Source organism: Vulcanococcus sp. DEBay_Sum29NL08_54 (assembly GCF_017859255.1).
Taxonomy (GTDB): domain Bacteria; phylum Cyanobacteriota; class Cyanobacteriia; order PCC-6307; family Cyanobiaceae; genus Vulcanococcus.
In genome coordinates this window covers 54,286-100,334 of sequence record NZ_JAFMNJ010000003.1, presented here as the reverse complement: position 1 = coordinate 100,334, position 46,049 = coordinate 54,286, and the positions used below count along the sequence as shown (strand labels likewise).

Here is a 46,049-nt window from a genome sequence, read left to right as displayed (position 1 = left end):
CCAGCTGCAGGGTCCAGGCCCCTTCTGGTTTGAAGCTCAGTCGCTCGGGCCACTCCACGGCCATCAAGGCACCCAGCGCTTGGGCTTCCTCTTCTTCTTGGCAGAAGAGCTCATCGGCGGAGGCACTCTGCTCAAGGCGATAGAGGTCGAGATGGACCAAGGCGGCGGCCTGTCCTTGGTAATGCTGCGCTAAGGCAAAGGTGGGGCTAGTGATGGGTTCATCGATCTCGAGAGCCAGGGCAATCCCTTGCACCAGCGAGGTCTTGCCCGCTCCTAAATCCCCCTCCAGCAACAGGATGGGCCTGGGCTGCGGCAACGCGAGCCAGTCCAAGGCCAGTTGACGGCCCAGGTTCTGGGTCGCCGCCGCATCCGCTAACTGCACGCTCAGTTGTTGCATACCGATAGATTGCCCTTAAGCGAGCCCGAAGCCTCGGCGTCTCTGCAGATATTCCACACCTCTTGCCAAGCCACGGTCTGGGCTGGCGAGTGCATTCACCTCAAGAACATCAACCATGGTGGCCTCCCCCACTGCGCCTGCGCTGCAGAGCACCAGCACCTATGTGATCGCCGATCTGGGTCTGGCTGATTTCGGTCGCAAGGAGATCGAGATCGCTGAGACCGAGATGCCCGGTCTGGTGGCCCTGCGCAGCAAGTACGGCGCTGAGCAGCCCCTCAAGGGTGCCCGCATTGCGGGTTCCCTGCACATGACGATTCAGACCGCCGTTCTGATCGAAACCCTGGTCGCTCTGGGCGCCGAAGTGCGCTGGGCCAGCTGCAACATCTTCTCCACCCAGGACCACGCCGCTGCCGCGATCGCTGCTGCGGGTGTCCCTGTGTTCGCCTACAAGGGCGAGACCCTCGATGAGTACTGGGCCTTCACCCACCGCATCCTCGAGTGGGGCGACGGTGGTACCCCCAACATGATTCTCGATGACGGCGGCGATGCCACCGGCCTCGTGATCCTGGGCACCAAGGCCGAGAGCGATCCCTCCGTTCTGGACAACCCCAGCAACGAAGAGGAGACCGCGCTCTTCAACAGCATTCGCCAGAAGCTGGCTGCCCAGCCTGGCTTCTATTCCCGGATCAAGGCCCAGATCCAGGGCGTGACCGAGGAAACCACCACCGGTGTGGCCCGTCTCTATCAACTGCAGAAGAGCGGCGAACTCCCCTTCCCCGCCATCAACGTCAACGACTCCGTCACCAAGAGCAAGTTCGACAACCTCTACGGCTGCCGTGAGTCCCTGGTGGACAGCATCAAGCGCGCCACCGACGTGATGGTGGCCGGCAAGGTCGCCCTGGTGCTCGGCTATGGCGATGTGGGCAAGGGTTCGGCCCAGTCCCTGCGTGGCCTTGGCGCCACCGTGATGATCGCTGAGATCGATCCGATCTGCGCCCTGCAGGCCGCCATGGAGGGCTACCGCGTCGTCCGTCTGGAGGACGTTGTGGCTGATGTCGACATCTTCGTCACCGCCACCGGCAACTTCCAGGTGATCCGCCACGAGCACCTGATCCAGATGAAGGATCAGGCGATCGTCTGCAACATCGGCCACTTCGATAACGAAATCGATGTCGCCTCGCTGAAGCAGTACACCTGGGAGAACATCAAGCCCCAGGTCGACCACATCACCCTGCCCAGCGGCAACAAGATCCTGTTGCTGGCCGAAGGTCGTCTGGTGAACCTGGGCTGCGCCACCGGCCACCCCAGCTTCGTGATGAGCAACTCCTTCACCAACCAGGTGCTGGCTCAGATCGAGCTCTTCACCAAGGGCGCTCAGTACGCCAAAGAGGTCTACGTGCTGCCCAAGCACCTCGATGAGATGGTGGCTCGCCTCCACCTCGAGAAGATCGGCGCCAAGCTCACCGAGCTGTCCGCCGAGCAGGCCGCCTACATCAACGTTCCCGTTGAGGGCCCCTACAAGCTCGAGCACTACCGCTACTGAGCCCTGAGACAACAAAGCCCCTCAACACTGAGGGGCTTCTCTTCCTGAAGCCCGGTCGATGCAAGACCGGGCTTTTTTGTGCTCGTCCTGCGATCGCTCAGAACGGCACTTCTTCTTCGCTGGGCGCGCCGCCACCGAAACCACCGCCGCCAAAGCCGTTGGCTTCAGCGTCACGTTTGGAGCCCAGCAGTTCCAGGCGGTCCACCCGAACCACGGGCTTGCTGCGCTCTTCGCCGCTGTTGCGGTCCGTCCAGCGGTCCAGCTTGAAGCTGCCGATGATTCCCAGCAGGGAGCCCTTACGGACGTAATCGGCGGCGACCTGAGCTTGCTTGCCCCAGATCTCCAGGTTGAACCAGTCGGGCTCGTCGTTATTGCTGCGGCGGTTCACCGCGATGGTCAGGTTGGCCACCATGCTGCCGGACTCGAAGTAGCGCACTTCGGGATCTCGGCCAGCGCGGCCGACCAGGGTGACGGAATTGACGCCCATGGCGTTCTCCTGCGTTTGCGTTGGATCAATGATGCAGTCCCCGGGCGGGGAGCTTCGAGGTGAGAGTTCCACCCTTTGCCCCGGATGTGTCACCACCGCTGCAAAACCCGAGTGGCAGCTAGGTCTTTGAGGGTGTCAGATCGCAGGATCTACCTATGCTTTGAGGGAATGGGGAGACGTCTGTGTTCTTCAAGCGTTTCCAGCTGTCCCGCGACATCGGCATCGATCTAGGGACGGCGAACACCCTGATGTATGTCTCCGGTAAGGGCATCGTCCTGCAGGAGCCCTCCGTGGTGGCGATCGACCTTGAGCGTGGTGTGCCCCTGGCGGTGGGGGATGAGGCGAAGCTGATGTTGGGCCGCACCCCTGGAAATATCCGTGCCGTGCGTCCCCTGCGCGATGGCGTGATCGCTGACTTCGACGCCGCTGAGCAGATGATCAAGACCTTTATTCAGAAAGGGAATGAGGGCCGCGGCATCGTGGCGCCCCGCTTGGTCATCGGCATCCCCAGCGGGGTGACCGGCGTGGAGCGCCGCGCGGTGCGCGAAGCGGGCTTAGCGGGCGCCCGCAATGTGCATTTGATTGAGGAGCCCGTGGCCGCGGCCATCGGCGCGGGCCTGCCGGTGACCGAACCCGTCGGCACGATGATTGTCGATATCGGCGGCGGCACCACGGAGGTGGCGGTGCTGTCCCTGGGGGGCACGGTGCTCAGCGAGTCGGTGCGGGTCGCCGGCGATGAGCTGAGCGATTCGATCAGCAACTACCTCAAAAAGGTCCACAACCTGGTGGTGGGGGAGCGCACCGCCGAGGAGATCAAGATCCGGATCGGTTCGGCCTTCCCCGACGACGCCTTCGACGAATCGACGATGGATGTTCGCGGGTTGCATCTGCTCTCGGGTCTGCCCCGCACGATTCCCGTGCGTGCCGGCGACATCCGCGAGGCGATGGCGGAGCCCCTGAACGTGATCGTGGAGGCGGTCAAGCGAACCCTGGAGCGCACGCCGCCGGAGTTGGCGGCCGACATCGTCGACCGGGGGATTGTGCTGGCGGGGGGCGGGGCCTTGGTCCGCGGCATCACCGATCTGATCAGCCATGAGACCGGAATCCTGGTCCACATCGCCGAGGATCCCCTGCTCTGTGTGGTCAACGGCTGCGGTCGTGTGATTGAGGACTACCAGCGCCTCGAGCGGGTGCTCGACACCCCTGACTTCAGCAGGCTGAACGCGTAATGGCCAGTCGACTCCTCCGGGTTCCTTTACTCCAGAAGCTGCTTCAGGCCTGGCCTTGGTGGTTGCTGCTGGCTGTCTTGGCTGGCGTGCGGCTCAGCAAGGGTGCGGGCGTCCTCGATGCCTACGCCCTGTTGAGTCGTCCGTTCTGGCCGGGCCAGGCCCAGTCTGAATGGCTCCGCTCCGCGCAGCAGTTGGATCAGCAGACGCGGCTGCAGCAGTTGGAGAGCGACAACGCCCGCTTGCGGGGTCTGGTTGCCCTGGATCAAGCCAAGGGTGCACGGATCTCGGCTCCGGTGATCTCCCGCCAGGCCTCCGGTTGGTGGCAACAGTTGGAGTTGGGTAAGGGCAGCCTGCAGGGGGTGCGCGCCGGCGCTGCTGTCCTCGCCCCGGGTGGCCTGATTGGCCGGGTCGCCAGCGTCACCCCCAGCACGGCCCGCGTCGCGCTGCTGACCAACAGCACGAGCCGCCTGGGGGTCTGGGTCCCGCGGGTCAAGCGCCATGGCCTGTTGATTGGCGGCGATACGCCGCGGCCGCGGCTCCAGTTCCTGGATAAGGACACGGGAGTTCGCCCCGGGGATGTGGTGACCACCTCCCCTGCCAGCACCTTGCTTCCCCCCAATCTCACGGTGGGTGTTGTCCAGAGCGTCGATGAGGAATTGGTCCCGGCCCCCGATGCTGTGGTTCAACTGAGCGCACCGATCGACGCGGTCGATTGGGTGCAGTTGGTGTCCCGTTAGCGATGGCCGGATTGCACCGCCATGGCCTCTGCGTGGCCTCTGCCCTCTCGGTCCCGGCGTTGACCTTGCTCTCCCCGGGCTGGTTGAGCCTCGATGGCATTTCCCCGAGTTGGGCGGTGCTTTGGCTGCTGCCTTGGGCCTTGGCGGATGGGCCCTGGTCCGGGGCGTATGCAGGCTTGGCCTTGGGCCTGCTGCTCGACAGCTTGCATGTCGGTCACGTCACCCAGCTGCCGGCTTTGGTGCTGTTGGGTTGGTGGTGGGGACGCCTGGGCCGGCGGGGTAGTCCGATTGAGCGCAGCTTCAACCTGGGGCTGCTGGCGGCCCTGGGCAGCCTGGTCCTAGGGGGCAGCTTCTTGCTGCAGTGGCAGTTCCAGGGTGTGTTGCCCGAGGGTGGCTTGCAGCTGCTGGCGGCTCAGGCTTTGATCACGGCCTTGCTGGCACCCCTGGTTTGTTCGGTTTTGCTGCTGCGTTGGCGACAACTGCTCTCCGCACGGGGATGAAGACGCCCAAGCGGTTGGTCGTTGGGCTGCTGGCGGCTGCGGCGCTCACGGGGGTGCTGGCGGCTTGCGCCCCCGCTCGGCGGCAGACCTCCGATCGCATTCCAATCCAGTTCTGGACCTTGGATCTGGCCCCCAAGTTCAACGACTACCTCAACGGAGTCATTGCCCGCTGGGAGCAGCAAAACCCTGGCTATGACGTGGTTTGGACCGATGTCCCCTGGGGATCGGTCGAGCGCAAGTTGCTGGCGGCGGTGTTTGCGCGCACGGCTCCTGATGTGGTGAATCTGAACCCGCTCTTCGCGGCCAACTTGGCCAGCAAAGGCGGCCTGCAGCCCCTCGAGCCCCTGTTGCCCCAGGGCGCTGCAGAGACCTATCTGCCACTGATCTGGCAAGCGGGCCAAAGCGCCGCTCCCGGTGGCCAGCCGCAGCAGTTCGCCATTCCTTGGTATCTGACGGCCCGGATCACCCTGGCCAACAGCCAGCTGCTGAGTCAGGCCGGCTACGACGCGCCGCCGCGCACCTGGGCTGAGGTGCCGGCCTACGCCGAAGCCGTCAAGCGCCGCACGGGGCGCTATGCCCTGTTTGTCACCGTCGTTCCTGAGGACTCCGCGGAGTTACTCGAGTCCCTGGTGCAGATGGGGGTGACGCTGCTGGACCAGCGCCAACGGGCGGCCTTCAACACGCCGGCGGGCCGGCGGGCCTTTGCCTTCTGGAGCGATCTCTATCGCCGCGGCCTGCTGCCCCGCGAGGTGGTCAGCCAGGGCTACCGGCGCGCGATTGAGCTCTACCAAAGCGGTGAGTTGGCCCAGGTGGGCAGCGGGGCGGAGTTCCTGCGCAGCATCCAGACCAATGCGCCCCAGGTGGCCGCGGCCACCCGTCCCTACCCGCCCCTGACCGGTGCCAATGGCGCCGCCAATGTGGCGGTGATGACCCTGGCGATTCCCCGCCAGAGCAAGGTGGCCGGGCCGGCGACCCGCTTCGCCCTGTTTCTGACCGATGCCAATAACCAGGCGCGTTTTGCCGAGCAGGCACGGGTGCTGCCCTCGTCCACCGGTGCCTTGCGGCAGGTGGAAGAGGCCCTGGCGGATGAACAACCGTCGACTCAGGCGGAGCAGCTGGTGCGGCAGGCCCGTCTGCTCTCAGCCCAAACCCTGAGTTCAGCTCGGGTGCTGGTGCCGGCGAGCCCAGGGGTGAAGCGGCTCCAAGCCATCGTCTATACCCAGCTGCAGCGGGCGATGTTGGGCCAGATCAGCAGCGATGCGGCCTTGGCTGAGGCGGAGCGTCAGTGGAACGCCTATGCCGCAGGACGCTGGCCCTAGGTCGACCTGGAGAAAACCTTAAGACTGGCGCTGCATAGCTCAGCTGGCCGGCAAAAGGCTATCGCCAAGAGAGGTCTGAGAGTTAACGTTGCGCTTCTTCACGCTGTGTAGTGCATGCCGCTCGACGAGCAGCAACGACAGAGTGATGCCTCTTCTGTCGAGGCTTCGTCAGAGCAGCGCGCCACCGTGATGGTGGTGGATGACGAGCCTGCCGTGCGTCGGGTGCTCGTCATGCGTCTCCAGCTGGCCGGCTATCAGGTGGTCTGCGCTGAAGACGGTGAGGAAGCGCTGGCCCTTTTCCACAAAGAGCAGCCCGACCTGGTGGTGCTCGACGTGATGCTCCCGAAGCTCGATGGCTTCGCGGTCTGCCGGCGCCTGCGGGCGGAGTCCTGCGTGCCGATCATTTTTCTCTCGGCCTTGGATGCCATCGCCGAGCGGGTCGCCGGCTTGGATCTGGGGGCGGACGACTATCTGCCGAAACCCTTCAGCCCCAAGGAGTTGGAGGCTCGGATCGCCACGATCCTGCGCCGCGTTGGCCGCGGTTCGGCCACCAACGAGCCCCGGGATGTTCCCGCGGGTCAAGGGGTGCTGCGGGTCGGTGACCTGGTGGTGGACACCAATCGCCGTCAGGTCACCCGGGATGGTGAGCGTATTGGACTGACTTACACCGAATTCAGCCTGCTGGAACTGTTGTTCCGTGAGCCTGGCCGGGTCGTTCCCCGCGCTGAGATCCTCGAGCAGCTTTGGGGCTATCCGCCCCGCCGTGCTGCTGATCTGCGGGTCGTGGACGTCTACGTGGCCCGTCTGCGCGGCAAGCTCGAGCCCGACCCGCGCAACCCCGAGCTGATCCTGACCGTGCGCGGCACCGGTTACGCCTCCCAGCGCATGGGCGAGAACGCCCCGATGGCGGCCGCCAGCTGATCCTGCAGGATGGCCGAACGCTGATTGATTCGGTCCTTTGTCTGAGCTGCGCGAGACCCGCCTCGAGAAAGGCAAGGCCCTAGCGGAGTTGGGCCAGGGTCCCTATGCCCTGCGCTTTGAGCCCAGCCACCGCACCGCTGAGCTGCAGCAGGCCCATGCGGACTTGCCGAATGGCGAGGAGCGAGAGGTCTCCGTCTCCGTCGCGGGTCGGGTGATGACGCGCCGGGTGATGGGCAAGCTCGCCTTCTTCACCCTGGCGGATGAAACGGGCCCGATTCAGCTGTTCATTGAGAAGGCCACCCTCGGAGACGACTTCGGTCACCTCACCTCCTTGGTGGATGCCGGTGACCTGATTGGTGTCACGGGCAGCTTGCGCCGCACCGATCGCGGTGAGCTGTCGGTGAAGGTGAAGAGCTGGCAGATGCTCAGCAAGAGCCTGCAGCCCCTGCCGGACAAGTGGCATGGTCTGGCCGATGTGGAGAAGCGCTATCGCCAGCGCTATCTCGATCTGATCGTTTCCCCGGACACCCGGGAAACCTTCCGCCGCCGTGCCATCGCGGTCAGCTCGATCCGCCGTTGGCTCGATGAGCGGGGCTTCCTTGAGATTGAGACCCCCGTGCTGCAAAGCGTGCCCGGTGGTGCCGATGCCCGTCCCTTCGAAACCCACCACAACGCTCTGGATCTGCCGCTGACCCTGCGGATTGCCACCGAGCTGCACCTCAAGCGCCTGGTGGTGGGCGGCTTCGAGCGGGTCTATGAGCTGGGCCGGATTTTCCGCAACGAAGGCATCAGCACCCGGCACAACCCTGAGTTCACCTCGATTGAGGTGTATCAGGCCTACGCCGATTACAACGACATGATGGATCTCACGGAGCAGTTGATTGCTCACGTGTGCCAGCAGGTCTGCGGCACGACCCGCATCAGCTATCAGGGCACGGAGATCGACCTCACGCCCCCCTGGCGCCGGGCGACGATGCACGAGCTGGTGCTCGATGCGACGGGCCTCGACTTCAGCAGCTTTGGCAGCCGGGCTGAGGCGGCGGCGGCGATGCAGGCCCAGGGTTTGGCGGTGCCGGAACTGGCGGACTCGGTGGGACGTCTGCTGGTGGAAGCCTTCGATCAGAAGGTCGAGAGCACCCTGATCCAGCCCACCTTTGTGATCGATTACCCGGTGGAGAACTCCCCGTTGGCGCGGGCCCACCGCAGCAAGCCGGGTCTGGTGGAGCGCTTTGAGCTGTTCATCGTTGGCCGTGAAACCGCCAACGCCTTCAGCGAGTTGATCGATCCGGTCGATCAGCGCCAACGGCTGGAAGCGCAGATGGCCCGCAAGGCCGCCGGCGACGACGAAGCCCAGGAGGTGGATGAGGACTTCATCAATGCCCTGGAGGTGGGCATGCCCCCCACGGGCGGTCTGGGCATTGGGATCGACCGGCTGGTGATGCTGCTCACCGACAGCCCCTCGATCCGGGATGTCATCGCCTTCCCACTGCTGCGTCCTGAGGCGCGATCCGGCGCTGCGTCGCCTGCAATGGGATAATCGAACCTAGTAGGCAATCTCCCCCAGTCGGGGGCCCGAGATTCGATGAGTGGCGAACGCGTCGGCTTCCGCTTTAAGCATGCAGATGCTGTGGTGAAGCGCAATCCCCAGGGCCGCTCCCGCCGGGGCTGGGTGATGGAGCCGGTCGAGCAAACCACCAGCCGCGGCACCAAGATGCCCGCCTATCGGATCCGTTGGCGCGATAGCGAGCGCCCCGAGATCGTGCTGCAGCACATGCTGATTGCCGATCCCGATCCCACTCCGCCGCCCGAAGGCGTGAGCCTGGTTCCCCCCGAACCGAAGAAGTGATTTTGAAAGGCCCCGCTTCTGGGGCCTTTTTTATGCCCAGCCCTTGAGGCGATAGAGCGCCAGGCCAAGGTGCTCCTTGAGGGCCACGCTGCTCAGATAGAGCGCCTCAGCACTGGGTAGCAGGTCCTGAACCAGTGATCCTGGGGTCGGGCTTCCCAAGCGTTGCCGTTCCGGCAGCAAGAAATCACAGGCCACTGGAATCACCTGTAGGCCGCTGCGCCGCTCAAAGGTCGCCAGAGAACGGGGCATGTGAAAGGCGCTGGTCACCAGGAGGACCTGGCTCCAGCCCCGTTGCTTGGCCAACTGGCCGATGTCGCGGGCTTCCTCGGCGGTGGTTTTGGAAAGGGGATTGGGCACGATGCGCTGGCTGGGGACCCCCAGTTCTTCAGCAAGGGCCTGGGCGGAGAAGGCTTCGGCCGGTGCGGGATCTGCTGCGGTGAAGCTGATCTGGGCGCCGCTGGTCACCAGGGTGCCCGCCTTCTTTTGGCGCATCAGCCGCACTCCCGTCAGCAGGCGATCGCCTCCTTCACTGACTTCCACGCCGCGCCTGGGCGGCAGGGCCGGCTTGAGGCCACCGCCCAGCACGACGATGGCATCGGCGTTGGGGATCGTCTTGGGTGTCAGCGCCACGGCGCGCTCCTCTAAACCCCAGATCAATTGCCGACTGGTGATCGGCATGGCAAACAGCCAGACCATCGCGATGCCGCTGGCCCCAAGCGCACGGCTGAGTCTTGGCCGGCGTCTGCTTCCCAGGCCGGCGAGCTGGAGCAGCAGGCCCAGGCCCAAGGGATAGACCAGCAGCGGCAGCAGCTTGGAGAGCAGAAAGCCCATCAGAGCCCCTGCCGCCGGCGTAGCTCTTCGAGGGCCTGCTCGGTTTCAAAGCGGGCCCAGGCCGCATCCAGGTTGTCGCTGGGACTGGCGGCGGATCTCGGTTGAGCTTGGGCCGGGCGCTGCTGCAGTTCCTGGCCAATGGCTTCGAGGCGCTGCCAGTGGCCCCGTCCCTGCTGCATCAGCCCATCCAGGTGATCCTGCGCCCGCTTCGCCAGGTCATGGGCACCAGCGGCTTGTGCCCGTTGCGTGCGCTCTTGCCACTGCTTGATCTCCGCTGCGAGTTCCAGCAGGGTCCGCCGCAGTTGGGCGGCCTCGCTGAGCAGCTCCTCCCGTAGCCGTGCGCTTTGCTCGGGATGGGACCTCAGGAAGGCCTCGAGCTGCTGCTCGAGCTTGTCTTCGAGCTCATCCCACCAGGACCAGGAACTCACGCCGAGGGAGGACGGGTGATCAGCGGGGCTTCGATCTCCTCCTGCAGAGGGGTGATTGCCGCTTCCCGCGAGCGCAGCAGCAGTTGGGTGAGGCGGGCAATGGCGCCCTCTCCGAGGTTCTGGGTGGTCAGTTGCTCAAAGGCTTGGCCGTAGAGCTCCTCGAGTTGGGCAATCAGGTTTTCCCGCAGTTCCCGGGACGCTCGCCGCTGATCTTCCCTCGCCATCGCAGTTCCGTGAGGGCGTTCAGTCTGCCTGCTTCAGCAGGTGCAGCGACAGGTCGCCGCGGGGATCGCTCCAGCGGGCTTCGCTGCTCCAGCCGGCCCGGGCGGCGAGGTCCAGGAAGGCCTCTGGGCTGTACTTGTGGCTGGTTTCGGTGACGAGGGCTTCGCCCGCCGCAAAGTGCCAGCTGCGGCCGCAGGCCTGCACCGTTTGCTCCCGCTGGCTGATGAGGGCCATCTCGATGTGGCTGGCTTCAGGCACCCAGCGGGCCTGGTAGCGGAACTGGTCCAGGTCGAAATCGCAGTCCAGATCGCGATTCAGCCGTTGGAGCAGGTTGAGCGCGAAGCGGGCCGAGATCCCTGCGGCGTCGTCGTAGGCCGCCTCCAGCCGTTCGGTTGCTTTCGGCTGGTCGATGCCGATCAGCAGGGTTCCACTGGGACCGAGTAGCCGCCGAAATTGCCGCAAGAGCGCTTCGGCGGCAGCGGTGGTGAAGTTCCCGAGGGAGCTGCCTGGGAAAAACCCCAGGCGCCGTTGCGTCTTCAGCAGAGGATGGCTTGGCAGCTGCTCCAGTTGGCTGTAGTCGCAGCAGATGCCCAACATCGGCACGCCGGGATGGTCCCCTTGCAGGCGCCGGCAGGCCGTGGCCAGATGCTCTGCACTGATGTCCAGGGCCACGTAGGCCGGCTGCTCCAACGCCTGCAGCAGTGGCCCCACCTTGCGGGCGCTGCCAGCTCCGAACTCCACCAGGGTGCCCTCGCCAAGGGCCGCGGCTATCGCATGAGCCTTGTCTTCGAGCAGGGCTGTCTCGGTTTTGGTCAGGCTGTACTCGGGCTGTTGGCAAATCAGGTCGAACAGCCGCGATCCTTCGGCGTCGTAGAGAAACCAGGCCGGCAATTGCTTGGGGGTTTGGCTTAGGCCCTCGATCACCAGCTGGCGCATGTCCGCCGCCGCGGGATGCAGATCGAGCAGTTCCGGGACGCCGCTGCGTTGCAGGGTGCTGGTCATGGCTGCACCCCCTTCGCCAGGCGAATTCCGCTGGCCATCCAGCGGCTGTGGGGTGGATAGAAGTTGCGGTAGCTCAGGCGCTCGTGTCCGGCCGGCGTCAAAAAGCAGCTGCCCCGCAGCACGAACTGTGAGCTCATGAATTTGCCGTTGTACTCACCAATGGCCCCAGCGGCAGGCGCAAAGCCGGGATAGGGCCGGTAGGGGCTGCCCGTCCACTGCCAGAGGCAGCCGAAGACCTGGGCCAGCTGGCCGCTGGTGGCCGCCAGCTCCCATTCGGCTTCCTCGGGCAAGCGGGCCCCGGCCCAGCGGGCGTAGGCATCGGCCTCGAACCAACTGATGTGCCGCACTGGGGCATCGGGATGGCGCGGCCTGCGGCCCGCGAGGCTGAACTCCCATTCGCCCCGCCAGTAGCGCGGAGCTTGCCAGCCCCGGTCCTGCACCAGGGCCCAGCCTTCACTCATCCAGAGGTCGGCGCGCTTGTAGCCCCCGTCGGCGATGAAGGCGGCGTACTCGGCATTGCTCACCAGCCGTTGGCTGATGGCAAAGGGCTCCAGCCAGACCCGGTGGCGAGGGGCTTCATTGTCGAAGTGAAAGTGCCCCGAGGCCGGATCGAGACCGATCTCCACGAGGCCTCCCTCGAAGTGTTTCCAGCCCCCTGGCCCTGGGTTGGCCCAGCTGGCCTCGTAGTCCGCTTCGGGTTCGGCGATTGCTTCAGGTTCCAGGGGATTGCGGCTGAAGCCATCCAGCAGATCCATCAGCAGCAGCTCCTGGTGCTGCTGCTCGTGCTGCAGCCCCAGTTCCACGAGTGCAGCCGGCAGGTGATCCAGCTCGGCCATCAGCGCAGCGGTGACGCGTTGGCGCCAGGCCAGCACCTCAGCGATGGAAGGCCTGGTCAGGAGGCCACGCTCCGGTCTGGCGTGCCGTTCGCCCACCGATTCGTAGTAGCTGTTGAACAGGTAGCGCCAGCGGCTATCGGCGCAGTCGTAGCCCTCCAGCTGGCTCAGCAGGAACTCTTCAAAGAACCAGGTGGTGTGGGCGAGGTGCCACTTCGCTGGGCTCGCGTCGGGCATCCCCTGCAGGCAGAGGTCCTCCGGTTGCAAGCCCGCGATCAGTTGCTCGGTCGCCCGGCGGATTTCCTGCAGACGCGGCAAGACTGCGGCAGCTGAGGTCGTCACCATTCCGTCGGCTTCCGCTGAGCGGACCCTAGAAGCTCAACCTTGCTGCATCAACGCTTCTACGATCGCCGTAACGCAGAAATGGGCATGGGCGCCAGCACTCCGGGGATTGCATCCGGCTTCGTCGGTGCGGTGGGCCAGACCCCGCTCATTCGTCTGAATGCCCTCAGTGCTCTGACCGGTTGCGAGATCCTCGGCAAGGCCGAGTTCATGAACCCCGGTGGCTCCGTCAAGGACCGAGCAGCCCTTGGGATTTTGTTGGAGGCGGAAGAACAGGGTCTGCTCAAGCCCGGCGGCACCGTGGTGGAAGGGACGGCGGGCAACACCGGCATTGGCCTGACGCACCTCTGCAATGCCCGCGGGTATCGGGCGGTGATCGTGATCCCCGAGACCCAATCGGCTGAAAAGATTGGCCTGTTGCGCAGCCTGGGGGCTGAGGTGCGCACGGTTCCGGCTGTGCCCTACAAGGACCCGAACAACTACGTCCGCCTCTCAGGCCGCATTGCCGAAGAGATTCCCGGCGCGGTTTGGGCGAATCAGTTCGACAACCTCGCCAACCGCCGCGCCCACTACAAGACCACTGGACCCGAGATCTGGGAGCAAACCGGCGGCAAGGTGGATGCCTGGGTGGCGGCAACCGGCACCGGTGGCACCTATGCCGGCGTGGCGCTTTATCTCAAGGAGAAAAAGCCGCAGCTGCGCTGTGTCTTGGCTGATCCCCACGGCAGCGCCCTCTACAGCTGGGCCACCAGTGGCGAGCTCAGCAGCGAGGGCAACTCGATCACCGAGGGCATTGGCAACAGTCGGGTGACCGCGAACCTGGAGGGGGCTCCGGTGGATGACGCGGTCCGGATCCACGATCAGGACGCCCTTCAAACGATCTACGACCTGCTCTGGCAGGAGGGTCTGTTCCTCGGCGGCTCCGTCGGCATCAATGTGGCGGCGGCCGTCGAGACAGCACGTCGCATGGGGCCCGGACACACCATCGTCACGGTCCTCTGCGACAGCGGCGATCGCTATCGGTCACGGCTTTATGACGGTGAGTGGCTGAAGGGCAAAGGTCTGGAGCAACCTGAGCGCGCGGCCTGATCCACATTGGTGGAAGACGATCCGAGGTTGGAGCCAGGGGCGCTGATCGGCGGTCGCTATCGACTCGAGCGCTCCCTTGCGGAGAACCGCTGGCTGGCCAGTGATCAAGCGGCAGCCGATGCGTCGGTCCACCTTCTCCATCTGAGCGGGCTGAGCGATGACCAGCGGGAGGAGTGGAGCAAGCGCTGGCTTCAGCTGCAGGGGGTCCTCCATCCCCAGCTGCCTCGCTTTGCCGATCTGATCAGCAGCGATGGGGAGCTCTGGCTGCCGCGCCCGTGGCAGGAGGGGGAGTCGTTTCAGGCCTTGCTGGAGGGTGGACAGACCTTCGACATCCCAGAGGTCCTGGAGCTGTTGCGGCAGCTCTTGCCCCTGATGGCTTTGCTGCACAGCCATCGTCTCTCCTGCGGGGACTGGTCGCCATCCCAACTCCTGAGGCGATCGGCTGATGGGCTGCCCGTCCCCCTGGCCCTGGAGCAGCCAGCCCCATGGGATCCCCAGCGTGATCTGCTCTCCCTGGCCGAGTGTGCCCAAGACCTGCTGGGGACTCAGGCCGCGGCGGCCTTGGAATCCATCGGGCCCCTGCAGGCCTTGAGTAGCGATCGGCCTGAGCTGCGTTTTCCTTCAGCGGCGGCTGCTCTGGCGGCTTTTCAACAATTCACTCCCGCATTACCTGCTCCAATCCCGCTGGTTAAGCACTCCACCCCATCGCGGAGGCGCAAGCGGCAGCAGGAGCAGGACGCGGAAGGACGGCTTTGGCCGGTGGTGGTTGCGCTGGTGCTCGCTGCCTTGGTGGGGACCGCCTTGGGGTGGTTGGTCTTGAGCCGGGGGAAGGTCACTAGCCCAATGGCGCTTCCCAGCTTTCGGCTCCGCTCGAGCTTGCCGGCGGCGGAGATCAATCAGCGGGAGCAGTTGCTCAATCGCCTGCGGGCCCTGCAGGTGGATCGCCGCTGGTTCCTCAAGTTGGTGGACGCCAGCTTTCTGGAGCGTGGCGGCCGGCTGCCATCGGATAGCCAGGCGGATGCACCCCTGCGCATGGTGTGGAGTGAACTGGCTGAGGACTGGCTGAGCCGCGTGGAGCAGTTGCCGCTGCCCTTGCGGCCGCGCTTGGGCAATCTCACCGCCACCGATTGGAATCGCCGTCAGCAGGGCCTCGTGGCTCAGGGACTCAGCCCGGAGGTGGTCCAGAAGCTGGTCTCTGGGAGCGCGCTCAACCTGCTGAACGGTTCCCAGGCTGCCGAGATCCCCGCGGAGCCCTTTCGGCAGCTCTGGTATGCCGCCGCCGAACAAGCCCTGGGCAACCTGCAGATCGAGCTGATCGAGGGGAAGCGCAACAGCACCAAGACCGTCTCTGCCTGGGTGCCGGCTGGGGGTGCCCGGGTGTTCCCGATTCAGGTTCCGCCTGGCAGTCGCTTGGTCCTTGGCGTGAGGGGATCGGCCTTGATGCAGATGAGCGTCTTCGCCGCCGATGGACAGCTGCTGGAGGCGCGTGGACCACTGCGGGTGGTGAGCCTTGGGGAGGTCAAACGCTCCCCGGTTCAGGTCCTGATCAGCAACGACGGCTTGTCCTCGGCGAGCTTGACGCTCTCCTTGCGGGTTGACCCGAATCAGTAGCGGGCGATGGCTTTCTTGGCGTCCTTGATGTCCTGCTTGCGCCGCTCCTCCTGACGCTTGTCATGGAGCTTGCGGCCCTTGCCCAGGCCGATGGTGGCTTTGATCCAGGAGCCCTTGAGGTGGATGTTGAGGGGAATCAGGGTGAGGCCCTTCTGATCGACGGCGATGCGCAGTTTGTCGATCTCTTTGCGGTGGGCCAGCAGCCGGCGGGTCCGGAGGGGCTCGTGGTTGAAGTAGGCGCCGGCGTGGGTGTGGGGGGAGATGTGGACGTTGTGCAGTTGCAGCTGTCCCTTGCGGATCAGGCAGAAGCCATCCCGCAGGTTGACCTGCCCAGCCCGGATGGACTTGACCTCGGTGCCCATCAGCTCGACCCCGCACTCGAGGGTTTCGAGGATTTCGTACTGGTGCCGCGCAAAGCGGTTGTCCGCCAGCAATTTGTTGGCGGCGTCCCGAAGGGCCTTGGCGTTCTTTTTGCCCCCGCCCTTAGCCATGGCGCCGCGATCTCAATCCAGTGACCCTAGGGATGGATCCGCTGGCCGGTGGTCGTCCGCTGCCGATACCCTCGGGCGATGGCCATCGTTTCTTCGGGATCAACAGCGCCGCGTCAGCCGGCCCCGAGGTTGGTGGATCCTGCCGTCAGTGAGCAAGAGAAGCCGCTCCAGCGCGAGGATTCCCTCAGGCCCAAGCAGTTAGCCGATTACATCGGCCAAAGCGAGCTCAAGCAGGTTCTCGGGATTGCGATTGAGGCCACCCGCGCCCGCGACGAAGCCCTGGATCACGTGCTGCTCTACGGCCCTCCGGGTCTGGGCAAGACCACCATGGCGATGGTCCTGGCCGAGGAGTTGGGGGTGCGGTGCCGCATCACCAGTGCGCCTGCCCTTGAGCGTCCCCGCGACATCGTTGGCTTGCTGGTGAATCTCCAGCCCCGGGAGCTGCTGTTCATCGACGAGATTCACCGCCTGACGCGGGTCGCCGAAGAACTGCTTTACCCGGCGATGGAGGACTTTCGCCTGGACCTCACGGTCGGCAAGGGAACGACGGCCCGGACCCGCACGATTCCCTTGGCCCCTTTCACCTTGGTGGGTGCGACGACGCGGGCGGGTTCCTTGAGTTCACCCCTGCGGGATCGCTTCGGTCTGATCCAGCGGCTGGAGTTCTACGGACTGGAGGATCTGCAGGCGATCGTGCAGCGGGCGGCCGGTTTGCTGCAACTCGACTTGGCGGAAGAAGCGGCCCTCGAGGTGGCGCGCCGTTGCCGGGGCACCCCGCGCATCGCCAACCGCCTGCTTCGGCGGGTGCGCGATGTGGCCTCCGTCGGCGGCCATGCGCGGGTGAGCGCTGAGCTGGTGCAGCAGGCCTTGAGCCTGCACCGGGTGGATGGCCGCGGCTTGGATGCCAGCGACCGGCGCCTGCTGGATCTGCTCCACAGCGGCTATGGCGGTGGCCCAGTGGGCCTCGACACCCTCGCGGCCGGACTGGGCGAAGACCCCGTCACCCTCGAATCAGTTGTGGAACCGTTTCTGCTGCAGCAGGGGCTGCTGCAACGCACCCCCCGCGGTCGCGTGATCACCCAGGCGGGCATTGATCACCTGCAGGATCAGGCGGCATGACAGCGCTTTTCGCCGTTTTGCTGGCGGTGCAGCTGAGCCTGCCCCAACTGTTTGACCAGGCCCTGACGGCGAGTCGTGAGGGGGCGTTCCCCCAGGCCTTGGATCTTTGGAACCAGGTCCTGGAGCTGGCTCCGGAGGACGCTGCGGCTTGGAGTAATCGAGGCAATGTCCAGCTGGCCCTGGGTGACCCCGAGGCGGCGATTGCCGACCAGTCCAAGGCGATGCAGCTGGATCCGAGCAACGCCGATCCCCATCTCAACCGCGGCACAGCTGAAGAAGCCCTGAAGCAGTGGGATGCCGCAGAGGCCGATTACCGCTGGATCCTCGAGCGCGGCGCCGATGCTTCTGCGCTCTACAACCTCGGCAATGTGCAGGGCTCCAAGGGGGACTGGGAGCAGGCCCGAGGCAGCTTTGATCAGGCAGCCGAGACCCGTCCAGGTTTTGCGATGGCCCGCTCCAGTACGGCCCTGGCGGACTTTCAACTCGGGGATCAGGACCTGGCCGAAAAGGAGTTGCGCAGCATCATTCGCCGCTACCCCCTTTTCGCCGACGCCAGGGCTGCTTTGACGGCGGTGCTTTGGCGGAAGGGTGAGTCCGGCGAAGCCGAGAGCCATTGGGCTTCGGCTGCGGGCTTGGATCCGCGTTACCGCCAGCCAGAATGGCTCCTAGAGATTCGGCGCTGGCCGCCGGTTCCGGTCCAAGCCCTGTCGGACTTTTTGGCCTTGAGCAGCTGATGCCCGATCTGCTCTCCCGCGACCAGCTCAAGGCGGAGGTCAAGGCCGCCCAGCAGGAGCTGCTGGCGATTCGCAGGCATCTGCATGCCCATCCGGAACTCAGCGGCAATGAGCATCAGACCGCCGCTTTGGTGGCCGGCGAGTTGCGCAAGCTGGGTTGGCGTGTCCAAGAAGGGGTGGGCCGCACGGGGGTGCTGGCGGAACTGGGTCCGAGCGGTGGCCCCGTGGTGGCCCTGCGGGTGGATATGGATGCGTTGCCGGTGGAGGAGCGAACGGGCCTGCCCTATGCCTCGTTGAACCAGGGCCTGATGCATGCCTGCGGCCATGACATCCACACCACCGTGGGATTGGGCGTGGCTCGAATCCTGGCGCCCTTGGCCGAGCAGCTGGGCGGCACGGTTCGCTTGCTGTTTCAACCGGCGGAGGAGACCGCCCAAGGGGCGGCCTGGATGGTGGCCGATGGGGCGATGCAGGGTGTGGATGCCCTGTTTGGCGTGCATGTCTTCCCCAGTCTTTCGGTCGGAACGATCGGGGTGCGCAGCGGCAGCCTGACCGCCGCCGCCGGTGAACTGGAGGTGGAGGTCTTGGGTGAGGGTGGCCACGGGGCGCGGCCCCACCAGAGCACCGATGCCATCTGGATCGCGGCTCGGGTGGTGAGTGGTTTGCAGGAGGCGATCAGCCGACGCTTGGACGCGTTGCACCCCGTGGTGGTCAGCTTCGGCCGGATTGAAGGGGGTAAAGCCTTCAACGTGATTGCCGATCACGTCCGGTTGCTTGGAACCGTCCGTTGCCTGGATTTGGAGTTGCATGCCCAGCTGCCGGGCTGGATTGAGGAGACCGTGCAGGCCATCTGCAGGGGCTACGGCGGTGAGGCTCGGGTGCGCTACCGCTGCATCTCCCCGCCGGTCCACAACGACCCCGAACTCACGCAGCTGTTGGCCGATGAGGCGGTGGAACTGCTGGGCCGGCCCCAGGTGGAGTGGCTCGAGCAGCCGTCCCTGGGCGCTGAGGACTTTGCGGAGCTGCAGCGCGACACCCCCAGCACGATGTTCCGTTTGGGTGTGGCTGGGCCGAAGGGCTGCACACCCCTGCACAGCAATACCTTTGCGGCCGATGAGGCCGCGGTCGGGGTGGGCGTTGAGGTGCTCAGCGCCAGCCTGCTGACCTGGTTGGAGCGAGCAGCCTGATGATCCGTAATTTGCTGGCCTGCTCAACACTGTTGCTGGTGCTGATTGGCCTGGCGGGGGTGCTGCTGCGCCAGGGGCCGGATCGCCTGCAGGCCCTACCGGCCCTTTTGATTGGTTTGGCCCTGTTGGCCCAGAGCACCTGGAGCTGGCGCCGGCGCCGCCGGGCGATCCTGCAGACCCTGCGGGACCAGCAGTAGAGGCAGAGTGTGCCGATGAACTTCGACGACCTGCGCGAGGCCATCGCCTCCGATAACCCCGGCAAGGCCCGTCCTGCCCTGGCCAGCCTGGTCCAGGCCAGTGCCGAGGAGGCCGAGCCGCTGCTGCTGCTGGGTCTCGAGCAGAGCGACATGATCATGCGGCAACTGAGCTGCTCGGGCCTGGGGCACAAGCCCACGGCGGCGGGTTGGGAGCCTCTCGTTCGCACGCTGAAGCACGACCCTGAGGTGGCCGTGCGCGCCGAAGCGGCCAATGCGCTGGTGAGCCATGGGATTGATCGGGCCTGGCCGCTGCTGCTGGAGTCGTTCCAGTCCGAGAGCGAGTGGCTGATCCACTGCAGCATCCTCTCGGCTGTGGCGGAGCACCCAGAGATTGCCCCTGAGCAGTTGCTTGAGTTGGCGCGCCTGGCGGTGGCCGAGGCCGATGGCACGGTCCGGGTGGGCGGCACCGAAATCTTGGGCCGTCTTGTGCGGGAAGGCAGCAGCGAGGCCCGCGAGGTGCTGCAGGGCCTGCAGCAGGACAGTGATCACCGCGTGGTTGCGGCAGCCTTGAACGGGCTGCAGTCTCAGACTTGCTAGGTTTTGGGGGTCACTAGGGGTGCCTCCCATTGCGGGGGCTGAGATCACACCCTCCGAACCTGATCCGGGTCATGCCGGCGCAGGGAAGTGAGAAGAGACACTCAGGTTGCGCCCCCGCCCAACGCCATAGCGGTTATGCGTAGCGCCTGGATCGAAAAGCGCAAAGGTCAAGCCAACGTCTCCCAGATGCACTACGCCCGACAGGGGGTGGTGACTGAAGAGATGGCCTACGTGGCGAAGCGGGAGAACCTGCCCGAGTCGCTGGTCATGGAAGAGGTGGCCCGCGGCCGCATGATCATCCCGGCCAACATCAACCACGCCAACTTGGAGCCGATGGCGATCGGCATCGCCTCCAAGTGCAAGGTGAACGCCAACATCGGCGCCTCCCCCAATGCTTCCGATGCCTCTGAAGAGGTCAAGAAGCTTGAGCTGGCCGTCAAGTATGGCGCTGACACCGTGATGGATCTCTCCACCGGTGGCGTGAACCTCGATGAGGTGCGCACGGCGATCATCAATGCTTCGCCGGTGCCCATCGGCACGGTGCCCGTGTATCAGGCCCTCGAGAGCGTCCATGGCTCGATCGAGCGTCTCTCGGAAGACGACTTCCTGCACATCATTGAGAAGCACTGCCAGCAGGGCGTCGACTACCAGACGATCCACGCTGGTCTGCTGATTGAGCACCTGCCCAAGGTCAAGGGCCGTCTGACCGGAATCGTCAGCCGTGGCGGCGGGATCCTGGCCCAGTGGATGCTCTATCACCACAAGCAGAACCCGCTGTATACGCGCTTCGACGACATCTGCGAGATCTTCAAGCGCTACGACTGCACCTTCTCCTTGGGCGATTCCCTGCGTCCGGGTTGTCAGCACGACGCCTCTGATGCCGCTCAGTTGGCTGAGCTGAAGACTCTGGGCGAGCTGACCCGTCGCGCCTGGAAGCATGACGTTCAGGTGATGGTCGAAGGTCCCGGTCACGTGCCTTTGGACCAGATCGAGTTCAACGTCAAAAAGCAGATGGAGGAGTGCAACGAGGCACCCTTCTATGTGCTCGGTCCTCTGGTCACCGACATCGCCCCCGGTTACGACCACATCACCTCAGCCATCGGTGCGGCCATGGCCGGCTGGCATGGCACGGCGATGCTCTGCTATGTCACCCCCAAGGAGCACCTGGGTCTGCCCAATGCAGAGGACGTGCGTGAAGGCCTGATCGCCTACAAGATCGCCGCCCACGCCGCCGACATCGCCCGTCACCGCCCCGGTGCCCGCGATCGTGACGACGAGCTGAGCCGCGCCCGCTACGCCTTCGACTGGAACAAGCAGTTCGAACTGTCCTTGGATCCCGAACGGGCCCGTGAGTATCACGACGAAACCCTGCCGGCTGATATCTACAAGCAGGCTGAGTTCTGCTCGATGTGTGGACCCAAGCACTGCCCGATGCAGACCAAGATCACGGAAGAAGATCTAGAGGGGCTTGAGAAAGTCCTTGCTGAACAGCAGAGCAATAGTGAAGTCGCTGCTGTTTAATTCCACGCTTCTTGTTTGAGTTCAGGACCCGGGCGAAAGCCCGGGTTTTTTATTGCTGATTCATCAGGTTGTGTGGGCACAAAAAAGCCCCGCCATCGGCGGGGCTTTGAGTGGAATCAATGATTCTTGCCTAATCAGCCCAGGGCCTTGGCTTTGGCAACCACGTTGTCGACGGTGAAGCCGAACTTCTCCATCAGCAGCGGGCCGGGGGCGGAAGCACCGAAGCGGTCGATGGAGACGGTGTCGCCTTCGAAGCCGGTGTACTTGTGCCAGCCGAAGCTGCTGGAGGCCTCGACCACCAGGCGCTTGCGGCAGGCGGCGGGCAGCACGCTCTCGCGGTAGGCGGCGTCCTGCTCTTCGAACAGGTCCACGCAAGGCATGGAAACCACGCGGACGTTCTTGCCTTCGGCGCGCAGCTTGGCAGCGGCCTGGACGCAGAGGTCGAGCTCGGTGCCGGTGCCGATCAGGATCAGATCGGGGGTGCCGTTGCTGTCCTCAAGGATGTAGCCACCCTTGGCCACGTGGTCGGCGTTGGAGTTGGCCTGGTTGGCCATCGCCTGACGGCTGAGGAACAGCACGGTGGGGCGGTGACGGTTCGCCACGGCCACCTTGTAGGCACCGCTGGTCTCGTTGCCGTCGCCGGGGCGGATGACCAGCATGTTCGGGATCGAACGCAGGCTGGCCAGGGTCTCGATCGGCTGGTGGGTGGGGCCGTCTTCACCCAGGCCGATGGAGTCGTGGGTCAGGACATAGATCACGCCCAGTTCGCTCAGGGCGGACAGGCGCATGGCGCCCACCATGTAGCCCGCGAAGACGCAGAAGGTGCCGCCGTAGGGAACCAGGCCGCTGCCGTGATAGGCGAGGCCGTTGAGGATGGCGCCCATGGCGTGCTCGCGCACACCGAAGTGCAGGTAGCGGTTGCCCTCGGCACCCTTCTGGAAACCGGACTCACCCTTGATGTCGGTGAGGTTGGAGTGGGTCAGGTCAGCAGAACCACCGATCAGCTCGGGCAGGTTGGGGCCGATGGCATTCAGGCAGTTGTAGGAATGCATCCGGGTGGCCACACCCTTGTCATCAGGGGTGTAGCTGGGGAGGTTTGCATCCCAGCCCTGGGGCAGTTCACCACGCAGCTGACGCTCGAACTGAGCGGCTTCAGTGGGGTACTTGCTGCGGTAGTCAGCCAGGGTGGCGTTCCAGGCGGCCTCAGCGGCGGCGCCACGCTCGATGGCCTTGCGCCACTGGTCGTAGGACTCCTGGGGAACTTCGAATTCGCCGTAGTTCCAACCCAGGTTCTGGCGGGTTGCGGCGGCTTCATCAGCACCCAGAGCGGCGCCGTGAACACCGGCGGTGTTGGCCTTGTTGGGGGAGCCGTAGCCGATGGTGGTGGTCACCTTGATCATCGAGGGACGATCGGTGACGGCCTTGGCCTCTTCAATCGCCTTGGCGATGGCGCCCAGGTCGGTGTTGCCGTCCTGAACGTGGATGGTGTGCCAGCCGTAGGCCTCGTAGCGCTTCAGCACATCCTCGGTGAAGGAAACGTTGGTGTTTCCGTCGATGGTGATGTGGTTGTCGTCGTAGAGGGCGATCAGCTTGCCCAGGCCCAGGTGACCGGCCAGGGACGCAGCTTCACCGCTGACACCTTCCTGGTGGCAGCCGTCGCCCATGATCACGTAGGTGGTGTGATCAACGAGCGTGCAGTCGGGCTTGTTGAACTTGGCCGCCAGGTGTGCCTCGGCCATGGCCAGGCCGACAGCGTTGGCGATGCCCTGACCCAGGGGACCGGTGGTGACTTCGACGCCGGCGGTTTCGAAGGTCTCGGGGTGACCAGGGGTCTTGGAGCCCCACTGGCGGAATTGCTTGATGTCCTCGATCGTGACCGAGTCGTAGCCGCTCAGGTGCAGCAGCGCGTACAGCAGCATGCAGCCGTGGCCGGCCGAGAGCACAAAGCGGTCACGGTTGAACCACTTCGGGTTCTTGGGGTTGTGCTTGAGGAACTTGTCCCACAGGGTGTAGGCCATGGGAGCGCAACCCATGGGCAGTCCGGGGTGGCCGGAGTTGCTCTTGTTGATCGCGTCGACGGCCAGGAAGCGGATGCTGTTGACGCAGAGCGTGTCGACAGAAGCGGGAGCGACGACCATGGGTTACGGGTAAGGGAAGGGTGTACGGGCGGGGGAGACCGCGGGCTAGGTGAACCGGCGGAACGCCAGGCAAACGTTGTGGCCGCCGAACCCAAAGGAATTCGAAAGCACCACGTTCAGTTTGTGTTCCCGGGCCTGATTGGGAACGACATCCAGATCACAGGCCGGATCCGGATTTTGGTAGTTGATCGTAGGCGGCACCACGTTGTGGCCAATCGCCAGGACCCCGGCAACGGCTTCAATGCCGCCGCTGCCGCCCAGCAGGTGACCGGTCATCGACTTGGTCGAGCTCACGGGAATCTGCTTGGCCCGATCCCCGAGCGCGGACTTGATCGCCGAGGACTCGTTGGAGTCATTGGCCGGGGTGCTGGTGCCGTGGGCGTTGACGTAGTCGACCGCATCGGCCTCGATGCGTGCGTCTTGAAGAGCCAGGCGCATGGCCTCAGCCCCGCCCACGCCACCGGGGGTGGGTGAGGTGATGTGGTGGGCATCACAGGTCATGCCGTAGCCAACCACCTCAGCGAGGATCTCGGCCCCGCGGGCCTGGGCGTGCTCGAGGCTCTCAAGAACCAGCACGCCTGCGCCCTCGCCGATCACAAAGCCATCACGCTCGGCATCGAAGGGCCGGCTGGCGGTTGCCGGATCGTCGTTGCGGAATGACAAAGCCTTGGCGCTGGCGAATCCAGCCACTCCCAAAGGGGTGATGGCGGATTCGGCGCCACCGCAGACCATCGCGTCGGCTTGACCCAGCTGGATCAACCGGAAGGCATCACCGATGGCATTGGAGCCGGCGGCGCAGGCCGTAGCCACAGCACTGCTGGGGCCCTTGGCGCCAATGGCGATCGCCGTCAGGCCAGTGGCCATGTTTGGGATCATCATCGGAACGGTGAAAGGGCTCACCCGAGATGGACCCTTGTCTGCCAGCACGTGGGCCTGGGTCTCCATCATCAGAAGACCGCCCACGCCAGAACCGATCGCGGTTCCGATCCGATGGGCGTTGCTGTCGTCGATGGTTAGACCTGCATGGGCCACAGCCTGCTTGGCGGCAACCACCCCGAACTGGCAAAACCGATCCCAGCGCTTGCTCTCTTTGGGCTCGATGTAGGCGGAGGGATCGAAATCCTTCACCTCAGCCGCAAAGCGGCAGGCATGGGCAGACGCGTCAAACAAGGTGATCGGCGACACCCCGTTACGACCGCTACTCAGTCCTTCCCAGTAGGAAGTGACGTCATTACCAATTGGTGTGACCGCGCCAAGGCCGGTGACGACGACGCGGCGGAGACCCTCCACCATCAATTCCTTCCTCAGGCCTGCTTGTCCAGGATGTATTTGACGGCGTCGCCAACGGTGGCGATGCCTTCAGCGGCTTCGTCGGGAATCTCGATATCGAAGGCCTCTTCCAGGGCCATCACGAGTTCAACGGTGTCGAGGGAGTCAGCGCCCAGATCGTTCTGGAAGTTGGATTCGGGCTTGACCTCGCCGGCATCAACGCTCAGCTGCTCAACAACGATCGAGCGGACTTTCTCGAAGATCGCTTCCTGGGACATGGCCGGAGTGTCGGACGCCGCATCCTACGGGTATGTGTGCCAGGCACCCCCCGTATGAACAAGGATGACGGCCAGGGAGGCCTGTGGCTTGGATGCTGATTGCCATGGGTACCTTGGGCGTCGCGTCCACAGACGACATGTCCCACGCCGTCAAGATTTACGACACCTGCATCGGCTGCACCCAGTGCGTTCGGGCTTGTCCTCTCGATGTTCTCGAGATGGTGCCCTGGGATGGCTGCAAGGCCGGCCAGATCGCCTCGTCTCCCCGCACCGAAGATTGCGTCGGTTGCAAGCGCTGTGAGACCGCTTGCCCCACCGACTTCCTCTCCATTCGCGTCTACCTCGGCGACGAAACCACCCGCTCCATGGGCCTGGCTTACTGAGCCCAGCTCCCATAAGCTCAAGCCCGGCCCAGCCGGGCTTTTTTATTGGTTCCAGGCGCTATGTGCGGCATCGTTGCGGTGATTGGTTCGCGCGAGGCGGCACCGCTCCTCTTGGAGGGTCTGCGTCAGCTCGAATACCGGGGCTATGACTCCGCGGGAATCGCCACGGTGGCGGACGAGTCCGGCTTGGCCTGTCTGCGCGCTGAAGGCAAGCTCGCCAACCTCACGGCTCGTTTTGAGGCGCAGGGGGCCCAGGGGCAGTGCGGCATTGGCCACACCCGTTGGGCGACCCACGGCAAGCCGGAAGAACGCAATGCCCACCCCCACCTCGATGGTCCTCGTCGTCTGGCCGTGGTGCAGAACGGGATCATCGAGAACTACAGAAGCCTGCGTGAGGAGCTCCAGGCCAAGGGTGTGGTCTTCCGCTCGGACACGGACACCGAGGTCATTCCCCATCTGCTGAGCCAAGAGCTCGATCGGTTGGAGGCCCTGGGCCACGCAGCCTCTCCCCAGCTCCTGCTTGAGGCCGTGCAAGCGGTTTTGCCGCGGCTGCATGGGGCCTACGCCTTGGCCGTGGTTTGGGCTGCGCTCCCGGGTGCCCTGGTGGTGGCCCGCAAAGCAGCGCCTTTGCTGATTGGCCTGGGGGAAGGGGAATTCCTCTGCGCCAGTGATACCCCGGCTCTGGCTGGCTTTACGCGCACGATCCTGCCGATGGAAGACGGGGAGGTGGCGCTGCTCACCCCCCTCGGAATCGAGCTCTATGACGAGGCCGGAGCGCGGGTGCAGCGGGCTCCCACCCTCCTGAGCGGCACGGATCACGTGGCGGACAAGCGCAGCTTCCGTCACTTCATGCTCAAGGAAATCCATGAGCAGCCCGAGACCGCCGCCCTTTGGGTTGCTCGACATCTCCCCGATGCATCCGCGCGGGTGGCCTTGCCGCTCGATGAGAGCGTGTTTGAAGGGATTGAGCGCATTCAGGTGCTCGCCTGCGGCACCAGCCGCCATGCCGCGTTGGTGGGGGCCTATCTCCTGGAGCAGCTGGCCGGGATTCCCACCAGCGTGTTCTATGCCAGCGAATTCCGCTACGCCCCGCCACCGCTGGCGCCGAACACCCTCACCATCGGTGTGACCCAATCGGGCGAAACGGCAGACACCTTGGCTGCTCTCGCGATGGAGCAGGAGCGGCGCCGAGCCGTTGCCGATCCGGCCTTCGCCCCCCGTCTGCTGGGGATCACGAACCGCCCTGAAAGCTCCCTGGGCCGGATGGTTGATCAGATCCTCGACATCGGCGCCGGCATCGAGGTGGGCGTGGCCGCCACCAAGACCTTCCTGGGTCAGTTGTTGGCGTTCTATGGCTTGGCCATTGCCTTTGCCGAACGTCGCTCTGGACGGCCTGGGGTTCTCGGCGCCGAAGCCCTGCAGCAGCTGACGGTTGGTCTGCGGGATCTTCCCCAGCAATTGCGCAGCTTGGTGGATGACCATGACGGCCGCTGCGAGCAGATGGCCCATCTGTTCGCGGATACCCAGGACGTGATCTTCCTGGGCCGGGGCATCAACTATCCGATTGCCCTGGAGGGGGCGCTGAAGCTCAAGGAGATCAGCTACATCCATGCCGAGGGCTACCCCGCCGGCGAGATGAAGCACGGCCCGATCGCCCTGCTGGATGCCCGGGTGCCCGTGGTCTCGATCGCCGTCCCAGGCACGGTGTTCGACAAGGTGCTCAGCAATGCCCAAGAGGCCAAGGCCCGCGATGCCCAATTGGTGGGCGTTGCCCCCAATTGCCCGGATGCCGAGCTGTTCGACACCCTGTTGCCCGTGCCGGAGGTGGATGAGTTGCTCAGCCCGCTGCTGACGGTCGTGCCGATGCAGCTGCTGAGCTATCACATCGCAGCCCACCGGGGGCTGGATGTCGATCAGCCCCGCAATCTCGCCAAGAGCGTGACGGTCGAGTAGCCCCTCAGGCGCTGCGCCCGTAGAGGTCCTCGAAGCGGACGATGTCGTCCTCGCCTAGGTAGGGGCCGCTCTGCACTTCGATCATCTCGACCGGGATCTTGCCCGGGTTCGAGAGCCGGTGCTTGCAGCCCAGGGGGATGTACGTGCTTTGGTTCTCGCCCACCAGCTCTTCAACGCCATCTTTCTCGACGACGGCGGTTCCTTGCACCACGATCCAGTGCTCCGCCCGGTGGTGGTGCATCTGCAGTGAGAGCGAAGCCCCAGGGTTCACGCTGATGCGCTTGACCTGCCAGCGATCGCCCTCGGTGATGCCGTCGTAGGCACCCCAGGGCCGGTAGATCTTGCGGTGGGCCTTGCTCTCCGGTGCTCCGCTTTGCTCCAGCAGGCCGACGATGCTTTTGACGTTCTGGGCCTGATCCCGTTTGGCGACCAGCACCACGTCATTGGTTTCCACCACCACCAGGTCTTCCACGCCCAGACCCACCACCAGGCGGTGCTCGCTGCGCAGGTAGCAGTTGCGGCTGTTTTCGCTGATGACCCGGCCCCGCAGCACGTTGCCCTGCTCGTCCTGATCAGCCGTTTCCCAGAGGGCACTCCAGCTGCCGACATCGCTCCAGCCCGCCTGCAACGGCAGGACGGCACCGCGGTCGGTCTTCTCCATCACCGCCACGTCGATGGCGACGTTGGGGCACTGGCCAAAGGCCTCCTTCTCCAGCCGTTGGAAGTTCAGGTCTGAGCCGCCCTGGGCCAAGGCACTGCGGCAGGCCTGGACCACCTCGGGGGCCAGCCGCTCCAGTTCCGCCAGGATCACGCTGGCCTTGAACAGGAACATGCCGCTGTTCCAGGTGAAGCGTCCGGTCCCCAGGAACCCTTCGGCGGTGGCGCGGTCGGGCTTCTCCACAAACCGGGCGATCGGCACCGGGGTGCCCCTGTCCCCAAGGGGTTGGGCGGCTTCGATGTAGCCGTAGCCGGTCTCGGGGGCCGTGGGCACGATCCCGAAGGTCACCAGTTGGCCCGCCTCAGCGGCTTCCACACCGGCTTGCACCGTCTGGCGGAAGGCGGCTCCTTCTCGAATCACGTGGTCGGCTGCGAGCACCAGCAGCAGTGGGTCATCGCCTGCGGCCATGGCCTGCAGGGCGGCGATCGCCACGGCTGGGGCGGTGTTTCGGCCCACGGGCTCCAGCAGGATCGCCGAGGGATCCACGCCGATCTGGCGCATCTGCTCGGCGACGATGAAGCGGTGGTCCTCGTTGCAGATCAGCAGCGGTGGCTGGAGGTTGGCGATGCCCTCAAGTCGCTGCTGGGTTTGCTGCAGCAGGGTTTCTTCCCCTTGGCCCGCCAGGGCCCAGTACTGCTTGGGGTAACTGGCCCTCGATAGGGGCCAAAGGCGGGTTCCAGTACCGCCACACAAAATCACTGGAACCAGGGCCGCCATGGAGTGCACTCCTCTTGCACACCATTTCAAACCAAGCCCGCCCGCTTTGCCCGCTGGCTTGGTGCTGGTTCAGCTTTGTCCGTCCCCTGGGCTGGGGTCGGCCAACTCCAGTAATCCAGGCGGGGGGGTGATGCCAATCCACCCCTCTTCAAGTTCCACCCGGGGAACAATCGATTCGACAAAGGGGATCCAGAGGGGCTGTTTTTTGCCGCTGAGTTGGACCTCGAGCAGGTCGTTGCCGGCATGGAGCAGGTCTTGGACTAGGCCGATGGGTGTGCCCGACTCGAGCAGCCGCACCTCCAGTCCCACCAGATCCAGCAGGTGAAATTCGCCTTTGGACAGTTTGGGGCGCTGATCGCTCGGCACCAAGAGCTCCTGGCCCACGCAGGCCTCAGCGCTGCTGCGGTCGTTGATGCCCTCGATCCGGATCACAAACAGCTCTTTGCCGGGGAGCTGGCGCCCTGAGAGCAATTGAATTTCCTGGGGTTCTGGCGCGGGCCCCCGCTTCTGGGCCGGTGCGCGCAGCCAGCGGGGGCCGGCTTGCGTGAAGCGTTCGGGGAAATCGCTGAGGGGATTGACCCGCAGTTCACCGCGCAGTCCCTGGGCGGCAACGATCTTTCCGACCACCAGCAGCTCGGGTTGTTGCTCCATCAGCCCAAGGGCCACACCTCAGCCTCGATAATGAACGGGCGACTGGGCCTTCCTATGGCTGATTCCCTGCCGATCCTGCCTGGCTCCACTGTGGTGGTGCGCGATGGGCGCTCCATCTACAACGGCTATCAAGGCTTCGTGCAGCGCATCAGCGGCAGCAACGCAGCCGTGCTGTTTGAAGGCGGCAACTGGGACAAGCTCGTCACCATGCCCCTCAAGATTCTTGAGCAGGCCTGAGCTTCTCTAGGGACGCCCGGGCTGCCTCCTGTTCGGCCTGCCGGCGCGAGCGTCCCCAGCCCTCACCGAGGGTCGTCTTCCCCAGGCTCACCTGACAGTGAAACCGCCGGGGATCGGCGTGGACTTGGCTGACCTCTTGGCAGCGGTAATCCGGTAGGCCTCGTTTTTGGCCCTGGCTCCATTCCTGCAGGGCTGATTTCCAGTTGTGCAGGTGGGGATCGGCTTCAAAGGCCTTGGCTGTGGTCTGCCAGTGGGGGGTGAGCCAGAGCAGTACAGGCGTGAGGTCCCCCCAAAGGCGATAGAGCGCGCCGATGCAGGCCTCACAGGCTTCGGCCCTGAGGGTCTCGCGCGCGCTGGTGTCTCCTGCGGCCGTTGGGCCGATGCGCAAAACAGCGTCGATGTCCACCGCTTGGCCGAGTTCCCCCAGCCAGCGGTCACTGACCAGTTGGGCCCGCAGCGCTGAGCTTTGTCCGACGCTCAGGTTCGGATAGTGCTGTTCAAGGAATTCCGAGGCCGCCAGACGTAGGACGGCGTCGCCAAGAAATTCCAGTTTTTCGTGGTTGACGCTGAGCCCTGCGGAGGTGTGGGTGAGGGCCTCATCCAGCCGCTCCAGGTCCATCTCCGCGGGGGCTGTCAGGCCCAGGCCTTGAAGGAACTGCAGCAGTTGGGCGTGGCGCTCAGCGTTCATTGGGGTGAAAGCAGGACGTAAGCCGGGTTCTGTTCTCCGCTTTCGCGGGGGCGATCATCTGTCTGGGACCACCGTTACCGATGGCCTCAAGCGGCGCAAGAAAAGCGGAACGGGTGTCATGGCCAACCGTTGTTCCTAGGCCTTGCTCCCAGCCGGGGTTTACCGAGCCAGCACCTCTCGATGCTGCTGGTGCGCTCTTACCGCACCTTTGCACCCTTGCCTGATCCCCGAAGGGCCATCGGCGGTGTGTTTCTGTGGCACTCTCCTCACGGTCACCCGCACTGGGCGTTACCCAGCAAGCCTGGCCATTGGGGAGCCCGGACTTTCCTCAACCGGTCCGTTCCACCAGCCCGAGGGCCTGGGCGTGTCCCGGTCGCGATCACCTCGCCTGCTTTCAAACCCCATAATGGCGACCTGGGGGGCTGTAGCTCAGCCGGATAGAGCGACGGTTTCCTAAACCGTAGGTCGTGGGTTCGAGTCCCGCCAGCCCCGTCTTCGATTCGCGCAGGGGTATTGACCGCTACCGGTAGTGGCGTGCTGAACGTTGCCACTGCCGCTAGCGTGGTGCCAATCGCCACACGGCCATGGCACAGCTGCATGATCTCAGGCTGCGGCTACTGGTGCAACAGGAGAGTGAGCGCATCGTCGACAGCCTCCCGGACGGCCTCGACCTCTCTGTGATCCAGGCCCGCTGCCTCTGCTGGTTAGCCCTCCTGGCCGAGGCCCATGAGGACAGCGCCAATGAGGCGGTCAGCGATGGGGACACCGATCAGGCCATGGCCTGGTTTGCCGACTCCATGCGCCTGCGTGACGTCATTCAGGTGGTGAGCTCGATCGAGATCCCCATCCCAGGAGCCACTGAGGACGCCAGTGATTCCGGGGACTCCCTGGCCGCTTAAGACGCCAAATTCAGATTCCCTTTATTTCTGAGTCGTCCTGGTGTCATGATTGGACTTGACCAATGAAGGGACTGCGGTGCCGGAAGAGCCCTGCCAATGCCCTGACTGTCAGCGCTTTTATCGGGAGCACGACCGACTGATTCGGGAGAACCCGACGCTGCGTCAGCAACAGGAGTTGAGCTGGGCTGCCCTGCAGTCATTCCGCACCCTGGCTGGTCGGGTCCTCGAGGATCTACAGAAATCGACCCCTGAGCCGGGTGTTGACTCGGCCCCTGCCGCTGCCGCCGCCGGAGGCCCCCAGGAGGCCTCGGCGCAGGATGCTCTCCAGCAGGCCGTCAGCGACCTCGAGAACATCAACGCCCACCTGTTCTCGATCGAGGCCCTGATGGAGCGCATCTTTGATGTGCGCGTTCCTGAGCCCGTTGAGCAGAAGTTCCGCGAGATCGCCGGTGAGTTGGCACCCGATCCGCTGAACGCCGATCGCCTCCGCCTCAACCGTTTGCTGCATCAAACCCCCGATCTTCCGGATCGCTGATCAGCCGAGCAATCATCCCCTCCTCATCGGCGGGGATTTGCAACCACTGGGGCTTCCCGAGCCAGCCCATCTCCGTCTCGAGCTGCCGAGCCAGGGCGGTGTCATTGGCGCCGATCCCTCCGGATAGGGCGATCTGATCGACGCCCCCCAGGCTGGCGGCCATGGCGGCAATTCCCGCTTTCAGCCGGTGCAGGAAGACCGCGAGTGCTAGTTGGGCGCCGCTGTGCCCCCGCTCAGCCGCCCCGCGCAGCTCCTGCCAGTCGCCGCTCAGGCCGGAGAGACCGGCGAGTCCGCTGTGGTGGTTGAGTTGCTCCTCCAGTTCGGCGGCAGCCATCCCGTCCTTCAGCAGCGCCAGCAGCAGGCCAGGGTCGATGGAGCCGCTGCGGGTGGCCATTACCAGCCCTTCCATCGGGGTGAACCCCATGGTCGTGTCCAGGCAGCGGCCTTCGGCGATGGCGGCCAAGGAACAGCCGGCCCCCAGGTGAACGCTGATCAGCCGAGGCCCCGCGGCCTGCCGGGCCACGTGTTGGTGGTTGAGTCCATGGAAGCCAAAGCGGCGGTAGCCCCGGCTCCGCAGCGCCAGGGGGATGGCATAGCTGTAGGCCGCCTCCGGCAGGGTCGCGTGAAAGGCCGTATCGAAGCAGGCCCATTGCGGCAGCTGGGGTCGCTGCTGCTGGAGCCAGCGCATCGCCTCCAGAGCTGGTGGATTGTGCAGCGGTGCCAGCGGGCTTAAGGCCTCGAGCTGCGCCAGGGTCGTGGCGTTGATGGGCGTGGGTTCGCGAAAGACCTCGCCGCCATGGACAACTCGGTGGCCCGCGCGCTCAAGTTGGCCCCACCAGGGGGCCAACGCTGGCTTGAGCCAGGTGTCCAGGGCCGCCGGGAGCTCCAGACCCGAACGGGAGTCGCTCCAGAGCCGCTGCTCTGCTGCCGCGTCAAAGACAGCTGCCTTGAGACTGGAGCTGCCCAGATTCAGCACCAGAAGCGCCACGGCGCCGCTTGCTCCTTACTCGTCGAGGTTGCAGGTGATCGTGACGGGGAAGGCCTCGGCCTTCCAGATCCGATCGGCGTACTCCTTGATCGAGCGATCGGAGGAGAAGAAGCCGGTGCGGGCCGTGTTCAGCAGGGACATCCGGTTCCAGGCATGGCGATCCGCCCAGGCCTGACTGACCTGTTGTTGCACCCGCAGGTAGTCGGTGAAGTCAGCCAAGACACAGAAGGGATCGCGGCCGGTCAAGTTCTCCAGCAGGGGCCGGAAGAGGTCACCGTCGCCGCCACTGAAGTGGCCCTGCTCCACCAGCTTCAGCACCTGCTGCAGCTCAGGCAGTTTGGCGATGTGCTCCCAGGGGCGATAGCCCTCGCTCTGGAGTTGGGTCACCTCGGTTTCGGTCATGCCGAAGAGGAAGAAGTTCTCGGCTCCCACCTGTTCGCGGATCTCGACGTTGGCGCCATCGAGGGTGCCGATGGTCAGGGCCCCATTCATGGCGAACTTCATGTTGCCGGTGCCGGAGGCCTCCAGACCGGCGGTGGAGATTTGCTCCGAGAGGTCTGAGGCTGGGTAGACCCGCTCGCCCAGCTTCACGTTGTAGTCGGGAAGGAAGACCACCCGCAGCCGCCCGTCCATGTCGGGGTCTGAGTTGATCGTCTCGGCGATCCCGTTGAGGAAGCGGATGATCAGCTTGGCCATGTAGTAGCCGGGGGCCGCCTTGCCGCCAAAAATCACGGTGCGGGGGGCCATGTCCTGGGCCTGGCCGTTCTTGATCCGCAGGTACTGGGCAATCACCTGCAGGGCATTGAGGTGCTGGCGCTTGTACTCGTGGATCCGTTTGACCTGAACGTCAAACATCGAGGAGGGATCCACCAGCAGTCCGCTTTGGCGGTGGATGTAGTTGGCCAGCTGCCGCTTGCTGGCGAGCTTGGTCTGCTCCCAGCGCTCCAGGAAGCCACTGTCGTGTTGGTACTGCTCGAGCTGTTTGAGCTGATCGAGGTCCGAGACCCAACCTTCACCGATGCTCTCGGCCAGCAGCTTGCGCAGGGGGGGATTGGAGAGGGCGACCCAGCGCCGGGGGGTCACTCCGTTGGTGACATTGGTGAACTTCTCCGGCCAGAGCTCCGCGAACTCGGGGAACAACTTGGTGCGGACCAGTTCGCTGTGGAGGGCGGCCACACCGTTGATGTGGTGGGAGGCCACGGTGGCGAGGTTCGCCATGCGCACCGCTTTTTGACCGTCCTCATCAATGATCGACAGCTTGCGCAGCAGCACCTCGTTGCCCGGGTAGCGCAGGCGAACGCTCTGCAGGAAGCGGCGATTGATCTCGTAGATCAGCTCCAGATGGCGCGGCAGCAGGGAGCCGAACAGGGGTAGGCCCCATTTCTCCAGCGCTTCCGGCAGCAGGGTGTGGTTCGTGTAGGCGACCGAGCGGCAGGTGATGTCCCAGGCCTGCTCCCAGGTCAGGTGCTTGTCGTCGATCAGCAGACGCATCAACTCGGCCACGGCGATGGCCGGATGGGTGTCGTTCAGCTGCACGGCCCAGTGGTCGGGGAATTCCTCGACCGGGATGCCCCGCTGCTCCAGGCTGCGCAGCATGTCCTGGAGCGAGCAGCTCACGAAGAAGTGCTGTTGCTTCAGGCGGAGGCGACGACCTTCGTCAGTGCCGTCGTTGGGATAGAGGACCTTGGAGAGGGTTTCGCTCCCCACTTTTTCCTCAACGGCGCCGTAGTAGTCGCCGATGTTGAAGGCGTAGAAGTCGAAGCTTTCGCTGGCGTCGGCGCGCCAGAGGCGCAGGCGATCACAGGTGTTCACCCGGTAGCCGAGCACGGGCACGTCATGGGGCACACCGATGGCGTGCTCATCGGGGATCCAGCGCACGCGGTAGTTGCCGCGCTCGTCCCGGTAGCTCTCGGTGCGTCCGCCGAAGCCGACGAAGCAGGCCTGATCGGGGTGGGGGATTTCCCAGGGCCAGCCGCCCTTGAGCCACTTGTCGGTGATCTCGACCTGCCAGCCGTCACGGATCAGCTGGTCAAAAATCCCGAACTCGTAGCGAATCCCGTAGCCCGTGGCGGGGATCTCCAGGCTCGCCAGGGACTCCATGTAGCAAGCCGCCAGGCGACCCAGGCCGCCGTTCCCCAGGCCCGGCTCTTCCTCCACCTCAAGGATCTCTTCGAGGCTGTCGATGCCGAAGCGGCGCAGGGCTTCGGTGGCCGCTTCCTGGATGCCGAGCATCAGCAGGTTGTTCCCCAGCTGGGGGCCGATCAGGAATTCCGCGGACAGATAGGCCACCACCCGCGTCGGGGTGGCTCGGATCGCCTCAATGCCCGCCAGATAGCGGGTCATCAAGCGGTCGCGAACCGCGTGGCTGAGGGCCAGGTAGAGGTCGTGGCGGCTGGCGGTTGGAGCCAGCTTTCCCAATGTGTAGAAGAGGTGTTCGGCCATGCCGTCGAACACGTCATCGGCAGCCAAGCCGCTGCGGTCGGGATCGGCGTAGCAACCGGGCGTGGGCAGTTGCAGTTGACGCGGCGATTGCTCTTTCATCAGGCCAGCTCGGTTGGGACTGCAGTGCTCCACTGCCAGTGACTGATCTCCGGGGCATCCATCCCGTGCTCGTGCGCGTAGGCGCGATTCGCCAGGATCGATTCCTTCATCTGCTCTTTGATGTGAGCAGCGCGGGACATTAACCCCGGAACTCTGTCGATCACATCAATCACCAGGCTGAACCGGTCGATCTGGTTGTTCATCGCCAGTTCAAGCGGGGTGTTGATGTTGCCTTTTTCCTTGTATCCGCGGACGTGGAAATTGGCATGGTTGCGGCGCCGGTAGGTCAACCGGTGGATCAACCAGGGGTAGCCATGGAAGTTGAACAGCACGGGGCGATTTGTGGTGAAGAGTGTGTCGAAATCCCGATCGCTTAAGCCGTGGGGATGCTCGCTCGGTTGGGTCAGGGCAAAGAGTTTCACCACGTTCAGTACCCGGACCCGCAGCTCAGGCAGCTCCCGGCGCAGGATCTCCACGGCCGCCAGGGTCTCCTGGGTGGGGATGTCCCCGGCGCAGGCCATCACCACGTCGGGCTCATCGGGTTCACCGCGGACGTGGTCGTTGCTGGCCCAGCTCCAGAGGCCGATGCCCTTGGCCACATGGGCGCGGGCCTGCTCGAGGGAGAGGTACTGCAGGTGCTCTTGCTTGTCGCTGACGATCAGGTTGCAGACGTCGGGCTCGACGAGGGCCTCCTCGGCCACGGCTAGCAGGCAGTTGGCATCGGCCGGCAGGTAGACCCGCACCACATCGCCGCTCTTGTTGCCGGTCAGATCAATGAAGCCCGGGTCTTGGTGGGTGAACCCGTTGTGGTCCTGCCGCCAGACCGTGGAGGAGATCAGGCAGGTCCAGGGGGCGATTGAGGCGCGCCAGGGCGCGTGGTGGCGGCAGCTCTCCAACCATTTGGCGTGCTGGTTGAACATCGAGGCGATCACGTGGGCGAAGGCCTCGTAGGTGTGGAACAGGCCGTAGCGGCCGGTCAGGAGATAGCCCTCGAGCATCCCCACCAGGGTGTGTTCGCTGAGCATCTCCACCACCCGTCCCTGCCGGGCCAGCTCGCCGCCATCGCTGTCCTCGGGGCGTAGTTCCTCCATCCAGACCTTTTTGCTGCGCTCGTAGATGGCCTGCAGCCGGTTGGAGGCGGTTTCGTCGGGGCCGAACACCCGCAGGTTGTTCGGGTTGTCGGCGATGGCATCCCGCAGCAGCTCCCCGAGGGCGGCGGTGTTGCCATGGCGGCTGACTCCGGGTTCGGCGACCGGCACCGCATACCGTTCGCGATCCGGCAGGGTCAGTTGCTGGCGCAGTCGCCCGCCATTGGCATGGGGGTTGGAGCCCATGCGCTGGGCGCCGCTCGGTGAGAGCGCCTGCAGTTCGGGTCGCAGTCGTCCCTCGTCATCAAAGAGTTCTTCGGGGCGATAGCTCTTGAGCCAGGCCTCCAGTTGCTGAAGTTGGGCGGGGTCTTGTTTGGGGTTCGGCAGGGGCACCTGATGGGCGCGCCAGGACCCTTCAATCCGATGGCCGTTGAGCGTCTCGGGCCCCGTCCAGCCCTTGGGGGAGCGCAACACGATCATCGGCCAGATCGGCCGACTGGCATGCGCTGCGCCGCCCTCTGCCTCGGCCTGCTGGCGGATCGCTTGGAGCCGGGAGACCACCTGATCCATCGCCGCGGCCATCGCTTGGTGCATGGCCCGGGGCTCGCTGCCCTCCACAAACAGCGGCTCCCAGCCGTAGCCCCGCAGCAGGCTGCTGAGCTCCTCCTTGGGAATCCGGGCCAGCAGCGTTGGGTTGGCGATCTTGTAGCCGTTCAGGTGCAGCACCGGCAGCACCACCCCATCGCTGATGGGGTTGAGGAACTTATTGATATGCCAGCTGGTGGCCAGGGGGCCGGTCTCCGCCTCCCCATCGCCGACACAGGCGATGGCGATCAGGTCCGGGTTGTCGAAGACCGCACCGCAGGCGTGGGAGAGCACATAGCCCAGTTCGCCGCCTTCATGGATCGAACCAGGGGTCTCCGGGGTGCAGTGGCTACCGATGTGCCCAGGAAAAGAGAACTGCTTGAAAAAGCGTTTGAGGCCTTCTGTGTCCTGGGACTTGTCGGGATAGATCTCCGAATAGGAGCCATCCAGGTAGGTGGGGCCCAGTACCCCCGGGGCCCCATGGCCCGGACCGGAGAGATAGATCGCATTGAGCCCGTGGCGTTGGATCACCCGATTGGCGTGGGCCCAGATGAAGGCTTGACCTGGGCTCGATCCCCAGTGACCGAGCAGGCGGTTCTTGATGTGCTCCGGCTTCAGCGGTTCCCGCAGCAGCGGGTTGTCCTGGAGGTAGATCATTCCCACCGCCAGGTAGTTGGCGGCCCGCCACCAGGCGTCCAGTCCCTCAAACTCCTCTGCTGGCCTGAGATGGGCGGAATCCGTGGCCATGGCTCCAGCTGCTGATGCCTGGCCGGAAAGTAGCCGTTGTCACAGGAGATGGCGCCGTCGGGCGAGACTCTCGTTCGGAATCACTCACGACTGCTATGCCGGAGATCGGCGCCCATCAGCTCGAGGTGGTCGAAACCCTGATTGGGGTTGGCCGCTTCTTGGTGATTTTTGTGGCCGCTCGCCTACTGGCGGAACTGCTGGTGCGCTGGCAGTTGCCCACCATCCTTGGTGAGCTGATCGCCGGCGTGATCATCGGTGCCTCTGGCCTGCACCTGATCGTGCCGCCGGAGACCCAGGCGGCGGTGGCCAATTGGGCTCTCCAGCTGATGGGCTCGCTTGCGGATGTGCCGCCCCAGCTGGTCGGCGAGGTCTACAACGAAAGTTTCCCGAGCCTGCAGGCGGTGGCCACCTTGGGCCTCTTTGCCCTGCTGTTCCTGACGGGTCTCGAAAGCGACCTCGATGAGCTCGTGGCCGTCGGTGCCCAGGCGATCACCGTGGCTGTCGCCGGCGTGGCAGTGCCCTTTGCCCTTGGCACCGCGGGCTTGATGGCGCTCTTCCACGTGGAGGTGATCCCCGCCGTGTTTGCCGGGGCGGCCATGACGGCCACCAGCATCGGCATCACAGCGAGTGTCTTTGGTGAGCTGAAGATGCTGCGCTCCCGGGAGGGGCAGATCGTGATCGGCGCCGCCGTCCTGGACGACATCCTCGGCATCGTCATCCTCGCGGTGGTGGTGAGCATCGCTGGCGGCGGCAGCCTGGAGCTCGGCCCGATCCTCAAGCTGCTGGCCGCGGCTGTGGTGTTCGTGGTTGCTGCCATTGGCCTGAGCCGCACCGCGGCGCCTGGTTTCGACTGGTTGATTGATCGCCTCAAGGCCCCAGGCGATGTGGTGGTGGCCTCGTTTGTGGTGCTCACCCTGTGCTGTTTCGCTGCTACGGCCATTGGCCTGGAGGCGGCCCTGGGTGCCTTTGCCGCGGGCTTGATCCTGAGCAAGTCGAACCACACCCATGCGATCGAGGCGGCGGTGAAGCCGGTGGTGGCCCTCTTCGCCACGATCTTCTTCGTCTTGATCGGCACCGGCATGGATCTCTCGGTGCTCAATCCCCTAGACCCCGAGAACCGCGCCGGTCTTGTGATCGCCGCTTTCCTGCTGGTGGTGGCGATCCTGGGCAAGGTCGTCTCCGGCTGGACCTTTGTTTCCAAGGAACCCACGAACCGTCTGGTGGTGGGTCTGGGGATGATGCCCCGCGGTGAGGTGGGCCTGATCTTCCTGGGGCTTGGCACCCAGGCCAAGCTGCTCAGCCCGGCCCTGGAGGCAGCGATCTTGCTGATGGTGATTGGCACCACCTTCCTGGCACCGATCCTGCTCAGACTGGTCCTGGCTGGAAAGAGTGATGGACCCGACCTCGACCCCCTCGCCGAAATCCCCACTTAAGGGCTGGCAGTTCAGTTGGGGCGGCTGGTTGGACAACCGCCACGGGGAGTGGTGGCTGCTCGCCCAGCTGCTGTTGATCGCAGCCACCCTGTTGCCGGCCTGGCCGGCCCCGGGCAGCTGGGGCTATGCCTGGCCCTTGCCGCTTGCCCTTGCTGGCGTTCTGCTGCTCTTGGTCGGCCTGGCGCTGGCCGCCCAGGCCTTCTGGCGCTTGGGACCCAGCCTGACGCCGTTGCCGGATCCCAAGCCTGGGGCCGCTTTGGTGACGACCGGGGCCTATGGGCGCTGCCGCCATCCGCTGTATCAAGCCGTGTTGCTCTGTGAGCTCGGGGTGGCCCTGGCCCTCGGCAGCCTGTTCCACCTGGGCCTGTTCCTGGCTCTGGCCGCGGTGCTGGGCGGCAAAGCGCGGCGGGAGGAGCGTTTCCTCGTGCCGCTCCATCCGGAGTACGTCAGTTACCGGCGCAGCACCCCGGCGATCTTGCCGGGGTTGCCTTGGCTGGATTGGCGGAGCTGAGCCGCTAGAGCCCGCGCTCCTCCAGCTGCCGCGCCGCGCGCTCGAAGACCTCAGGTCCTGCATCCCGTTGGCCGGCGGCCTGGCCCAGGTCCCGGCGCCAATGGCGGGCGCCGCTGACGCCTTCCACCACCTGCACCAGGTGCCGGGCGATGGACCAGAGCCGCCCGCCGCTGCCGCACCAGCGCTCCGCATAGGGAATCAGGCCCCGCACCACCGTGGAGGCCTTGGCGACCGGTTGGCTGCTGTCGCCAAACAGGTCCCGGTCCACCGTGGCCCAGCGCAGCGGGTGGTCGTAGGCGGCCCGGCCCACCATCACCCCATCCACGGCCTCGAGCTGCTCCAGGCAGCTGCTGAGCTCCAGCAGGCCTCCGTTCAGTTCAATCGTCAGCTGGGGCCGGTCCGCCTTGAGCTGATGCACGAGCTCGTAGCGCAGGGGAGGAATGGTGCGGTTTTGCTTGGGATCCAACCCCTCGAGCCAGGCCTTACGGGCGTGCACGCTGAAGCGCTGCGCCCCGGCCGCGGCCACCGTGTCGACAAAGGCCAGCAGCTCCCCATAGGAATCGCGCTCATCGATGCCGATGCGGTGCTTCACCGTGACCGGCAGCGGCGAGGCCTGGGCCATGGCGCTGATGCAGCGGGCCACCTGTTCGGGTTCGGCCATCAGGCAGGCGCCAAAGCGCCCTTTCTGGACCTTTTCGCTTGGACAGCCGACGTTGAGGTTGATCTCGTCGTAGCCCCGGTCCGCGGCGATGCGCGCGGCCTCGGCCAGCAGCACCGGGTCATCCCCGCCCACCTGCAGGGCAATCGGATGCTCGATCGGATCGAAGTCAATCAGCCGGTCCCGCCGTTCGCTGTGGTGGAGCGCTTGGGCCACCACCATTTCGGTGTAGAGCAGGCTGCGGCGGCTGATCTGCCGCATCAGCACCCGGAAGTGCCGATCGGTGTAGTCCATCATCGGAGCCACACTGAAGCGGTAGGCCCCGTTCAGCAGCGAATCGGGCATCACCCCATGCTCGCCTTTCACGCTGATGCCCCCCCGTTCTGAGCACTGGTCCCTGGTGGTGGCGGGCGGTGGTCCGGCGGGATTCATGGCGGCCATCGCCGCGGCCGAGGCCGGTCAGCGGCGGGTCCTGGTGCTGGAGAGCACCCCCGAGCCCCTGGGCAAGGTTTTGATCAGCGGTGGCGGCCGCTGCAATGTCACCCATGCCTGCTGGGATCCGCGGGAATTGGTGGGCTTCTATCCCCGCGGCGGCAAGGCCCTGCGGGGACCCTTCAGCCGCTTTGCTGCCGGTGATGCCGTGTCTTGGTTTGACGACCACGGCCTGACCCTGGTGGAGGAGGCCGATGGCCGGATGTTCCCCCAGGCCAACCGCTCAACGGCCGTGATTCAGTGCCTCAGGCAGGCGGCGGAACGGGCCGGGGTGACCCTGCGCAGCAGCGAGGCGCTCCAGCAGGCCGAGCAGCGGCCCGCGGGTGGTTTTGCCCTCAGCCTGCGCAGCGGCATCCATCTCAGTACTGACCGGCTGGTGCTCGCCACCGGGAGTCACCCCAGTGGTCGGCGTTTGGCTTCAGGCCTGGGCCATGGCTTGGTGGCCCCGGTTCCGTCCCTCTTCACCCTCGCCTTTAAGCCCAATCCCCTGCTGCCTTTGGCCGGGGTCGTGATGGATCCGGTGGACCTGGAGCTGGAGGCCGGTGGGCAGCGCTTCCGCCAGAGCGGCCCGGTGCTGATTACCCACTGGGGCCTGAGCGGGCCGGCGACCCTGCGGCTGACGGCCTTCGCCGCCCGGGCCCTCCACGGCGAGGGCTACCGGGGCAGCCTGCAGGTGGATTGGAGCGGCGGCCGCAGCCAGCAGCAGCTGGAAGAGCTCTTCGCGGCTTGCCGGCGTGATCAGGCCAAGCGTCAGCTCAGCAATGCCCGCCCCTGGCCAGGCCTCAGCCGACGCCTCTGGCAGCACCTGCTCGATCAGCAGGGGGTTGAGCCCGATCGCCGTTGGGCGGATTTGGCCAAGCGTCAGCAGTTGGGTCTGCTGGAGGCCCTGCGCCGCAGCCGTTTCCCCGTGGCGGGCCGCGGCCCCTTCGGTGAAGAATTCGTGACCGCCGGAGGCGTGCCTGTGGGGGAGGTCAACCTGGCCACGATGGAGAGCCGCAAGGTGGAGGGTCTCTACCTGGTGGGTGAGCTCCTGGATGTCGATGGCGTCACCGGTGGCTTCAACTTCCAGCACTGCTGGAGTTCCGGCTGGCTGGCGGGGCAGGCGATTGCGGCGGCCGGAGCTAGTTGATCTGATCGAAGATCGAGAACATCGGCAGGTACATCGCCAGCAGGATCGAGCCAACGATGCCGCCCACGATCACGATCATGGCCGGCTCCAGCATTGAGGTCAGGGCCTTGACGGCGGCTTCCACCTCGTCTTCGTAGAAGTCCGCCACCTTCGAGAGCATGGCGTCCATCTGGCCGGTTTCTTCGCCGATGGCGAGCATGCTCAAGGCCAGCTCCGGGAACACCTTTTTGCGCTCCAGGGCGACGCTCAGGGGGATGCCCTCCTGCACGTCCTGACGGGAGCCGACGATGGCGTCGGCAATCACGGCGTTGCCCGCGGTTTCCTGCACGATCTCCAGGGACAGCAGGATCGGCACCCCCGCGCGGGTCAGGGAGCTGAAGGTGCGGCAGAACTTGGCCGTGGCTGTTTTCTGGATCAGGTCGCCAAAGAGCGGCAGCTTCAGCAGTAGTCCGTCCACGCGCCGGCGCCCGCTGGCGGTCGCGTAGTAGCGGCCAAACATCCAGACCCCCACAGCGATCGCCAGGGCCAGGAACAGCGAAAAGGAGGACCGCAGCAAGGCGCTGAGGTCGACCATCATTTGGGTGAAGAGGGGGAGTTCAGCCCCGAGGTCTTCGAAGATCCCAGCGAAGGTGGGGATCAGGAAGATCGTCATCCCCAGGAACACCAGGATCGCGATCGCCAGCACGGCCACGGGATAGCCCATGGCGCCCTTGATTTGGTTCTGCAGCCGGGCATTGCCCTCGAGCAACTTGGCCAGGCGGCGCAGGCTTTCGTCCAGCACGCCCCCCGCCTCTCCGGCTTCCACCATGGCGATGGTGAGCTTGTCGAACACCCGCGGCCAGGAGCGCAGTGCTGCCCCCAGGCTGCCCCCTTGGTTCACGTCTGTACTGACGGCGGTGAGTGCCCGCTTGAACAGCGGCATGCGCTGCTGACGGGCCATGAGATCGAGGCTGCGCACGATCGGGACCCCCGCATCCACGAGGGCTGCCAGCTTGTTGGCAAAGAGGGCCTTCTCGCGGATGCCGGGCTTGGCCTCCAGCAGGCTGGAGAGATCCATGCCAAAGACCGTGCTCCCGGCCGCGGCGTTGGGTGTGGTTGCGGCGAGCTCCAGGCTGGTGGCGACGATGCCCCGGCGCCTCAGGTCCCGCCGGGCGCGGCTGAGATCACTGGCCTGCAGTTGCAGCGTCCGGGTTTGACCGGAGCGATTGGTGTAGGTGGCGCTGAACTGGGGCACTAGCCCTCCAGGAGCCGCTGCAGCTCATCGGGTTTGCTCGCTTTGGCGAGGGCTTCGCTGCGCTCGACTGCTCCGGCCTGCACCAGGTTCGCCAGGGCGCGCTCGAGGGTTTGCATCCCCTGCTGGCCGCCCGTTTGGATCTGGGAATAGAGCTGGGCGGTTTTGCCCTCCCGGATCAAGTTGGCGATGGCGGGGGTGTTGATCAGGATTTCTTGGGCCATGACCCGCCCGAATTGCCCGGGTTTGGGGTTCTGGCGTTTGCAGAGGGTCTGCGAGAACACCCCCACCAGGGAGCCACTGAGCTGAACCCTGATCTGGGTTTGCTGCTCTGGCGGAAAGACATCCACCATGCGATCGACGGTTTGGGCCGCCGAGCTGGTGTGCAGGGTGCCAAAGACCAGGTGCCCCGTCTCTGAGGCGGTGATCGCCAACTGGATCGTTTCCAGATCTCGCATTTCGCCCACCAGGATCACGTCGGGGTCCTCCCGCAGGGCGGCGCGCAGGGCGGCGCCAAAGCTGCGGGTGTCATCCCCCAGCTGGCGCTGGTGGATCACGCTTTTGTCGTTGCGGTAGGTGAATTCGATCGGATCTTCGATCGTGAGGATGTGCTCGGCGCGGCTGCGGTTGATGTGATCCAGCAGGGCCGCCAGCGTCGTGGTTTTGCCCGAGCCGGTTGGGCCGGTCACCAGCACCAGACCCCTGGGGCGGCGGCTGGTTTCCTCGACGATGGGCGGTAGGCCCAGGCTCTCCAGGCTGGGGATTGTGCTGCCGAGGGCCCGCAGACAGGCCGCATAGCTCCCCCGCTGGCGGTAGACATTGACCCGAAAGCGGGAGACGCCTTTGAGGCCATAGGCGCAGTCCAGCTCCCAGGTTTGCTCCAGCTGCTTGCGCTGGGCGTTGTTGATCATCGAGAAGATCAACCGGTTGCAGAGGTCCTCGCTGAGCCGCTCCTCCCGCATCGGTTTGAGCGCCCCACTGAAGCGGCCGTAGGGCGGTTGGCCGGCCGCCAGGTGCAAGTCGCTGCCACCTGCCTCGACCAGCTCCTCCATCAACTGTTCGATCTGGAGCTCCATGCAGCTCGCGGCGCCGGTGGCTGTCCTCAGTGTGGGAAGCCCGCCAGGGCCTGGCAATGGCGCTGCTTAATGCAGTTGCCGGGGGGTCAGGCAATAGGGGCACTCCAGCCACTCATCCCGCATCCCCGCTCCGCAGCCCTGGCAGGTGATCGTGTGCAGGGCCTTGGCCCGGCGCTCGGTTTCCAGGCTGGAGTCCGTGAGGATCATCCGCTCGATTTCCTCGAGGGTGGTTTCCCCTTGGCGCACCAGGTCGAGGCCGTAACCCAACAGGGTTTTCATGCCGTTCTCGATGGCGAGCTTGCGCAGTCGATCGGTGCTGGCCTCCTGGGCAATGGCGCTGGCGAGGGTGTCGTTGACGCGCAGCACCTCGTAGACCCCCACCCGGCCCTTGTATCCCAGCCCCTGGCAGCTGGGGCAGGGGTTGCTGTCACTGGCTTGCAAGCGCTTGGCCTTGAAGAAGGTGATCGCCTGCTCGTTGCTGGCAAACAGGCCAAAGCGGCCCAGGTCCTGCTCACTGGGGTGATAAGGCTGCCGGCAGTCCGGGCAGACCCGCCGCACCAGGCGCTGGGAGACGATTCCGATCAAGGAGGCGCTCACCATGAAGGGCTCCACGCCCATTTCCGAGAGGCGGGCGATGGCGCTGGGGGCGTCGTTGCAGTGGAGGGTGGTCAGCACCAGGTGGCCGGTGAGCGCCGCCTCGATGGCGGTTTTGGCCGTTTCACGGTCCCGGGTTTCCCCCACCAGCAGGACATCGGGGTCTTGCCGCATGAAGGCCCGCAGGGCCATGGCGAAGTCGTAGCCCTTCTCCCGGTTGACCTGGGTTTGGGCAATGCCCTTGAGGGTGTATTCGATCGGGTCCTCGACCGTGGAGATGTTGATCCCAGGCTCATTGCGTTCCGCGAGCAGCGAATAGAGCGTGGTGCTCTTGCCTGAGCCCGTCGGCCCCGTCACCAGGAGCATTCCGAAGGGCTTGCTGCCCATCTCCCGGACACTGGCCAGGGCCGCGGGCTCGCTGATTAGACGGTCGAGGCCGAGGTGCGTCGCGCCGCTATCCAGCAGGCGCATGCAGACCTTCTCGCCATAGCGGGTGGGCAGGGTGCTCACCCGCAGGTCAAACAGGCGACCTTGATAACGCCGCCGGATGCGGCCGTCCTGGGGAAGCCGGCGCTCCGCGATGTCCAGGTCCGCCATGATTTTCAGGCGGGAGGTCACCGCGGGGGTCAGTTGTTTCGGCAGCTTCTCCAGCGGCTCGAGCACCCCGTCTTGGCGCAAGCGAATCAGCAGTCCGTCCTCCTGCGGTTCCAGGTGGATGTCGCTGGCACTGCGCTCGAGCGCTTGCACCAGGATCCGGTCCACCAGGCTCACCACCGGTGAGGCGTTGGAGGCCTTGAGGCTGGCTTCGACATCCAACTCGCTGAGGCTGTCCTCGGGCGCGTCCTCAAGGGGGCCCTCGAGTTTGAGGTCCTCAAACAGGGAGATCCGGTTGGGGGTCTCCTGCGGAGCTGCAACCGCGGCCGGCGTGGCGGGGGATGGAGATGGAGGTTGATTCAGGACGGTTTGCAGGTCCCCTTGGAGGGCCAATCGCAGTGCCAGGGGCGGTCCCTCGGGGCATGCCTCGCGGAGGGTCTGGCGTTGCTCGGCGCCCCAGTGGGTTGGCACGGCCACCGTCAGGGTGTTGTTGGCGTAGGCCACGGGAAGGCAGCCGAGATCCCTGCAGGTCTCCTGTGTCAGTTGCGGATGCCAGCTCCAGCGTTCGATTCCGGCCGCGCCCAATTCAGAGCCGGTGAGGACGGCTTCCTGGAGCAGCAATTCGACCTCGAGCCGCTGCTGTTCAGGGCTTTGGGCCTCGGCCACCGGTCGCTGGGGAATGGTGCTGGCGCTTGCTGTCATCAGCCGCTCCGCCGAGGAGGTGCGGGCTTCC

General features: G+C 65.2%; 44 protein-coding genes, 1 tRNA gene, 1 other RNA gene, 1 pseudogene and 1 riboswitch. Of the genes and pseudogenes, 25 read left to right on the top strand and 22 right to left on the bottom strand.

Translation table 11 applies throughout. The features are described 5' to 3' along the window. Nucleotides 1-492: pseudogene (gene tsaE / locus QZ186_RS02175) on the bottom strand (tRNA (adenosine(37)-N6)-threonylcarbamoyltransferase complex ATPase subunit type 1 TsaE); the annotation flags it as partial. Between the two features lie 20 nt (nt 493-512). Here tsaE and ahcY point away from each other — a divergent pair. Then, nucleotides 513-1,940 (top strand): adenosylhomocysteinase, encoded by a 1,428-nt coding sequence (gene ahcY, locus QZ186_RS02170; protein ID WP_247476546.1) that lies wholly within the window; start codon nt 513-515, stop codon nt 1,938-1,940. Nucleotides 1,941-2,037: 97 nt separating this feature from the next. Here ahcY and QZ186_RS02165 read toward each other — a convergent pair whose 3' ends face one another. After that, on the bottom strand, nt 2,038-2,427 hold the full coding sequence (locus tag QZ186_RS02165; RefSeq protein ID WP_296415556.1) for a single-stranded DNA-binding protein: 390 nt from the start codon (nt 2,425-2,427) through the stop codon (nt 2,038-2,040). A 182-nt stretch (nt 2,428-2,609) separates the two neighbouring features. On the opposite strand from QZ186_RS02165, the gene QZ186_RS02160 reads away from it, so the two are divergent. From QZ186_RS02160 to QZ186_RS02130, 7 genes are all read left to right on the top strand, one after another. Continuing rightward, nucleotides 2,610-3,656 carry a rod shape-determining protein gene (locus QZ186_RS02160; protein WP_296415554.1) on the top strand — a complete coding sequence of 349 codons (1,047 nt, stop codon included), beginning with the start codon at nt 2,610-2,612 and terminating at the stop codon, nt 3,654-3,656. After that, entirely contained in the window at nt 3,656-4,393 is a 738-nt protein-coding gene (gene mreC, locus QZ186_RS02155) for a rod shape-determining protein MreC (protein ID WP_296415552.1), read from the top strand. Before QZ186_RS02160 ends, mreC begins: the two co-directional genes overlap by 1 nt. 2 nt (nt 4,394-4,395) lie before the next feature. Beyond that, nucleotides 4,396-4,893, top strand: coding sequence for a rod shape-determining protein MreD (mreD, locus tag QZ186_RS02150; RefSeq protein ID WP_296415550.1), 498 nt, complete (start codon nt 4,396-4,398; stop codon nt 4,891-4,893). Continuing rightward, on the top strand, nt 4,890-6,212 hold the full coding sequence (locus QZ186_RS02145) for an ABC transporter substrate-binding protein (protein WP_296415546.1): 1,323 nt from the start codon (nt 4,890-4,892) through the stop codon (nt 6,210-6,212). The genes mreD and QZ186_RS02145 overlap by 4 nt, the downstream gene beginning before the upstream one ends. Nucleotides 6,213-6,401: 189 nt before the next feature. Next, a complete protein-coding gene (gene rpaB, locus QZ186_RS02140; RefSeq protein WP_198001901.1) occupies nt 6,402-7,133 on the top strand; it encodes a response regulator transcription factor RpaB in 732 nt (243 codons plus the stop codon). Nucleotides 7,134-7,170: 37 nt separating this feature from the next. After that, the gene (lysS, locus tag QZ186_RS02135; RefSeq protein WP_296415544.1) at nt 7,171-8,670 is read left to right on the top strand and encodes a lysine--tRNA ligase; all 1,500 of its coding nucleotides are present in this window, start codon (nt 7,171-7,173) and stop codon (nt 8,668-8,670) included. Between the two features lie 45 nt (nt 8,671-8,715). Next, nucleotides 8,716-8,979, top strand: a complete 264-nt coding sequence (locus QZ186_RS02130; protein WP_010314125.1) for a hypothetical protein — start codon at nt 8,716-8,718, stop codon at nt 8,977-8,979. 30 nt (nt 8,980-9,009) lie between these two features. Here the strand turns inward: QZ186_RS02130 and QZ186_RS02125 are convergent, their stop codons facing one another. Genes QZ186_RS02125 through egtB form a run of 5 tightly spaced genes read right to left on the bottom strand, consistent with a single transcriptional unit; the run spans nt 9,010 to nt 12,640 of the window. Continuing rightward, the gene (locus QZ186_RS02125; protein ID WP_296415542.1) at nt 9,010-9,810 is read right to left on the bottom strand and encodes a YdcF family protein; all 801 of its coding nucleotides are present in this window, start codon (nt 9,808-9,810) and stop codon (nt 9,010-9,012) included. Then, the gene (locus QZ186_RS02120; RefSeq protein ID WP_296415541.1) at nt 9,810-10,238 is read right to left on the bottom strand and encodes a hercynine metabolism protein; all 429 of its coding nucleotides are present in this window, start codon (nt 10,236-10,238) and stop codon (nt 9,810-9,812) included. Before QZ186_RS02120 ends, QZ186_RS02125 begins: the two co-directional genes overlap by 1 nt. Next, complete coding sequence (locus tag QZ186_RS02115; RefSeq protein WP_296415540.1) at nt 10,235-10,462, bottom strand: hercynine metabolism small protein; 228 nt, start codon at nt 10,460-10,462, stop codon at nt 10,235-10,237. The genes QZ186_RS02120 and QZ186_RS02115 overlap by 4 nt, the downstream gene beginning before the upstream one ends. A gap of 19 nt (nt 10,463-10,481) precedes the next feature. Beyond that, nucleotides 10,482-11,462 carry an L-histidine N(alpha)-methyltransferase gene (egtD, locus tag QZ186_RS02110; protein WP_296415538.1) on the bottom strand — a complete coding sequence of 327 codons (981 nt, stop codon included), beginning with the start codon at nt 11,460-11,462 and terminating at the stop codon, nt 10,482-10,484. Then, nucleotides 11,459-12,640 carry an ergothioneine biosynthesis protein EgtB gene (gene egtB / locus QZ186_RS02105; RefSeq protein ID WP_296415536.1) on the bottom strand — a complete coding sequence of 394 codons (1,182 nt, stop codon included), beginning with the start codon at nt 12,638-12,640 and terminating at the stop codon, nt 11,459-11,461. The genes egtD and egtB overlap by 4 nt, the downstream gene beginning before the upstream one ends. 78 nt (nt 12,641-12,718) lie before the next feature. On the opposite strand from egtB, the gene QZ186_RS02100 reads away from it, so the two are divergent. Together QZ186_RS02100 and QZ186_RS02095 are read left to right on the top strand one after the other, a co-directional pair. Further along, nucleotides 12,719-13,726 (top strand): cysteine synthase A, encoded by a 1,008-nt coding sequence (locus QZ186_RS02100; RefSeq protein WP_296415563.1) that lies wholly within the window; start codon nt 12,719-12,721, stop codon nt 13,724-13,726. Nucleotides 13,727-13,735: 9 nt separating this feature from the next. Then, the gene (locus tag QZ186_RS02095; RefSeq protein WP_296415533.1) at nt 13,736-15,337 is read left to right on the top strand and encodes a serine/threonine protein kinase; all 1,602 of its coding nucleotides are present in this window, start codon (nt 13,736-13,738) and stop codon (nt 15,335-15,337) included. Here the strand turns inward: QZ186_RS02095 and smpB are convergent. Then, nucleotides 15,331-15,828 carry an SsrA-binding protein SmpB gene (gene smpB / locus QZ186_RS02090; RefSeq protein WP_010314107.1) on the bottom strand — a complete coding sequence of 166 codons (498 nt, stop codon included), beginning with the start codon at nt 15,826-15,828 and terminating at the stop codon, nt 15,331-15,333. The genes QZ186_RS02095 and smpB overlap by 7 nt on opposite strands. A 78-nt stretch (nt 15,829-15,906) precedes the next feature. On the opposite strand from smpB, the gene ruvB reads away from it, so the two are divergent. The 6 genes from ruvB to thiC all read left to right on the top strand — a co-directional run bounded on the left by ruvB (nt 15,907) and on the right by thiC (nt 21,183). Beyond that, entirely contained in the window at nt 15,907-16,947 is a 1,041-nt protein-coding gene (gene ruvB / locus QZ186_RS02085; RefSeq protein WP_296415529.1) for a Holliday junction branch migration DNA helicase RuvB, read from the top strand. Next, the gene (locus tag QZ186_RS02080) at nt 16,944-17,681 is read left to right on the top strand and encodes a tetratricopeptide repeat protein (RefSeq protein WP_296415527.1); all 738 of its coding nucleotides are present in this window, start codon (nt 16,944-16,946) and stop codon (nt 17,679-17,681) included. The genes ruvB and QZ186_RS02080 overlap by 4 nt, the downstream gene beginning before the upstream one ends. Beyond that, entirely contained in the window at nt 17,681-18,868 is a 1,188-nt protein-coding gene (locus tag QZ186_RS02075; protein WP_296415525.1) for an amidohydrolase, read from the top strand. The genes QZ186_RS02080 and QZ186_RS02075 overlap by 1 nt, the downstream gene beginning before the upstream one ends. Further along, nucleotides 18,868-19,065 carry a DUF3188 domain-containing protein gene (locus tag QZ186_RS02070; protein ID WP_010314098.1) on the top strand — a complete coding sequence of 66 codons (198 nt, stop codon included), beginning with the start codon at nt 18,868-18,870 and terminating at the stop codon, nt 19,063-19,065. The genes QZ186_RS02075 and QZ186_RS02070 overlap by 1 nt, the downstream gene beginning before the upstream one ends. Before the next feature lie 15 nt (nt 19,066-19,080). Next, the gene (locus tag QZ186_RS02065) at nt 19,081-19,662 is read left to right on the top strand and encodes a HEAT repeat domain-containing protein (RefSeq protein ID WP_296415522.1); all 582 of its coding nucleotides are present in this window, start codon (nt 19,081-19,083) and stop codon (nt 19,660-19,662) included. 5 nt (nt 19,663-19,667) lie between these two features. Next, a riboswitch (TPP riboswitch) is annotated at nt 19,668-19,765 on the top strand. Nucleotides 19,766-19,797: 32 nt separating this feature from the next. Continuing rightward, nucleotides 19,798-21,183 carry a phosphomethylpyrimidine synthase ThiC gene (thiC, locus tag QZ186_RS02060; protein WP_296415521.1) on the top strand — a complete coding sequence of 462 codons (1,386 nt, stop codon included), beginning with the start codon at nt 19,798-19,800 and terminating at the stop codon, nt 21,181-21,183. Nucleotides 21,184-21,317: 134 nt separating this feature from the next. Here the strand turns inward: thiC and tkt are convergent, their stop codons facing one another. Genes tkt through acpP form a run of 3 tightly spaced genes read right to left on the bottom strand, consistent with a single transcriptional unit; the run spans nt 21,318 to nt 24,868 of the window. Then, complete coding sequence (gene tkt, locus QZ186_RS02055) at nt 21,318-23,321, bottom strand: transketolase (RefSeq protein ID WP_296415519.1); 2,004 nt, start codon at nt 23,319-23,321, stop codon at nt 21,318-21,320. A gap of 45 nt (nt 23,322-23,366) precedes the next feature. Then, the gene (fabF, locus tag QZ186_RS02050) at nt 23,367-24,614 is read right to left on the bottom strand and encodes a beta-ketoacyl-ACP synthase II (RefSeq protein WP_296415515.1); all 1,248 of its coding nucleotides are present in this window, start codon (nt 24,612-24,614) and stop codon (nt 23,367-23,369) included. Between the two features lie 11 nt (nt 24,615-24,625). Then, entirely contained in the window at nt 24,626-24,868 is a 243-nt protein-coding gene (gene acpP / locus QZ186_RS02045; RefSeq protein ID WP_010314088.1) for an acyl carrier protein, read from the bottom strand. Between the two features lie 137 nt (nt 24,869-25,005). Between acpP and psaC the strand changes: the two genes are divergently transcribed. Both psaC and glmS read left to right on the top strand, forming a co-directional pair. Then, nucleotides 25,006-25,251 (top strand): photosystem I iron-sulfur center protein PsaC, encoded by a 246-nt coding sequence (gene psaC / locus QZ186_RS02040; protein ID WP_006850103.1) that lies wholly within the window; start codon nt 25,006-25,008, stop codon nt 25,249-25,251. A gap of 60 nt (nt 25,252-25,311) precedes the next feature. Continuing rightward, nucleotides 25,312-27,204 carry a glutamine--fructose-6-phosphate transaminase (isomerizing) gene (glmS, locus tag QZ186_RS02035; RefSeq protein WP_296415560.1) on the top strand — a complete coding sequence of 631 codons (1,893 nt, stop codon included), beginning with the start codon at nt 25,312-25,314 and terminating at the stop codon, nt 27,202-27,204. Between the two features lie 4 nt (nt 27,205-27,208). Here glmS and QZ186_RS02030 read toward each other — a convergent pair whose 3' ends face one another. Beyond that, nucleotides 27,209-28,639 (bottom strand): mannose-1-phosphate guanylyltransferase/mannose-6-phosphate isomerase, encoded by a 1,431-nt coding sequence (locus QZ186_RS02030; protein WP_296415512.1) that lies wholly within the window; start codon nt 28,637-28,639, stop codon nt 27,209-27,211. 69 nt (nt 28,640-28,708) lie between these two features. After that, a complete protein-coding gene (gene rimM, locus QZ186_RS02025; protein ID WP_296415511.1) occupies nt 28,709-29,290 on the bottom strand; it encodes a ribosome maturation factor RimM in 582 nt (193 codons plus the stop codon). Nucleotides 29,291-29,344: 54 nt separating this feature from the next. Here rimM and QZ186_RS02020 point away from each other — a divergent pair, with 54 nt between their 5' ends. Further along, on the top strand, nt 29,345-29,527 hold the full coding sequence (locus tag QZ186_RS02020; protein WP_010314017.1) for an NAD(P)H dehydrogenase subunit NdhS: 183 nt from the start codon (nt 29,345-29,347) through the stop codon (nt 29,525-29,527). Here QZ186_RS02020 and rnc read toward each other — a convergent pair. After that, on the bottom strand, nt 29,505-30,215 hold the full coding sequence (rnc, locus tag QZ186_RS02015) for a ribonuclease III (RefSeq protein WP_296415507.1): 711 nt from the start codon (nt 30,213-30,215) through the stop codon (nt 29,505-29,507). The two genes, QZ186_RS02020 and rnc, sit on opposite strands and share 23 nt — an antisense overlap. A 2-nt stretch (nt 30,216-30,217) precedes the next feature. Further along, an RNA gene (gene rnpB, locus QZ186_RS02010) (RNase P RNA component class A) lies at nt 30,218-30,611 on the bottom strand. Between the two features lie 22 nt (nt 30,612-30,633). Between rnpB and QZ186_RS02005 the strand changes: the two genes are divergently transcribed. From QZ186_RS02005 to QZ186_RS01995, 3 genes are all read left to right on the top strand, one after another. Then, nucleotides 30,634-30,707: transfer RNA gene (locus QZ186_RS02005), tRNA-Arg, on the top strand. A gap of 92 nt (nt 30,708-30,799) precedes the next feature. Next, nucleotides 30,800-31,114, top strand: coding sequence for a hypothetical protein (locus QZ186_RS02000; protein ID WP_010314013.1), 315 nt, complete (start codon nt 30,800-30,802; stop codon nt 31,112-31,114). 76 nt (nt 31,115-31,190) lie between these two features. Beyond that, nucleotides 31,191-31,649: a hypothetical protein gene (locus tag QZ186_RS01995; RefSeq protein ID WP_296415504.1), complete on the top strand. Its 459-nt coding sequence runs from the start codon at nt 31,191-31,193 to the stop codon at nt 31,647-31,649. Here the strand turns inward: QZ186_RS01995 and QZ186_RS01990 are convergent. From QZ186_RS01990 to QZ186_RS01980, 3 genes are read right to left on the bottom strand one after another with little or no spacing between them, the layout of a single operon-like run. Next, nucleotides 31,606-32,637 carry an acetate kinase gene (locus tag QZ186_RS01990; RefSeq protein ID WP_296415501.1) on the bottom strand — a complete coding sequence of 344 codons (1,032 nt, stop codon included), beginning with the start codon at nt 32,635-32,637 and terminating at the stop codon, nt 31,606-31,608. The two genes, QZ186_RS01995 and QZ186_RS01990, sit on opposite strands and share 44 nt — an antisense overlap. A 15-nt stretch (nt 32,638-32,652) precedes the next feature. Further along, the gene (locus QZ186_RS01985; protein WP_296415498.1) at nt 32,653-35,178 is read right to left on the bottom strand and encodes a glycogen/starch/alpha-glucan phosphorylase; all 2,526 of its coding nucleotides are present in this window, start codon (nt 35,176-35,178) and stop codon (nt 32,653-32,655) included. Beyond that, nucleotides 35,178-37,598, bottom strand: a complete 2,421-nt coding sequence (locus QZ186_RS01980) for a phosphoketolase (protein ID WP_296415495.1) — start codon at nt 37,596-37,598, stop codon at nt 35,178-35,180. Before QZ186_RS01980 ends, QZ186_RS01985 begins: the two co-directional genes overlap by 1 nt. A 95-nt stretch (nt 37,599-37,693) precedes the next feature. Between QZ186_RS01980 and QZ186_RS01975 the strand changes: the two genes are divergently transcribed. Together QZ186_RS01975 and QZ186_RS01970 are read left to right on the top strand one after the other, a co-directional pair. Next, complete coding sequence (locus tag QZ186_RS01975) at nt 37,694-39,031, top strand: cation:proton antiporter (protein WP_247476580.1); 1,338 nt, start codon at nt 37,694-37,696, stop codon at nt 39,029-39,031. After that, nucleotides 38,991-39,542 (top strand): isoprenylcysteine carboxylmethyltransferase family protein, encoded by a 552-nt coding sequence (locus tag QZ186_RS01970; protein WP_296415493.1) that lies wholly within the window; start codon nt 38,991-38,993, stop codon nt 39,540-39,542. Before QZ186_RS01975 ends, QZ186_RS01970 begins: the two co-directional genes overlap by 41 nt. Before the next feature lie 4 nt (nt 39,543-39,546). Here the strand turns inward: QZ186_RS01970 and dusA are convergent, their stop codons facing one another. Continuing rightward, a complete protein-coding gene (dusA, locus tag QZ186_RS01965) occupies nt 39,547-40,545 on the bottom strand; it encodes a tRNA dihydrouridine(20/20a) synthase DusA (RefSeq protein WP_010314000.1) in 999 nt (332 codons plus the stop codon). Between the two features lie 25 nt (nt 40,546-40,570). Between dusA and QZ186_RS01960 the strand changes: the two genes are divergently transcribed. Further along, complete coding sequence (locus tag QZ186_RS01960; protein ID WP_296415491.1) at nt 40,571-41,821, top strand: NAD(P)/FAD-dependent oxidoreductase; 1,251 nt, start codon at nt 40,571-40,573, stop codon at nt 41,819-41,821. Here QZ186_RS01960 and QZ186_RS01955 read toward each other — a convergent pair. The 3 genes from QZ186_RS01955 to QZ186_RS01945 form a co-directional block, all read right to left on the bottom strand. Further along, nucleotides 41,814-43,055 carry a type II secretion system F family protein gene (locus QZ186_RS01955; RefSeq protein WP_296415490.1) on the bottom strand — a complete coding sequence of 414 codons (1,242 nt, stop codon included), beginning with the start codon at nt 43,053-43,055 and terminating at the stop codon, nt 41,814-41,816. The genes QZ186_RS01960 and QZ186_RS01955 overlap by 8 nt on opposite strands. Further along, on the bottom strand, nt 43,055-44,128 hold the full coding sequence (locus QZ186_RS01950) for a type IV pilus twitching motility protein PilT (RefSeq protein ID WP_010313994.1): 1,074 nt from the start codon (nt 44,126-44,128) through the stop codon (nt 43,055-43,057). The genes QZ186_RS01955 and QZ186_RS01950 overlap by 1 nt, the downstream gene beginning before the upstream one ends. 66 nt (nt 44,129-44,194) lie before the next feature. After that, entirely contained in the window at nt 44,195-46,018 is a 1,824-nt protein-coding gene (locus QZ186_RS01945) for a GspE/PulE family protein (RefSeq protein ID WP_296415486.1), read from the bottom strand. Between the last annotated feature and the right edge of the window lie 31 nt (nt 46,019-46,049).

Bases quoted from the DNA above. Each gene is read 5' to 3' on its own strand.
- ahcY (WP_247476546.1), top strand. From the start codon at position 513: ATGGTGGCCTCCCCCACTGCGCCTGCGCTGCAGAGCACCAGCACCTAT.
- QZ186_RS02165 (WP_296415556.1), bottom strand. From the start codon at position 2,427: ATGGGCGTCAATTCCGTCACCCTGGTCGGCCGCGCTGGCCGAGATCCC.
- mreC (WP_296415552.1), top strand. From the start codon at position 3,656: ATGGCCAGTCGACTCCTCCGGGTTCCTTTACTCCAGAAGCTGCTTCAG.
- mreD (WP_296415550.1), top strand. From the start codon at position 4,396: ATGGCCGGATTGCACCGCCATGGCCTCTGCGTGGCCTCTGCCCTCTCG.
- QZ186_RS02145 (WP_296415546.1), top strand. From the start codon at position 4,890: ATGAAGACGCCCAAGCGGTTGGTCGTTGGGCTGCTGGCGGCTGCGGCG.
- rpaB (WP_198001901.1), top strand. From the start codon at position 6,402: ATGGTGGTGGATGACGAGCCTGCCGTGCGTCGGGTGCTCGTCATGCGT.
- QZ186_RS02130 (WP_010314125.1), top strand. From the start codon at position 8,716: ATGAGTGGCGAACGCGTCGGCTTCCGCTTTAAGCATGCAGATGCTGTG.
- QZ186_RS02125 (WP_296415542.1), bottom strand. From the start codon at position 9,810: ATGGGCTTTCTGCTCTCCAAGCTGCTGCCGCTGCTGGTCTATCCCTTG.
- QZ186_RS02115 (WP_296415540.1), bottom strand. From the start codon at position 10,462: ATGGCGAGGGAAGATCAGCGGCGAGCGTCCCGGGAACTGCGGGAAAAC.
- egtD (WP_296415538.1), bottom strand. From the start codon at position 11,462: ATGACCAGCACCCTGCAACGCAGCGGCGTCCCGGAACTGCTCGATCTG.
- egtB (WP_296415536.1), bottom strand. From the start codon at position 12,640: ATGGTGACGACCTCAGCTGCCGCAGTCTTGCCGCGTCTGCAGGAAATC.
- QZ186_RS02100 (WP_296415563.1), top strand. From the start codon at position 12,719: ATGGGCATGGGCGCCAGCACTCCGGGGATTGCATCCGGCTTCGTCGGT.
- smpB (WP_010314107.1), bottom strand. From the start codon at position 15,828: ATGGCTAAGGGCGGGGGCAAAAAGAACGCCAAGGCCCTTCGGGACGCC.
- ruvB (WP_296415529.1), top strand. From the start codon at position 15,907: ATGGCCATCGTTTCTTCGGGATCAACAGCGCCGCGTCAGCCGGCCCCG.
- QZ186_RS02080 (WP_296415527.1), top strand. From the start codon at position 16,944: ATGACAGCGCTTTTCGCCGTTTTGCTGGCGGTGCAGCTGAGCCTGCCC.
- QZ186_RS02075 (WP_296415525.1), top strand. From the start codon at position 17,681: ATGCCCGATCTGCTCTCCCGCGACCAGCTCAAGGCGGAGGTCAAGGCC.
- QZ186_RS02070 (WP_010314098.1), top strand. From the start codon at position 18,868: ATGATCCGTAATTTGCTGGCCTGCTCAACACTGTTGCTGGTGCTGATT.
- QZ186_RS02065 (WP_296415522.1), top strand. From the start codon at position 19,081: ATGAACTTCGACGACCTGCGCGAGGCCATCGCCTCCGATAACCCCGGC.
- thiC (WP_296415521.1), top strand. From the start codon at position 19,798: ATGCGTAGCGCCTGGATCGAAAAGCGCAAAGGTCAAGCCAACGTCTCC.
- tkt (WP_296415519.1), bottom strand. From the start codon at position 23,321: ATGGTCGTCGCTCCCGCTTCTGTCGACACGCTCTGCGTCAACAGCATC.
- fabF (WP_296415515.1), bottom strand. From the start codon at position 24,614: ATGGTGGAGGGTCTCCGCCGCGTCGTCGTCACCGGCCTTGGCGCGGTC.
- acpP (WP_010314088.1), bottom strand. From the start codon at position 24,868: ATGTCCCAGGAAGCGATCTTCGAGAAAGTCCGCTCGATCGTTGTTGAG.
- psaC (WP_006850103.1), top strand. From the start codon at position 25,006: ATGTCCCACGCCGTCAAGATTTACGACACCTGCATCGGCTGCACCCAG.
- glmS (WP_296415560.1), top strand. From the start codon at position 25,312: ATGTGCGGCATCGTTGCGGTGATTGGTTCGCGCGAGGCGGCACCGCTC.
- QZ186_RS02030 (WP_296415512.1), bottom strand. From the start codon at position 28,639: ATGGCGGCCCTGGTTCCAGTGATTTTGTGTGGCGGTACTGGAACCCGC.
- rimM (WP_296415511.1), bottom strand. From the start codon at position 29,290: ATGGAGCAACAACCCGAGCTGCTGGTGGTCGGAAAGATCGTTGCCGCC.
- QZ186_RS02020 (WP_010314017.1), top strand. From the start codon at position 29,345: ATGGCTGATTCCCTGCCGATCCTGCCTGGCTCCACTGTGGTGGTGCGC.
- rnc (WP_296415507.1), bottom strand. From the start codon at position 30,215: ATGAACGCTGAGCGCCACGCCCAACTGCTGCAGTTCCTTCAAGGCCTG.
- QZ186_RS02000 (WP_010314013.1), top strand. From the start codon at position 30,800: ATGGCACAGCTGCATGATCTCAGGCTGCGGCTACTGGTGCAACAGGAG.
- QZ186_RS01985 (WP_296415498.1), bottom strand. From the start codon at position 35,178: ATGAAAGAGCAATCGCCGCGTCAACTGCAACTGCCCACGCCCGGTTGC.
- QZ186_RS01980 (WP_296415495.1), bottom strand. From the start codon at position 37,598: ATGGCCACGGATTCCGCCCATCTCAGGCCAGCAGAGGAGTTTGAGGGA.
- QZ186_RS01975 (WP_247476580.1), top strand. From the start codon at position 37,694: ATGCCGGAGATCGGCGCCCATCAGCTCGAGGTGGTCGAAACCCTGATT.
- QZ186_RS01970 (WP_296415493.1), top strand. From the start codon at position 38,991: ATGGACCCGACCTCGACCCCCTCGCCGAAATCCCCACTTAAGGGCTGG.
- dusA (WP_010314000.1), bottom strand. From the start codon at position 40,545: ATGCCCGATTCGCTGCTGAACGGGGCCTACCGCTTCAGTGTGGCTCCG.
- QZ186_RS01960 (WP_296415491.1), top strand. From the start codon at position 40,571: ATGCCCCCCCGTTCTGAGCACTGGTCCCTGGTGGTGGCGGGCGGTGGT.
- QZ186_RS01950 (WP_010313994.1), bottom strand. From the start codon at position 44,128: ATGGAGCTCCAGATCGAACAGTTGATGGAGGAGCTGGTCGAGGCAGGT.
- QZ186_RS01945 (WP_296415486.1), bottom strand. From the start codon at position 46,018: ATGACAGCAAGCGCCAGCACCATTCCCCAGCGACCGGTGGCCGAGGCC.